The organism is Pseudomonas trivialis, from assembly GCF_001439805.1.
GTDB classification, from domain to species: domain Bacteria; phylum Pseudomonadota; class Gammaproteobacteria; order Pseudomonadales; family Pseudomonadaceae; genus Aquipseudomonas; species Aquipseudomonas trivialis.
The window spans coordinates 168,140-222,942 of record NZ_JYLK01000007.1 but is presented as its reverse complement, the minus strand read 5'-3'; the positions used below and the strand labels follow the sequence as shown (position 1 = coordinate 222,942).

Below are 54,803 nucleotides of genomic sequence, written 5' to 3'. Positions count from 1 at the left end.
CGGTCATTTCGATATGAATCCCGCCGGCATAGCTGCCTTCGGCCTGGTGCACCTGGAAGAATTCCTTCACTTCGCCAAGGATCTGCGCAAAGTCGCGGGTCTTGTAACCGCTGCTGGCCTTGATGGTGTTGCCATGCATCGGGTCCGAACTCCACAGCACCTGCTTGCCTTCACGTTGCACGGCGCGGATCAGGTGGGGCAGGTGGTCGCCGACCTTGCCTGCGCCCATGCGCGCGATCAGGTTGAGGCGGCCGGGATCGTTGTCCGGGTTGAGAATGTCGATCAGTCGGATCAGGTCGTCAGGGTTCATGCTCGGGCCGACCTTGACGCCAATCGGATTGTTCACCCCGCGCAGGAACTCGACGTGGGCGCCGTCGAGCTGACGGGTACGGTCGCCGATCCACAACATGTGGGCCGAGCAGTCGTAGTAATCGTTGGTCAGGCTGTCGCGGCGCACAAAGGCTTGCTCGTAGTTGAGCAGCAGCGCTTCGTGGGCGGTGAAGAAACTGGTCTCGCGCAGTTGCGGCGAGCTGTCCATGCCACAGGCGCGCATGAAGGCCAGGGTTTCGTCGATGCGGTCGGCCAACTGGCTGTATTTTTCAGCCAGGGCGGAGTTGGCGATGAAGTCCAGGTTCCACTTGTGCACCTGGTGCAGGTCGGCGAAACCGCCCTGAGCAAACGCGCGCAGCAGGTTGAGGGTGGCGGTGGACTGGTGATAGGACTGCAGCAGGCGGTCCGGGTCGGGCACGCGGCTTTTTTCGTCGAAGCCGATGCCGTTGACGATATCGCCGCGGTAGGCGGGCAGGGTGATGCCGTCGATGGTTTCATCGTTGGACGAGCGCGGCTTGGCGAACTGGCCGGCCATGCGTCCGACTTTCACCACCGGGCAGCCAGCAGCGAAGGTCATCACGATCGCCATCTGCAAGAGCACTTTGAAGGTGTCGCGGATTTTGGCGGCGGAGAACTCGGCAAAGCTCTCGGCGCAGTCGCCGCCTTGCAGCAGAAACGCGCGGCCCTCGGTGACTTCGGCAAACTGACGGCGCAACTCGCGGGCTTCCCCGGCAAACACCAGCGGGGGGTAGCTGGCCAGGTTCTGCTCCACTTGCAGCAAGTGTGCAGCGTCCGGGTACCGGGGTTGTTGCTGGATCGGCAGGGCGCGCCAGCTGTCGGGGCTCCAGGGTTGGCTCATCGTGAACTCGATTGGGTGATTGACGGTCGGGCGCCAATGTTATCAGCAATTAGTGCGTGACCTGTTGCCGCCGGTTGGCCGACAATCGCGCCTTTGTCGTGCGGTAAACCTTTTAGGAGTAGTGATGACCGAGGAGCGTGTCGAGCGCCTGCTGGCCGAGGTCCATGATGACTTCGGCATGATCCGTGTGCTGGAAGTGGCCGATTACCGTTTTCTCGAATTTGGCGATGCCATCGAGCAAAGCTGCGTGTTCACCGCCGACCCGAGCTGGCTGGAGTACGACTACACCCGCGCCATGCTGGTGGGTGCGTTGTGCCATGAGCAGCCGGACAGCGCGCTGTTTCTTGGCCTGGGCGCCGGCACCCTGACCCAGGCATGCCTCAAGTTCCTGCCGCTGGAAGACGTGGAAGCCATCGAACTGCGGCCCGATGTGCCGCGCCTGGCCATCGAATACCTGGGGCTGGACGATGATCCACGCCTGTACATCCGCATCGGCGATGCCTTGCAATTGCTGGACAGCGCTGAGCCGGCTGACCTGATTTTCGTCGACCTCTACACGGATGTCGGTCCCGGCGTCGGGCATCTGGCGTGGACATTTCTGGAAAACTGCCAGAAAAAACTCAACCCGGGCGGCTGGCTGGTGATCAACCAATGGGCCACCGACGATGGCAAGCCGTTGGGGGCGGCGCTGTTGCGAGGGTTGTATCACCGGCATTACTGGGAGCTGCCGGTGAAGGAGGGCAATGTGATCCTGCTGGTGCCTTCGGAGCTGGATCAGGAACTGGAGCTGGAGGCGCTCTCGGCGCGTGCCGAGGCCCTGGCGCCGCGATTGGGGTATTCGTTGCAGCCAGTGATCAAGGTCATTCGGCCTGCGACTTAGGTGACTATCAGAGCCTCATCAAATCCCCTTGAAGACCCCCGGCCGCTTCTCGATCATCGCCCGCACGCCTTCCTTGGCATCCTCGCTGTTAAGCAATTGATCCACTACAGCAGGCAGTGCGGCGGCGGCCACGGTTTCGCCTTCCAGGCGGGCCAGGCGCGCGGAGGTCAACGTGGCTTGAACCCCAAGCGGCGCCTGGCGGGCGATGCGGCTGGCCAGTTCGATGGCGCGCGGCAGCAGGTCTTCGCTGGCCATCACCTCCTGCACCAGCCCCAGGCGCAGGGCTTCATGGGCATCGAACTCGTCGCCGGTGAGCAGCCAGCGCATGGCATTGCCCCAGCCGGCGAGCTGGTGAAAACGCAACGTCGCGCCACCGAAGGGAAAGATTCCGCGCTGCACTTCCATTTGCGCAAAGCGGGTATTGCTGGCGCAAAGGTTGATGTCCGCCGCCAGCATCAGCTCGATGCCGAGGGTCAGGCAATAACCCTGGGCCGCGATAATCACCGGCTTGGTGACGCGTGGCCCGGCGAACACGCCCCACGGGTCGCAGCCTCCCGGCGGCGGTTGCCAGCCGCCGGCCATCACGCCGCTGACATTGGCCAGGTCCAGCCCGGCGGTAAAATGGTCGCCATGGGCGAATACCACGGCCACCCGCGCGTCGGCGTTTCGATCAAATTCGCCATACGCCAGGCTCAGGTCATTGAGCAAATCGAGGTCGAAGGCGTTGCGCTTGGCCACCCGGTCCAGGCCCAGCAGCAGGACATGACCCCGGAGTTCACGGCTGACGCGGCTACTGCTGGCTTGATTCATCGGGTGTGCCCTCGGGCGCGGAGTTAAGGTTTCGGACCGAAGGTCCGATCCAATGGGTGAATCGTTTAAGTGTTATACCCAGCAGGGCCGGGCGTTTGCAAAACAGACCCTGCTGCGGGTATCTGCACACTCTGTGACGCAGCGCGGTATATCAGTGCGTTGCGCGAAAAAAAGCTCCCTTTTTCAGGTATTTCCGGTATAGTGCGCGCCGGCCTTTAACCGGGCCGCGTTCAGGTAGCGCAATTCCCCGAAGCCAGCTTCGGCTGCACGTCCGCACAGCGGACTCTTCCTTGACGAATCTTTTTCATTCATTCGTTTTCGCAAATCCCCGCCGACAAAGCAGCCAGGGCGACTCTTGAGTCTCAACACGGCATGCGCAGCTTTGGAGCATGGGTCTTTGCGGATGCACTTAGAGGCAGACCCATGACCCAGGAAACCGGCGGCTTCGCCGCTTTTAATCTTAACCCGAACATTCTTGCTGCCGTCATCGCGACCGGCTACGAAGAACCTTCGGCTATTCAGCAGCAATCGATCCCGATCATCATGGCCGGCCAGGACATGATTGGCCAGGCGCAAACCGGTACCGGTAAAACCGCCGCGTTCGCCCTGCCTATCCTGCACTGCATCGATCCTGCCAAGCGCGAACCGCAAGCCCTGATCCTGGCGCCAACCCGTGAGTTGGCGCTGCAAGTAGCAACCGCTTTCGAAACCTACGCCAAGCAAATGCCAGGCGTTACCGTTGTGGCCGTTTACGGCGGCGCGCCCATGGGCCCACAACTGAAAGCCATCCGTAACGGCGCACAGATCGTTGTCGCCACCCCGGGCCGTCTCTGCGACCACTTGCGTCGCGACGAGAAAGTCCTGTCCACCGTGAACCACCTGGTGCTGGACGAAGCTGACGAAATGTTGAAGCTGGGCTTTATGGATGACCTGGAAGTCATCTTCAAGGCACTGCCTCCGACCCGTCAGACCGTACTGTTCTCGGCCACCCTGCCGCAGTCGATCCGTGCCATTGCCGAACGCCACCTGCGCGATCCGCAACACGTGAAAATCCAGACCAAGACCCAGACCGTTACCGCGATCGAACAGGCTCACCTGTTGGTTCACGCTGACCAGAAGACCTCGGCTGTATTGAGCCTGCTGGAAGTCGAAGACTTCGATGCCCTGATCATGTTCGTGCGCACCAAGCAAGCGACCCTGGACCTGGCCAGTGCCCTGGAAGCCAAAGGCTACAAGGCCGCTGCGCTGAACGGTGACATTGCCCAGAACCAGCGTGAGCGCGTGATCGATTCCCTCAAGGATGGCCGCCTGGACATCGTTGTGGCAACCGACGTCGCCGCTCGTGGCCTCGACGTTCCACGTATCACCCACGTGTTCAACGTTGACATGCCGTACGATCCCGAGTCCTACGTTCACCGTATCGGCCGTACCGGCCGTGCCGGTCGCGAAGGCCGTGCACTGTTGTTGGTGACTCCGCGTGAGCGCCGCATGCTGCAGGTGATCGAGCGTGTAACCGGTCAGAAAGTTGCCGAAGTCCGCCTGCCGGATGCCCAGGCTGTTCTCGATGCGCGCATCAAGAAGCTGACCAACAGCCTGTCGCCGCTGGTGGCTGACGCTGAATCGACCCACGGCGACCTGCTCGACCGCCTGACCGCCGATATCGGTTGCACCCCGCGTGCCCTGGCTGCAGCCCTGCTGCGCAAAGCCACCAACGGTCAGGCTCTGACCCTGGCAGCCATCGAGAAAGAACGCCCACTGGTGCCGAACAACGCCCCGCGCGGTGATCGTCCAGAGCGTACCGGCGACCGTCCGGACCGTGGTGATCGTGAGCGTCGTGCTCCGGTTCCATTGGCTGAAGGCCGCGCTCGTTGCCGTACCGCGCTGGGCGCGCGTGACGGTATCGCTGCCAAGAACCTGCTGGGCGCTATCCTCAACGAGGGTGGCCTGGCACGTGAAGCCATCGGTCGCATCCAGGTGCGTGACAGCTTCTCTCTGGTAGAGCTGCCGGAAGACGGTCTGGAAAAACTGCTGACCAAGTTGAAAGACACACGCGTTGCCGGTAAGCAGTTGAAGCTGCGTCGCTACCGCGAAGATTGATCTGCCGCTACGGCTGATTGATCGCCCATAAAAAATCCCCGACTGGTTCGGGGATTTTTTTTGCCTGATATTTTTTGGATAAGTCCCCAATCAACTGTGGGAGGGGCGTGCTCCCGATGGCGGTGCAACAGCCAATACCTGCATGGCTGAGCAAGCCCGGCGTCAACCGAAGCGGTAGATGTCCATTCCAAGCGCGCCCAGGGTGAAGCCCTGGTGCTCGATGCTGAAAGGGCCACCCGCGCCGCGCGCGAAATACAGCGGCAGCAAATGTTCATCGCTGGGATGGCTGCGTAGCGCATGCGGCGCCAGGCGGCGATAGTCATGCAGTGTTGCCTCGTCATCGGCGGCGAGGGTGTCCACCATCCAGTCACGAAATTCCCTGGCCCACGGCTCGATGCTGTCCGGCCCGGCGCGCCAGTCCAGTTCACCCAGGTTATGGGTGATGCTGCCGGAGCCGATCAACAGCACATCTTGCTCGCGCAGGCTGGCCAGCGCGCGCCCGACGCGGGTCTGCAGGGCCGGGCCCATGCGGCTGGGCAGCGAGACTTGCACCACCGGGATATCCGCCGCCGGGTACATCAGCGACAGCGGCACCCAAGTGCCGTGGTCGAATGGGCGACGCTCGTCGATCTGCGCCTCCAGGCCGTCTGCGTGAAGCAACTGGACAATAGCGTTCGCCAACTGTGGATCGCCCGGCGCCGGGTACTGCACCGCGAACAATTCGCGGGGAAAGCCGCCAAAGTCGTGCCACGTTTGCGGGGCGGGGCTGCCGCTGACCAGCAGCCCGGCGCTTTCCCAATGCGCCGAGACCACCACAATCGCCTCGGGCTTGGGCAGCTCTGCCGCCAGTCGTTGCAGGGCAGGGCCGCTGGCGCCCGGTTGCAGGGCGAGCATGGGCGAACCGTGGGAGATAAACAGGCTGGGCAACATGCGTAGGGTCCTGAGGGTTAAGATGCTGCCATCTTTAGTCAGATCATTGATCTAAATCCAATATAAGTTTTAGCGCCTTTTGATCGAATTTCCCGGGGGGATTTATGCAGCCTGAATTTTGGCAAGCGCGTTGGGCGCGCAATCAGATCGGCTTTCACCTGCCCGAGGTCAACCCGTACCTGCAGCGCCACTGGCCGACGCTGGGCGTGGCCGAGGCTGCAAAAGTGCTGGTGCCGTTATGCGGTAAAAGCCTGGATTTGATCTGGCTGGCCGCGCAGGGGTATCGCGTGATGGGCGTGGAGCTGTCGGAGCAGGCGGTGCAGGCGTTCTTCAGTGAGCAGGGCCTGACGCCGCAGATCGTTGAGAAGGGCTCGTTCAAGGTTTATCAGACGGGACTGATTGAGGTGTGGTGCGGTGATTTTTTCGCCCTGGATGCGCAGGCGGTGGGTGATTGCAGTGCGCTGTATGACCGCGCGGCATTGATCGCCTTGCCGCCGTTGATGCGCGCGCAGTATGCCGGGCATCTCACGGCGCTGCTGGGGGCTGGCACAAAAGGCTTGCTGATCACGCTCGACTACGACCAGGTGCAAAAGGCCGGGCCGCCCTTCGCGGTGAATGATGACGAAGTGCGCATGTTGTTGTGTGAGGGCTGGAGCGTGGACGTGCTGCAAGAGCAGGACATCCTGGGCGAGAGCTGGAAGTTCGTGCAGGACGGCGTCACGCGACTGGAGGAGCGCGCCTATCGGCTGGACCGGCGCTGAGGTCTGCGCTGTTGCCACCGCTATCGCGGGCGAGCCCTGATGCCAGTCAGTTAAGCGAACGCAATGCTCAAAGCGACAAAGATCAAATGTGGGAGCCGGGCTTGCCCGCGATGGCGATTCAGGCACCCACAAAAAAGGAGCGATCAAGTCGCCCCTTTCAGTGTCACTGCCTGACCGTCAGCCCCGACGGCGCAGTGCGTCGATTCGCTCTTCCAGCGGCGGATGGCTCATGAACAAGCGCGCCATGCCTTGTTTGATGCCACCGTTGATGCCGAAGGCGGTCAGGCTGTCGGGCATGTGCACTGGCAGGCCCTGTTCGGAGCGCAGGTGCTGCAAGGCTGCAATCATCGCACCGGTACCGGCCAGACGCGCACCGGCTTCGTCTGCGCGGAATTCGCGTTTGCGCGAGAACCACATGGTGATCGCGCTGGCCAGAAAGCCCAGTACCAGTTCCGCAAAGATAGTCGCCACGAAGTAGGCGATGCCGCGACCCTCTTCGTTCTTGAAGATCACCTTGTCGACAAAGTTGCCGATGATCCGCGCGAAGAACATCACGAAGGTGTTCACCACGCCCTGTACCAGCGCCAGGGTAACCATGTCGCCATTGGCCACATGGCCGATCTCGTGGGCCAGGACCGCTTTCACTTCATCGTAGGAAAATCGCTCCAGCATGCCCTGGCTGACCGCAACGAGCGCGTCGTTCTTGTTCCAGCCGGTGGCGAAGGCGTTCGCTTCATAGGCCGGGAAAATCCCGACTTCTGGCATCTTGATACCGGCCTCGCGGGACAATTGCTCGACGGTCTGCAGCAACCATTGCTCGTGCCGGGTACGGGGCTGGGTGATGACCTGGGTGCTGGTGCTCATTTTCGCCATCCACTTGGAGATGAACAGCGAAAACAGCGAGCCGGCGAAACCAAAGACCGCACAGAAGACCAGTAGCTGATTGAGGTTCAGGTCAACCCCGTTGGCCGCCATGAACCCGTTGAAGCCAAACAGGCTCAGGGTGATGCTGGCAATCAGCACGACCGCCAGGTTAGTGGCCAGGAACAGCAGAATGCGCATCATGGTTGTAGAGTTCTCCTCATGCTTAATATGTCGCTTACTGCGGGGTATATAAGGTGCAGCCTGGGGTGATTCAACCGGGCGACTATTTCAAACTGTGTCCTACAGCTTTTATGTAAATCCTTGAAGGGATTTTCCCACCTGACAAACCGCTCAGCACTCGACCTTGATGACTTTGCGGCCCAGCAATCACGGGGCCTTGCGGTGGCGCAAGGGCCGCGTGGCAGGTGAGAAGCCGGGCAGGGCAGAGAAGTGTTGCCAGATAATCGCCGTACGGCCAAAAGCGGGCCGTACCGTGTCATTTTCGTTACTGGCGATAAGACTTGAGGAAATTGCCGATACGACCAATGGCCATTTCCAGGTCATCCACACGCGGCAGGGTCACCACACGGAAGTGATCCGGCCACGGCCAGTTGAACGCAGTGCCCTGTACCACCAGCAGTTTTTCCGACAGCAGCAGGTCGAGCACGAACTTCTCGTCATTGAGGATCGGGCACACCTTTGGGTCGATGCGCGGGAAGGCATACAGCGCGCCCATGGGTTTGACGCAGCTCACGCCGGGAATGTCGTTGAGCAGCTCCCAGGTACGGTTGCGCTGCTCCAGCAGGCGGCCCTGGGGCAATACCAGGTCGTTGATGCTCTGGTAGCCGCCGAGGGCGGTCTGGATCGCGTGCTGGCTAGGCACGTTGGCGCACAGGCGCATGTTGGCCAGCATGTCGATGCCTTCAATATAGCTTTGGGCATTGTGCTTGGGCCCGGAAATCGCGATCCAGCCGGAGCGGAAGCCCGCTACCCGATAGGACTTGGACAGGCCGTTGAACGTCAGGCACAGCAGGTCCGGCGCCAGAGAACCAGTGCAGATGTGCACGGCGTCGTCGTAGAGGATCTTGTCGTAGATCTCGTCGGAGAACACCACCAGGTTGTGCTGGCGCGCCAGTTCGAGCATGCCCAGCAGGACTTCCCTGGAGTACACCGCGCCGGTGGGGTTGTTCGGGTTGATGATCACCAGGGCTTTGGTATTGGGCGTGATCTTGGCCTTGATGTCGGCCAGGTCGGGGAACCAGTCGGCGCCCTCATCGCACAGGTAATGCACCGGATGGCCGCCGGCGAGCGTCACGGCGGCGGTCCACAGCGGATAATCCGGCGCGGGCACCAGCACTTCGTCACCGTTGTTGAGCAGGGCCTGCATGGACATCACGATCAGCTCGGACACCCCGTTGCCCAGGTAAATGTCCTCGATACCAACACCGTCAACCTGCTTTTGCTGGTAGTACTGCATCACCGCCTTGCGCGCGCTGAACAGGCCTTTCGAGTCGCTGTAGCCCTGTGCGGTGGGCAGGTTGCGGATCACATCCTGGAGGATTTCTTCCGGCGCTTCGAAACCAAAGGGCGCCGGGTTGCCGATGTTCAGCTTGAGGATGCGATGGCCTTCCTCTTCCAGGCGCTTGGCGTGCTTGAGCACCGGGCCGCGAATGTCGTAGCAGACGTTGGCGAGCTTGTTCGATTTGCTGACCTGCATGGCGATGTGATCCTGAAAATGAACGATCCAGACGGCAAAGACACTACCGTACTGTGAATCCTGCGCGGTCCGCACCTGTAAATACGTTTGAATGGCGGTGGCGCGGGTGCCAGACTGGCGTTTTGAAGAGGCGCAATCATACGTGCCACCCGATCCGTGGAAAAGACACAGATCAGGGTTTTTCAGTGACCGAGGTGTACCCATGGAAAAGTTGCAGAAAACCGTTGACGAATGGAAAGCGATGCTTGATCCGGAGCAATACAACGTATGCCGTCTCAAGGGCACCGAGCGCCCGTTCAGCGGCAAGTACAACGACACCAAAGCCGACGGCGTCTATCACTGCATCTGCTGCAATGAACCGTTGTTCGATTCCACCACCAAATTCGATTCCGGTTGCGGCTGGCCCAGCTTTTACGCGCCGATTGCCGACAGCGCGATGATCGAGATTCGCGACGTCAGCCACGGCATGATCCGCACCGAAGTGACCTGTGCCAAATGCGATGCGCACCTGGGCCACGTGTTCCCTGATGGCCCCCCGCCAACCGGCCTGCGTTACTGCATCAACTCGGTGTGCCTGGATTTTGTCCCGCGCTGAGATCCAATCTGGGCAAGCCTTTCCCGCGTTCTGATTGCGCGCCATCAGCGCCATCTATGTAAGTTGCACAGGATTGGAAGGCTGGCTATTTTCAAGCCCTTTCACTTGATCGAGACGTTGCCATGGCCGACACGTTGCTGAGCATCCCCTGCACCACCATCAAAGGTGAGCAGAAGACCCTGGCCGATTTCGCCGGCAAGGCCATCCTGGTGGTCAACACCGCCAGCAAATGCGGCTTCACCCCGCAATACAAGGGCCTTGAACAACTCTGGCAGCAGTACAGGGATCAGGGGCTGGTGGTGCTGGGGTTTCCGTGCAATCAGTTCGGCAAGCAGGAGCCGGGCGATGAGGGGGCGATTTCAGCGTTCTGCGAGCTGAACTTCGGCGTCAGCTTCCCGTTGTTCAAGAAAGTCGACGTCAACGGCAGCGGTGCCCATCCCTTGTTCGTGCAGTTGAAAAAACAGGCGCCCGGCCTGTTGGGCTCCAAGGGCATCAAGTGGAATTTCACCAAGTTCCTGATCGGCCGCGATGGCCAGCAGGTCAAGCGGTTTGGTCCAACCACCAAGCCACAGGACCTGACCCGGGAGATTGAAGCCCTGCTCAAATGAGCGATGTGATGTGCGTTTGCCTTGCGTAACTCAGCGTGCCGCTGTCTCAGGCACCCACAGGTCCAGCAGCGCATTGAGTTCCTCGCGGCGGAACGGTTTGGCCAGGTAATCGTCCATCCCCGCCGCTCGGCAGCGCTCGCGCTCTTCGGACAGCGCATTGGCCGTTAAAGCGACAATCGGCAGGTCCGGCCAGCGGCCACTGCGGCGGATCTGGCGGCTGGCTTCGTAGCCGTCCATCACCGGCATGTTGCAGTCCATCAATACCATGTCAAAACGCTGTTCCTCGAGGAACCTCAGCGCCTCGCCGCCATGGGCCGCGACGATCACTTCACACCCCAGCTTGGCGAGCATGCCCTTGGCCACCAATTGATTGACCGGGTTGTCCTCCACCAGCAGGATGCGCGCCCTGTGTGCCGTCTGCGCGGTTTCCCGGTGCACGGTATCGAGCGCCAACTGCGTGTCGCTGCGCAGGTTGCGTTGCAGGATCTGGTACAACGCATTGCGGCTCAAGGGGCGCGCCTGTTGCTGCAAGGGCGCGAACGCGGCGACCTCTTCACTGGGCATGAAATTGCCGTAGGCGGTGACCACAAGGATCGGCGCGGTAATGCCCGGGCGGATGCGGAAGAGGCATTCCGGGCAGTCGGTGATCAACAGGTCGGGCGTTTGCCCGGTCATGTCGTCATCCATCGTCAAACAGCGCGTGCTCAGTCCCCAGTGCGGCAGCAGCGACGTGAGCAGCTCTGTCAGCCCGCTGCCGGCATGGGTGATCACCAGCACTTCACCTTTGAGTGGTGCTTGTCTGCTGGCGGGCAGATGGGTGGGCAATGGCAGCTCGGCGCAGAACTGGCTGCCAAAGCCTACTTCGGAACTGATACTCAGCCGGCCGAGCATGGCTTCGCACAGGTTATGGGTGAGCGCCAGGCCCAGTCCGGTACCGCCAAACTGGCGGGTGATGCCGGCGCCGGCCTGGGTGAAGGGCTGGAAGATCTTGACCTGCGCGTCCTGAGCGATGCCGATGCCAGTGTCGCAGACCTCGATTTTTACCTGGTCGCCCTGGGCGCTGAGACGCACGTCCACACGGCCGAAACGCGTGAACTTCAATGCGTTGGAGAGCAGGTTGCTGACGATCTGCCGTACCCGCGTCGGATCACCGAGCACCTGGGCCGGAAAATGCGGGTCGATCAGGCAGGTCAGCTCGACACTCGGCGCCGCGTTCTGCGACAGCAGGTTGGCGGTGTCCTCCACCATTGAGCCGAGGTCGAACGGGATGCGCTCCAGTTCCAGCTGGCCCGCGTCGAACTTGGAGAGGTCGAGAATATCGTTGAGCAAGTCCACCAGCACCTTACCGGAGTCGTGAGCGATCGACAGTTGCTGGCGCTGTTCGGCGTTCAGCGGGCTGTCCAGGGACAGCGCGATCATGCCGAGCAAGCCATTGAGTGGCGTGCGGATTTCGTGACTCATGTTGGCCAGGAACGCCGCTCGCGCCTGGGCCATGCCCAGGGCGTTCATCTTTGCCGCTTCCAGCTCATCGTTGGATTGGCTCAGGCGCTGGTTGCTGGCCTTGAGCTCCAGGGTACGTGCCGAAACGATATCTTCCAGTTGCCCCAGGTATTCGGTGAGGCGGTCCTCGGCGTGGCGGCGCTGCTGGATTTCGGTCTGCATGTTGTCAAATTGTTGGTTCGCCACGTTGACCAGCACGCCAATCTCGTCCTGTTCATGCCCTGGCGGGCAGTCCAGGCGCGCCTGTTTGCGGTCGCTCAGTTCGCGGATGATGCGCACCAGCGGCTGCGTCAGCATCACATAGAACAGGCCCAGCAGGATTCCAGTCAGCAAGAGGCTGCGCACGAACCCGTTGAGCAGGGTGATCTCGGCGCGGCGCAGGAAGCGGCTGCCGAAGGCATAAGTGTCAACGTCCAGGTACAGCACGCCAAGTGCCTCGTCAGGCATGTGGTTGAGGAACAGGCGGTCTTCGAATTGACGATTGGCACCAAACAGGAAATCACTGATGGGCCGATACGTGCCTTCGCTGCGCGGCCGATTGACGTCGGCCAGTATGACGCCGTTGTTGTCGACCACTTGCGCACGAATGATGGCGGGAGAATGCAGCAGGCCCAGGGTCAGTTCCTTGGCCAGTTCAGCGTCGATGTTGTAGGCGATGCGTGACGCAGGGTTATGGCTGATTTCGATCAGCGAGCGAATTTCACGGTTGATGGATGCGTCTTCGCTGGCATAATCAATGCCAATTTGCCCAAGGCTGAGCAAGGTTCCCAGGATGAAACCTACCAGCACAGTCAGTTTGGCTTGTTTAAAAGACAAGCGTTGGGCGAACCTGATATCCATCGAGTGTTGAACCACTTCACGTTTCCTTTCGCCCGGCAAGCATAGCTGAACATCCAAAGGCCAAGGCTTGCCCGGCACGAATCGTTTATTTTTACAGGTGCAGCCTGTTGCGGCCAGCAGCATGGCTGCCAATACGCCATCTTTTGCAGGAACTTGCCAGAGGAACAGACGTGGACTCTCGATTGAACGCTTTTCTTGAGCGTGCCGACGCGGTACTCGCGCGGCTGGAACCCTTGTTACCCGCGCCACGCCAAGTCATCGACTGGCACCAGTGCCTGGCCGCTCGATGGCAGCGCGAAGGCCGTAGCGGCTTCCTGCTGCCGCTGGACGTCAGCCTCGACATGCGCCTGTCCGACCTGATCGGCGTAGACAAACAGCGCGAGCAACTGGCACGCAACACTCAGCAGTTCCTTGACGGCCTGCCAGCCAACCATGCATTGCTGTGGGGCTCGCGGGGCACCGGCAAATCCTCCATGGTGCGCGCCTTGCTGGCCCACCACGCCAAGGCCGGCTTGCGTCTGATCGAGATCGAGCGTGACCACCTGGCCGATCTGCCGCGTGTGGTCGAGCAGTTGCTCAAGCTGCCGCAGCGTTTCATCCTGTTCTGCGATGACCTTTCGTTTGAGGCCGGTGAGGGCGACTATCGCATCCTCAAGAGTGTGCTCGATGGCTCCCTGGAGCAGGCGCCGGATAACGTGCTGTTGTATGCCACCTCTAACCGCCGTCACCTGGTCCCGGAACACCAGAGCGACAATGACAACTGGAAGCGCGTGGACGGCGAACTGCACCCCAGTGAAGCGGTGGAAGACAAGATTGCCCTGTCCGACCGATTTGGCCTGTGGCTGTCGTTCTATCCGTTTAGCCAGGAACATTTCCTCGATGTGGTCGAACACTGGATCGGCGAGCTGGCAAGCAGGGCAGGGCTGCAGTGGCAGCGCGATGAAGCCCTCGACATCCTCGCCGTGCGCTGGGCCACCGGACGCGGCAATCGTAACGGCCGCTGTGCGTATCAATTCGCCCGCTATTGGGTGGGTCTCAAATTGCTGGAGCGTCAACCATGATCGATTTGCAACACGCAGGCTCCGGCCTGGACGGCTACGCCATGTTATGTGCGCAGTTGGCGTCGCTGCTGGCGGATGAGCGTGACTTCATCGCCAACAGCGCACAGTTCTCCGCGTTTCTGTTCAACCAGTTGGACGACCTTAACTGGGCCGGTTTCTACCTCAATCGTAATGACGAGCTGGTACTTGGCCCGTTCCAGGGCCAGATCGCCTGTGTGCGTATTCCGTTTGGTCGCGGTGTATGCGGTGCGGCGGCGGCATCGCGACAAACCCAGCGGGTGGAAGATGTGCATGCGTTTGCCGGGCATATCGCCTGTGACAGCGCCTCGAACAGTGAACTGGTGGTGCCGCTGGTCAAGAATGGCCAGTTGATTGGCGTACTCGACCTCGACAGCCCGTCGCTGGCCCGTTTTACCGAACAGGACCAGGCGGGCATCGAACAACTGGCGGCGATTTTTCTGCGGTTGACGGATTGCTGATCAGCCTTGCGCCTTCAGGCTGTTGAGTTGTATGTGCAGCGTCCTTTCCAGCTCGAGCATGCCTTTTTCCAGGGATTTGATGGCCGCTTCGATTACAGGCCAATCATCTTCCCTGGCACAGGCTTGCTCCACTGCTTCGCACTGCGCGGCCAGGGTGTCGGCCTGGACGATACGCGCGGCGCCCTTGATTTTATGCGCCTGCTCGATGAATTCCTGAAGGCGCGCGGGCCGCGACATGAGGATCATCAGTTCCTGACGGTCATCACGGCTGCTGCTCAATAACTCTTCCAGCAGGCGGCGGCTTAATTGGGCGTCTCCTCCCGTCAAGTGGTCGAGGCTGGCGAGCTCCAGTGGTGCGCCGAAGGATTGCCGCTCCACCTGCGCCAGTTGTCGCTCCAGTACCGTGAGGCTGATCGGTTTGAACAGGCAGTCGTCCATGCCGGCCTCCTTGCAGCGCAGTTTTTCCTCCGGCTGGGCGTTGGCGGTAAAGCCCAGCACCACGCAGGGGGGCAGTTGTTCGCGTTGTTCATACTCACGGATCGAGCGGCTCAGCTCGTAGCCGTTCATGATGGGCATGTTGCAGTCCGCGATAACCAGGTCGAAACGTTCCTGACGCCACGCCTGGAACCCGGCCGCACCGTGTGGGGCGGCGGTGAACTGATGGCCCAGGTAACCCAGTTGCTGGCACATCAGCAGGCGGTTGGCAGGATGGTCATCCACCACCAGCACGTTGAGCACCGGGGAAGGGGCGGGATCGGTCGGTTTTTGCTCGTCCACGTGCTCGACCGGCTGCAGGCTGGGCATTTTCAAATGGACATGCACCTGAGTGCCGACCATCGGCACACTGCTCAGACTCAGCTGCCCACCCATCATGGCGCACAGGCTGCGGCATATCACCAGCCCCAGCCCTGCGCCGCTCCTGGCCAGGTGTCCGGAATTGTCGGCCTGGGCGAAGGGTTCGAACAGGCGCATCTGGTCGTCCCGGCTGATGCCGATGCCGGTGTCTTCCACCACCAGTTTCATCTCGACCTGCTGCGGCTGGTCGGTGGGTTGCACGTCCACCTTGATCTTCACCTGCCCGTGTTCGGTGAACTTGATGGCATTGCTGACCAGGTTCGACAGCACCTGTTTGAAGCGCAGCGGGTCGATCAGCACCTCGGTGGTGTCCAGCTCCGGCTTGAACTCCAGCAGCAGGCTGAGGGTTTTCTGCCGCGCCAGGCCGTCGAATACGCGCACCACCGATTCAATCACGTCCCGCAGGTTCACCCGCTCCGGTGCCAGGCTCAAACGGCCGGACTCGATGCGCGCAATGTCGAGGATATCGCCGATCAACTCCAATAGGTCCTTGGCCGAGTTGTAGGCCACCTCAATGGCCGGGCGATCAAGATGGCCCTGGTCTGCGCGTTTGAGTGTCAGTTCGAGCATGCCGATCACCGCATTCATCGGCGTTCGAATTTCATGGCTCATGGTCGCGAGGAAGGTGCTTTTTGCCCGATTCGCTTCGTCGGCGCGCTCCTTGGCTGCGCGCAGCTCGTCGAACAGTTGGCGACGATCGCTGATATCAATCCAGCCACCAATGATGCCCTGGACCTCCCCGACCGAGTCTCGATAGGGAAGAATCCAGTGATAGATCGTCATTTTTTTGCCCTGAATATGCAGGGTGCGATCCAGAATCAGCGGGTTGCCCTGCGCCACCACCCGCTGGTAATCGGCGTGATATTGCGCGGCCTCCGCCTCGATGGCCATGTTCATCTGGATTACGCTTTTGCCGATCACGTCTTCACGCTTGACGCCGAACGCTTGCAGGTAGCTGTCGTTACAGGTTTGCAGCAAGCCCTTGCGGTCGCGCACATAGATTGGATGCGGGGTTTCGTTGACCAGTGCGCGCATGAATTCGAACTGGTCGTTAAGCGCTCGCTCAGCGAGTTTTCGCTGGGTGATCTGGCGGCGCATGTAGGCGTTCCAGGTCAGTGAAGTCAGCAGCAGCAGCCCGGCGCCGATGATGATCTGCGTGATCAGGCGGTGATAGTTGCGCCAGTAGCTGTCGGAGGCCGCGGAGTAGCCGCGCCAGCGACTGTTGATGATGCCCAGTTCATCCGGCGCAATGCTGAGCAACGCCTTGTCGAGGATTGAACTCAGCTCGGTGGCCTCGCGCGAGGTGGCCAGGGCAAAGGTGGCTGGGAGGGTGCCGATGCTGGTGCTGATCTGCAGCTTGTCCTGGAACGCCTGGGAAGACAGCAGGTAATTGGCGATCACCAGCGAATTAACCGCGCCATCCACCTGCCCCTGGGCCAGCAGTTCAGAGGCCTTGAAGGTATCGCCGGCCTCCACCAGTTGAACCTGCGGGAAGTCCCTGGCGAGCATGTTTACCAGCGGGTTGCCTTGGGTGATCGCCAGGCGTTTACCGGCCATCTGTTCCAGGTTCAAGGGCGCTTTCTGCTCCTTGCGGGTCAACAACACATAAGAGTTTTCCAGATAGGGACGACTGAAGTTCAGTTGGTCCTCCCGTTCGTCGCTGGGAATAATCGCTCCGATGATGTCGGCTTTCCCGGCGCTGACCTCCTCGATCATCGAGCTGACTTCACGTGAGCGCCGAATCTCGAAGCGCAGGCCGGTGCGCAGCCGGATCAGCTCCAGCAAATCGGCGGTGATGCCGCGGAAGTTGCCGTCGGCGTCAAAAAACGTCAGCGGTGCGAAGGTTTCATTGACCAGCACGCTGACCACCGGATGGTCCTGCAGCCAACGCTCTTCGCGCGGGGTGAGGTGCAGTTTTTTGTCGGTCAGCAGGATATCGCTGCCGGCGCTCCAGCGTTTGGCGATACTGTCTCGTTCATTGATGGGGACCGCGGCCAGCACCGAATCGACAAGGGACAGCAGAATGCGCTGGTCCTGGCGTAACGCAAAGCTGAACCCGTAGGCTTCATGCTTGCCGAAATTGGCCATGCGCACGTTTTTCAGGTAGCCCTTGTTGATCATGTAATGGGTGGAGATGGTGTCACCCAGGAACACGTCGGCCTGGTCGAACGCTACCGCGTTCAATGCGTTCTGGTAAGAGGGATAAGTGCTGATGTGCGCTTGCGGGTACAGTTTTTCCACTTCCTCCAGCGGCAGGTAGTGATACACCAGGCTCAAGCGCAGTCCGGCGAGGTTATCGTTCAGGCTGCGGGTTTCTTCCTCGCGGGTCACCAGCACGGGTTGATCCACCGCGTACGGCTGCGACAGGATAAGGTTCGGGTTGGCGGCCTCAAAACCGTTGGAGGAGCCCAGCAGGTCTATGTCACCCGATTCAAGGGCGGCGATTGCAGCGTCGCGTGTGGGATAGCGCAACACGGTGATGGGCAGGTTCAGGGCATTGGCCAGCAGCCCCGCGTAATCGGCGGTCAACCCCTCGTAGTCGTGACCGCTGGAGGTGAGGTCGAACGGCGGGTAATCGGGCGCAGCAGTCCCCAGCACCAGTTCGCGTTTGTTCTGCAACCACTGACGCTGAGTCTTGTCCAGTCGAGACTCCAGTTGAACGGCACCCGCACGGCTCAGTAAGGTGAAGTGTTCCGGACCGGCTTGATGATCGGCGGGCGCAGTCGTGCTGAAGCATACGCCGGCAATTAATATAACCAAATAATCCTTTATACGGCTGGGCATCCGCTTTCTCACACTAGCGCGTTTCGTTTTGCCATCTCGATAAGTTCTACCAAGGACTTCGCTTTCAATTTTTGCATGAGGCGTTTTTTATAAGTGCTGACTGTTTTATTACTTAAAAACATACCTTTTGCTATTTCCTTGTTAGTGCGACCCTGTGCAAAAAGCTGCAAGACCATCAGTTCACGGTCATTTACCATTTTAAATAATTCAAGTTCCTCCGTGTCGTTGCCTTCCATGTTGCCGGCATTCAATGCCTGGCTGGGGAAGTAGTTGTAGCCGGACAACACGGCGCGGATGGCGCTCAGCAGTTCGCTCAGGTCACCCTCTTTGCATACATAGCCGTCGGCACCCGAGCGCATGCAGCGTGTGGCGAACAGCGTCGGGCACTGGGCCGTGAGGATCAGGGTCTTCATTGACGTGTTCATGGCGTTGAAACGGCAAAGCACTTCCAGGCCATCCAGTTTCGGGATGCTGATATCCAGAATGATCAGGTCGGGCATGCATTCGCGCACCCTCTGTATGGCGTCGCAGCCATTATCCGTTTCACCGACGACTTTATAACCTTCATGCTCCAGCAACATTCGAATCGCCAACCTGATAACGGGATGGTCATCAATGATAAAAACGGTGTTCATAATCACATTCCATGCAAGTGCAAATAAAGCGGGCACATTAGCTCAGAAGAAGAGGGGTGAGCATGAGCCTTGGGGAAACAGGTATAAAACAGGAAAATTCCTACATGAAAAAAGGTGGCAACCTACGCAGCGGTAAGGCTTTGTGGTGTCAGGTGTAAGCAAATTTTGATTGGATGTAGTCACCGGCGGCACGAGGCGATTCACATTGCTCTCAAGTAATTTTTCCTTGGTCTAATGTTTAAGGTCCTACAGTTAGAGTTGAAATAAGGGCGCCATTAAAACTGACAGTTCGTCTTTGTTTAATGGCTTCGGTAAGTAACCAAGGATAGGCAGGCCGCGCTGCAAGGCTTGCAGGGTCAGGTTGGAGAGCTCCATCGCCGGTAACCCGCTCAGTAGAATGGCACCGGTTATGAAATGCTGGCGGCTGGCAATTTCCACCAGCTCCAGCCCCGGCAGGTCAGGCAGGCACTGGTCGCAGAGCATAAGATCGAACGGGGCTGTGGCGGTGCACATCGAATGGATGGCGTGTTCAGCGTTTTCTGCGAGGGTCAGTTGTTCGAAGCCGAAGCTTTTGAGCAGGCATTGGGTGGCCAGGAGTTGAAAGGGATGATCCTCCACCAACAGGATTCGAACGGTGCGAGCGGGCATGGAAGGCACACGGGGCAGTCAAGCGTCGATAGGGGGGCTCAGGAATGACTCGCTGAGTCGGCCAGAAGCTTGCGCGATTATTCTTTGGATAACTGCGCGACTTCGATCAGGCCACTCTGTTAGCTTCGTAGGCAATTTCTGCTCACACAACAGGTGGCTTGATCCCTGGGTCACTTCGGGCTCGAACGCCCTGTCATCTCCCGCGCCATTTGCGTGGCGTAGCTGTCGGTCATGCCGGCGATGAAGTCGATCATCCGCAGGAACGAAGCGTGCAGCGACCAGGCCGGGTCCGGAGCGCTGTTGCCCAGCAGGTCAAGAATGCGTCGGTTCTTGAACGACGGCGTGCGTCCGCCATGCTGCTCCAGTGCAGCACCGCAAAAAGCATTCAGCAGGATTTCCAGCGTGGTGTAGGCGCCGATTTCATGCAGGGTTTTGCGCTTGTCCTGGAATATTTTCTTGCGCGCCATGTCCTTGGCATCCAGCACGCAGCGCTTGGCCGGGCCGTGCATGTGCTCCACCAGATCGCCCGGCAGGGTGCCGGCCAACAAGGCGTCCTGCTGCTCAACGAAGGCGCGCGCCGCAGCGTTGGTGAGGTGTTCGATGGCCTTGCCGCGCAGGATTGCCAGCTTGCGCCGCCGCGAATCCTGGGCGCCCAGTTGCCGGTAGGTCTGCGGCAGGTCGTCGCCGACCAGGTCGAGCAGCAATGACTCTACCTCGGCGTATTCCAGCAGCTCCATTTCCAGGCCGTCTTCCAGGTCGATCAAGGCGTAGCAGATGTCGTCTGCGGCCTCCATCAGGTAAACCAGCGGATGGCGCGCCCAGCGCTGTTCCTCGAGTTGCGGCAGGCCGAGCTTGTGGGCGATCTGTTCCAGAATCGGCAGCTCGCTCTGATAACAGCCGAACTTGTGCTTCTTGTAGCCCAGGGCGTCGGCGTGACGGGCGGTCCAGGGGTATTTCAGGTAGGTGCCCAAGGTGGCGTAGGTCAGGCGAGTGCCACCGTCGAACTGGTGGTATTCCAGTTGGGTGAGTACGCGGAAGCCCTGGGCATTGCCTTCGAAATTGAGGAAGTCGTTGCGCTCGGCGCCGCTCATATCGTCCAGCCAGCCGCGGCCTGCGGCCTGCTGGAACCAGTGGCGGATGGCGTCTTCGCCCGAATGGCCGAACGGCGGATTGCCGATGTCGTGGGCCAGGCAGGCCGATTGCACCACCATGCCCAGATCGCTCGGGTCGCACCAGTCGGGCAGGGCGCTGCGCAGGGTTTCGCCGACGCGCATGCCCAGGGAGCGGCCCACGCAACTGACTTCCAGTGAGTGGGTCAGGCGCGTGTGAATGTGGTCGTTACTCGACACGGGGTGCACCTGAGTCTTGCGGCCCAGGCGGCGAAATGCGCCGGAAAAAATGATGCGGTCATGGTCTTTGTGAAACGGGCTGCGGCCTAGTTCTTCCGGGCTGTGCAGGGGTTTTCCCAGACGTTCGCGGGTCAACAGGGTGGGCCAATCCAAGGCGGTTACTCTCCGTGCGGTGAATGACCCGCCCAGCTTCCCGGTTCCGTCCTGGCGGGGCAAGCAAAAAACTACATTGGCACGTGGGCAAAAAAAGACCCGACTCTCTAAATTGAAGGCCGGGCCGTTTCTATCTTTACTGAGGTAGTCAAGGGTGCAGCCAGCGCTCAGCGTTTGCGTGAGGCCCCTGCCATTGCCAATTTGATCAGCGGGATCAAGCCGGCGCCCAGTCGCACCAGACGCGTCACACTGCTGATGCTGCCACTTTTGGCGCCCTTGCCGGTAAAGAATCCCATCAGGGTCACTGCTGCCATACCCCACAGTGGCGCGTGCTTGACGCCCAGGCTGTCCTGCCAGTTATGACGCATGTCGCGCATCCTGTTCAGGGGCGCCATCAATTGCTGGGACTCGTGGCGAATCTCCTGGCGGTGCATTTCCATGCGCAGGCGAATCAACGCCTTGCGCATGTCGCGGCGCGAGTCGGTGTTTACAACTTCATTGCGGCTCATGGCAACAGGCGCTCCCGATCATTGGCCAGCTCTTCGAGGGTGGCGTGGAACGGCGTGGATTCATCGAACACCGCCGCTTTCAGACGCACCCCACAGAAGGCTGCAGCCAGGCTGTAGAACACACACAGGCAGATAATGCCGGTCAGACGATAACCGGTGTCCCATACCAGGATCATCACCAGGGTCGACAGACCTACCAGCAACAGCAGCGCAAACACCAGCGCCAGGCCGGCGAACAGCAGCAAACTGACGGTACGGGCTTTCTGTTCCTGCAATTCGATGCCGAACAACTCGACGTGACTGTGCAGCAAGCCCAGTACGGCTGCGCCCAGACGTCGTGAAGTCGAACCTTGGCCCGTGGACGAGCCGCTTTCGCCTATAGCCATGATTTAGCGCCTTGTAGCCAGCAGACCGATCAAAAAGCCCACGCCGGCAGCAATGCCGACAGACTGCCATGGGTTGGCCTGCACGTAATCTTCAGTCGCGGTGACGGCAGCCTGCCCGCGCTCGCGCAGCGAGTCTTCGGTGGTTTGCAGGGTTTCGCGCGCCTTGAGCAGACTTTCGTGGATCTTGCTGCGCAGCTCATCAGCCTGGTCGCCGGCGAGGATTGCGGTGTCGTCCAGCAGCTTTTCGGTATCGCTTACCAGGGTTTGAAAATCCGCCATGAGTATCTCTTGGGCGGTCTGTGCTGTTTTTCTGGCCATGGTTATCTCCGTGATGGGCTGATCGGTACGTGTGGTTTCGAGTCGCGGGCGGTGCCGAAGGTTCAGTGTAATTGTCTGCTGAAGCTTTTACCGTACCTGGGTGCGCGGGCCTTGCGGTAGCGCTGAATGCGGGCGGTCGGGCCGTGAGTCTTGCACGCTGCACTGGACAATTGAAACGCCTGACATTACTTTACTGTATGTTTGTACAGCGATTGAGTAGAGGGAACGCCCGTGGTGAATGTTGAACAACTGAAAAGCAGCGTCAATCGCATGTCCGTCGACATCGTGCGCGATGCGGTGAGCGAGCTGCGCCTGGATGGCCTGGTCACGGAAGGCAAGACGCCGTTTAACAAAGTGCATTTCAATACCTGCTTTGCGGAAATCGAAGCATTGTTTCAGCGCGCCGGTTATCACAAGCAGCTGGATGTGGTGGGTTACCAGGGCTTGTTATACGCACTCTACGATCCTGGCCGCTGGGAAGCGGTGGACGTGTTGCGCTGGCTCAAGGAGTTCACCGAAGCGGCCAGTGCTTCACCGGTTCTGCGCGCGCAGTTGGCCAAGGCGTGAGATCTGCCTAGGCTCAATCGCGCTCCATGCGGGATAATGCCGGCCTGTTTCAGTCAAGGCCTTATGCATGTCCACTTCAGCTTTTTCCGCCTCCCGGCACCAAGCCAGTACCTTGTATTTGCCACCGGGTCGTTGGCAGACGGTGCTCGAATGCCTGTGCGCGCATTTCCCGGCGATCAGCCGTGAGCAATGGCTTGACCGCGTTGCCCGTGGCCGGGTTTTGGACAGCAATGGCAAGCCGATCGACTCGCAACTGCCTTACAGGGAAGGCTTGTGCATCCATTACTTTCGCGAAGTGCCCAACGAGAAAGTGATCCCGGTGCAGGAAACCATCCTCTATGCCGACGAGCATCTGGTGGTCGCCGACAAACCGCATTTTTTGCCGGTGACGCCCGCCGGTGAGTACGTCGAACAGACCCTGTTACGCCGTCTGATTCATCGCCTGGACAACCCTTCGCTGGTGCCCCTGCATCGGATTGACCGACACACCGCCGGGCTGGTGCTGTTTTCTGCCAACCCACAGAGCCGCTCGGTCTATCAGCAGCTGTTTCCCACGCGGCGCATCGACAAATTCTACGAAGCCATCGCGCCGGCCTTACCCGATCTCGTCTTTCCCCTGGTGCACAAAAGTCGCCTGGTGGAGGGTGAACCGTTCTTTCGCATGCAGGAAGGCCTTGGCGTCAGCAATACCGAAACGGCGGTGGAAGTACGCGAAAAAAACGCCGGGTTGTGGCGCTACGGCCTGTATCCCGTCACCGGCAAGAAGCACCAGTTGCGCGTGCACATGACGGCGCTCGGCGCGAGTATCTGCAACGATCCGTTCTATCCGGACGTGATCAAGGACGCCGAAGACGACTACGCCCACCCTCTCAAGCTGCTGGCACAGGGCGTGCGGTTTACCGACCCGGTCACCGGGGACCTTCGCAGTTTTCGCAGCGCTATCACCCTCGACTGGTAACCTGCGCAAACGAAAAGGCCCGCGCGAGGCGGGCCTTGTGTGCAAGCCGTGGGCTTACAGCTCCTTAACGGTGCGAACCTGGTCTTTATTCAGGCGGGTGCGCTTGCCGTCCAGTTGTTCGAACTCATAAAAGCCCGAAGACTTGTCGAACGATGGGGTATCGACGGCCTGGATTTCGCGACCGTCATTCAGGGTGATCACTGTCGGCGAGGCGCAACCGGCGAGGGTGGCGAGGCCCAGTGCAAGCATGAGAGCGGCGATGGTCCGTTGAGTCATGAGTTTGTCTCCGAGAGAATACTGCTTCTTAATGGCTGACCTTGAGACGTGTACTACGCCTGCAAGTTCCTTGTACGAGGTTCATTCTGACACGCTGGCCCTTGAGAGCAACAGGTCCGGCGTATTCAGGTTGGCCAGGCGCGGGTCATCGGGCGGGCACTGCAGGCCGATCGCACCGCATTGCAGGAAAACCCTGCGTGGGCTGCGCTCACCGGTGTCCCATGCCCGCTCCACCTCAGTCTTGAGGGGGGTGGGAATGATGCTGATCAAGGGTTCCCAGAATTCGCCGTGGCGCACCATGACCGGAATGTTGGGATTGCGTCGCGCAATCTGACGCAGGTCGGCGAGTAAACGCGCATCGATCTGCGGCACGTCGCACGGCAGTATAAGCAAATGTCCGTGACGTGCGGCGGCAAGTCCCATGCGAATTCCGGCCAAGGGCCCGGGAAAATCCGCGCTGTCGTCGCTCACCAGTTGATCGGCATACGGCGCGTAGCGTTCCTGATTGCGGTTGCACGAGATGATCAGGTCATCGGTGAGCGGTCGTACCACGCGCTGCAGGTGGGCGATCAGCGGCAGACCGCGCCAGTCGAGCAGGCCCTTGTCCTGGCCGCCCATGCGCTGGCCGCGGCCTCCGGCCAGCAGCAGGACCGAGCAGGGCAGTGGGGAAGAATCAACAGACATGGCGGCTCCGCAGCGGCAGCTCAACAGGGGCCTGTGATATAACACCGGGCTGTTCCTTCGACAACCGGACCGAGCCATGAAAGCCAAGGCTGATGCGCCTTTCGTACCCCTGAATATTGCCGTACTGACCGTCAGTGACACCCGCACCCTGGACACCGACACCTCGGGCCAGGTCTTCGTCGACCGTCTCACCGCCGCCGGCCACCGTCTGGCCGAACGCGTATTGCTCAAGGACGACCTCTATAAAATTCGCGCCCAGGTGGCCCACTGGATCGCCGAAGACGTGGTGCAAGTCGTGTTGATCACTGGCGGCACCGGCTTCACCGGCCGCGACAGCACGCCCGAAGCCGTAAGCTGCCTGCTCGACAAACAGGTCGATGGCTTTGGCGAACTTTTCCGCCAGATTTCCGTGGCCGATATCGGCACCTCCACCGTGCAATCCCGCGCCCTGGCCGGCCTGGCCAATGGCACCCTGGTGTGCTGCCTGCCGGGCTCCACCAATGCAGTGCGCACCGGCTGGGATGGCATCCTCGCCGAGCAACTGGATAACCGCCATCGCCCCTGCAACTTCGTGCCCCATTTGAAGCAGGCCGAGCCCTGTGAATCACGTGGGTAAGCCTGGCAGGACCGGCGCCCTGATGCCGCTGGAAGAGGCCCTGCAACGCTTGCTGGACATGGCCGACGCGGCGCGCATTACCGAACGTGACGTGCTGACGCTGGCTGACTGCGATGGTCGCGTGCTGGCGCAGGATTTGGTGTCCACCCTCGACCTGCCGCCCTGGCCCAACAGTGCCATGGACGGCTATGCGCTACGCCTGGCGGACTGGAGCGGCGAGCCATTGGCGGTGAGCCAGCGCATCTTCGCCGGCCAGGCGCCAGCGCCGCTGGCGGCAGGCACCTGTGCACGGATCTTCACCGGTGCGCCGGTGCCGGAGGGCGCCGACTGCGTCGAAATGCAGGAGAACGCGGTTGTTCACCTGGATGAGCGTGTGAGTTTCAGCGAGCCGTTGCAGGCGCAGCAGAACATCCGGCCCCAGGGTCAGGAAACCACGGTCGGTGAGCAGGTTCTGGCCGCCGGCACGCGCCTGGGCCCGATCGAACTGGGGCTGGCTGCCTCGCTTGGACGTGATCGCCTGGACGTGGTGCGCCGCGTTCGCGTGGCCGTGCTGTCGACCGGCGATGAGTTGATCGAACCCGGTTTGCCCCTCGGTCCTGGCCAGATCTACAACAGCAACCGCCGCGTATTGTGCAGTTGGCTGACGCGCATGGGCTGCGAAGTGATCGACGCCGGCATCCTGCCAGACGATCTGAAACAGACCCGCACGCGCCTGGCCGGCCTTGGCAGCGTCGACCTGATCCTGTCCACCGGCGGTGTTTCCGTGGGCGAAGCGGACTTCCTTGGCATCGCTCTGCGTGAAGAAGGCGAACTGGCCTTGTGGAAGCTCGCGATCAAACCTGGCAAGCCGCTGACGTTCGGACATTTTCGTGGCGTGCCGGTGATCGGCCTGCCCGGCAACCCGGCGTCCACCCTGGTGACCTTTGCGTTGCTCGCTCGGCCTTACCTGTTGCGCCGCCAGGGCGTGCCCGACGTCGAGCCCCTGCGTTTCGACGTACCGGCGGGATTCGTCTGGCCCAAACCGGGCAACCGCCGCGAATACCTGCGCGGACGCATCGAGCAGGGCCAGGCGATCATCTACCGCAACCAGAGCTCCGGCGTGCTGCGCAGTGCGGCGTGGGCCGAGGGTTTTGTGGAAGTGCTGGAAGGCACCACGCTGGCTCTCGGAGACCGCGTCAGCTTCATCCCCTTGAGCGAAGTCATGAACTGACCACCGATCCCACTGTGGGCGAGGGTAAGCCCTCTCTTGGATCAAACAAAAAATAACCTGTTGATTTTAAAGCCTGAAATTTCAGGTGACCCAATCTCTGTGGCGAGCGGGCTTGCCCCGCGTTGGGCTGCGCAGCAGCCCCCAAACCAGGCGCTGAGCAGTGTCAGGTATAACGCGTGCTCTTTAATGGGGGCGCTTCGCACCCCAACGCGGGGCAAGCCCGCTCGCCACAGTGAATCCTGGGTGGTTCAGTAATCGTCGCCGCGCTCGGTAACGTCGCGCTCCACCGGCCCTGCATCCGGGTCGTAGCCCACCGGGAATTTACCTTTCAGCGTCCACGCAAACGCGATGATCTCCGCGATGGTGCGGTACAACTCTTCGGGAATACTGTCGCCCAGTTCCATGCGCGCCAGCAGCTTCACCAGCTCGGCATTCTCATAAATGGGCACCTCGTTTTCCCGGGCCAGCTTGAGAATGGCTTCGGCCAGGGCGTCGTCGCCCTTGGCGGTGAGTGTCGGCGCCTGCTGGCCGTCGTACTTGAGGACAATCGCCTGGCGGGGTGAGTGGGCGTCATTCATGCGGTTTCATCCACCCAGCGTTGTTCCAGTCCGGTTTTGGGGCCCCGTGGCGGTGTGCCCAAATGGCAATCGAGGTCGCCGACGTTGATGCCGGACGTCACCAGGCGTTCGCGCAACGTGCCCAGATGACTTTCGATCAGGCTGGCGGTAAACGGGCGTGTTGCCCACAACTGGCTGGACAGTTTGCCCTGGCTCAACTGCGCCTGGACCTGCAACGGCCCCAGCGGCTCCATGTCAAAGGCCAGCTCGACGCGCCAGAGCATCTGCCTGGCGTCCTTGCTGGCCTTGCGTTCGGGCTCATCCTTGTCCGGCGCCGGTTCCTCGCGCTGGAACTTGACCTGCAACGGCACGATGTCCTGCAGGTTGCGCATGGGGATTTCCATCTGCCAGGTGCTTTGCAGGCGTCCGTCGGCAGTCAGACCGGTTTGTTCCAGGCTCGACAGTTGATGGCTCTGTAGCCGCGAAATTGCTCCGGCTGCCAGGCGCAGCAGGTTTTCCAGGTCGCCTTCGCCTTCCAGTTTCGCCATCAGTCGCTCGGGCAGCGGGAAGCCTGCGGGGGCCTGACGCGCGCCGACCTGGCCGAGCGTACCCAACGGGCTGCGCACGAAGTTAGGCATGGCCTGGGCCAGTGTGTTGGCGGCAAGAATGGCGTGCAGGTTGGTGGACGCAGGCAGGGCGGGCAGCAGGTCGGCGACCAGGCGCAGCAGCGCGCCTTTCATATCCAGCGGCGGAATCTGCGGGTTTTGCCCGACCAGTAATTTAGCCTCAAGAAAAGCGCCGCTGTTCTGGATCACTTGCGCCAGCACTTTGGGGTTGCTCACCTGGGCCAGGTCCGGCAACGCTGCCAACAAACGGTCGGCCGCCGCGCGCAGATCGGCTGAGGTGCTGTCGCCACGGGGCAGGTTCTGCAGGGCGGTGAACACCGCATCCAGCGAGCCCTGGCGACTTTGCTGGGTCGCGAGCTGCTGGGTGACGGCCAGTTGATCCTTGAGCCCGCTCAGCGGCACAAAATTGAGGGTTTGCGCATTCTGCACCACGGCGCTGAGCAAGCTGCCCACCCGCAACGGCTGCGGGCTTTCCACCGTGAGGGTGGCGCCGGCCAGTGCGTTATTGAGCACCGTGACCAACGAGCGGTAGACCGCCGGTTGCGCAGTGCCCTGGGGCAGCACCTGGGTGGTCAGCACCTTGGCCTGCAACAGCGTGCCCACCGGCAACTGCTCGGTGTCGAGGCTGGTCAGGGCGGCGACATTGGCGCTCATGGCCTGCTGCAGACTCAAGGTCAGGTTGCCTGCCTGGGTCTGGCTGACCGCGACGTTACTGCCCAACGGCAGCGGTTGCGGGCTGCTGGCCTGCACCAGCGTCTGGCGACCGCCGTCGAGCGTCAGCTTGAGCAGCAACTGAAACGCCTCACCGCCTTGTTTGAGCGCGATGACTTCGGCATTCGCCGTTTTGCCCGCGTCGATCAGCCCGATCTGTGGCTCCAGCAGTTTCAGCAACTGGCCCACCGCAGGCGCAGCACTGGGCCCTGCCGCCGAAGCGGGAGCAAGCGTGGGGAGGTTGATTTCACCGGTCATCGTGCGCGCCATCTCTGGGGAAATTGCCCTCTTTAGCGTAGGGCATCGCATGTATAATGCCGCCCGTGCGCACAGAGAGCGCTAAAAACCTCACAACCATTTGATCCAGCTCTCTAAATTCAGTCGCCGAAGCCGTTATTGTGCTGCTCTCTATAACGGCCGCCGCGCCGCCGACTTGAACCGTAAAGGCCCACGATCTTTTGACCAGCCCTCTTCTTGAAGCCATAGCGCTTGCCTGTGAACGCGACCTGCGCCTGCTGTTCGAACACCTCGAATTGCGGATCGCTGCGGGCGACATGGTGCAGGTCAGCGGCCCCAACGGCAGCGGCAAGACCAGTCTGCTGCGCCTGTTGGCCGGGTTGATGCAGCCGACCGCAGGCGTGGTGCGGCTCAACGGCAAACCGCTGGACGAGCAACGCCGCGAGCTTGCACGCAACCTGATCTGGATCGGCCACGCCGCCGGGATCAAGGACGTGCTCAGCGCTGAAGAAAACCTCAGTTGGCTCTGCGCCCTGCATCGCCCGGCCAGTCGCGACGCGATCTGGCAGGCCCTCGCCGCTGTCGGGCTCAAGGGTTTTGAAGACGTGCCCTGCCACACCCTGTCCGCCGGCCAGCAACGTCGCGTGGCGCTGGCGCGCCTGTATCTGCCCGGCCCACCGTTGTGGATCCTCGACGAGCCGTTCACCGCCCTGGACACACAAGGCGTCGCCCAACTCGAAAAGCACCTGGCCAGGCACTGTGAGCAGGGCGGCAGCGTAGTGCTCACCACGCACCACACCCTCGCGCACACGCCCGCCGGTTACCGCGAGCTGGACCTGAGCCGGTGGCCGGCATGAGTGTGTTCGCCCTGCTGGTCGCCCGCGAGGCGCGGCTGTTGTGCCGCCGCCCGGCCGAGTTGGCCAACCCCCTGGTATTCTTCGCCATCGTCATTGCGCTGTTTCCGTTGGCAGTCGGCCCCGAGGCCGGGCTGTTGCAAACCTTGTCCCCGGGGCTGGTGTGGGTGGCCGCGCTGTTATCCGTGCTGCTCTCGCTGGACGGGCTGTTTCGCAGTGATTTCGAAGACGGCTCCCTGGAGCAGTGGGTCCTTTCGCCGCACCCGTTGCCGCTTCTGGTATTGGCCAAAGTGCTGGCACACTGGGTGTTTTCCGGCCTGGCGCTGGTGTTGCTTGCGCCGCTGCTGGCGATGATGCTGGGCTTGCCCGTCGAGTGTCTGCCGGTATTGTTACTGTCTTTGTTGCTCGGTACGCCGGTGCTCAGCTTGCTGGGGGCAGTGGGCGCCGCGTTGACCGTTGGTTTGAAGCGCGGCGGTCTGCTGCTGGCCCTGTTGATTCTGCCGTTGTATATCCCGGTGTTGATCCTCGGCAGTGGCGCGTTGCAAGCCGCGCTCATGGGCCTGCCGGCGAGCGGTTACCTGTTGTGGCTGGGCAGCTTGACCGCCCTGGCGGTAACCCTGACACCCTTTGCCATAGCGGCCGGCCTGAAAATCAGCGTCGGCGAATAATGAGGTCTGGCTTGGCCAGTAAAGACCCTAAGCGTTTTGCCACGGCAAGACGCAACCGTGAGAAACAGCAATGAACTGGACCTGGTTTCACAAGCTCGGCTCGCCCAAATGGTTTTACGGCATCAGCGGCAAGCTGCTGCCGGGGTTGAGCATCGCCGCCCTGCTGCTGATCGGCATCGGCCTGGTCTGGGGCCTGGCCTTCGCGCCGCCGGACTATCAGCAAGGCAACAGTTTTCGCATCATCTACATCCACGTGCCCGCCGCCCTGCTGGCGCAGTCCTGCTACGTGATGCTGGCGGTGTGCGGCATTGTCGGCCTGGTGTGGAAGATGAAACTGGCCGACGTGGCCCTGCAATGCGCCGCGCCCATCGGTGCGTGGATGACCGCCGTGGCGCTGGTGACCGGTGCGATCTGGGGCAAACCCACCTGGGGTTCGTGGTGGGTGTGGGATGCGCGCCTGACCTCGATGCTGATCCTGCTGTTCCTGTATTTCGGCCTGATTGCCCTGGGCAACGCGATCAGCAACCGTGACAGCGCGGCCAAGGCCTGCGCGGTGCTGGCCATCGTCGGCGTGATCAACATCCCGATCATCAAATACTCGGTTGAGTGGTGGAACACCCTGCACCAGGGCGCCACCTTCACCCTCACCGAAAAACCGGCCATGCCGGTGCAAATGTGGGCGCCACTGCTGCTGATGGTGCTGGGCTTCTACTGCTTCTTCGGTGCGGTGCTGCTGCTGCGCATGCGCCTTGAAGTGCTCAAGCGTGAAGCCCGCGCCAGTTGGGCCAAGGCCGAAATACAGCGCTGCCTGGGAGTACGCCCGTGAGCTTTGCGTCGTTCAGTGATTTTCTCGCGATGGGCCACCACGGCCTGTATGTGTGGACAGCCTACGGTATCTGCCTGGCGGTGCTGGCCCTCAACGTCGGCGCGCCGATCCTGGCCCGCAAGCGTTACCTGCAACAAGAGGCGCGTCGTTTGCGCCGGGAGACCGAAAAGTGAATCCGCTGCGTAGAAAGCGCCTGTTGATCATCCTCGCCATCATGGCCGGCGTCGGCATTGCCGTGGGCCTGGCGTTGAGTGCGCTGCAGCAGAACATCAACCTCTTCTACACGCCGACCCAGATCGCCAACGGCGAAGCGCCTCTGAACACGCGGATCCGCGCCGGCGGCATGGTGGAAAAAGGCTCGTTGAAACGTTCCGGCGACTCCCTGGACGTGACCTTCGTGGTCACCGACTTCAACAAGGCCGTGACCATCACCTATCGCGGCATCCTCCCGGACCTGTTCCGCGAAGGCCAGGGCATCGTTGCCCTGGGCAAGCTCAACGCCAGGGGCGTGGTGGTGGCCGATGAAGTGCTGGCCAAGCACGACGAGAAATACATGCCGCCCGAGGTGACCAAAGCCCTTAAAGACAGCGGCCAATCCGCGCCAACCCCGGCCAGGGAGGTTAAGCCATGACCAGCGCACTCTTTATTCCGGAGCTTGGCCAGTTGGCGATGATCCTCGCCCTGTGTTTTGCCGTCGTGCAGGCCGTGGTGCCGTTGCTCGGCGCCTGGCGCGGCGACCGGCTGTGGATGAGCCTGGCGCAGCCGGCCGCCTGGGGCCAGTTTGCCTTCCTGCTGTTCGCGTTCGGTTGCCTGACCTACGCCTTCATGACCGACGACTTTTCCGTCGCCTACGTCGCCAACAACTCCAACAGCGCCTTGCCCTGGTACTACAAGTTCAGCGCCGTGTGGGGCGCCCACGAAGGCTCGCTGTTGCTGTGGGCCTTGATCCTCGGCGGCTGGACGTTCGCCGTGTCGGTGTTCTCGCGCCAATTGCCGCAGGTGATGCTGGCCCGCGTGCTGGCGGTGATGGGCATGATCAGCATCGGTTTCCTGCTGTTCCTGATCATGACCTCCAACCCGTTCAGCCGCATCCTGCCGCAGATCCCGCTGGACGGGCGCGACCTTAACCCGTTGCTGCAGGACATCGGCCTGATCGTGCACCCGCCGATGCTCTACATGGGCTACGTCGGGTTCTCCGTGGCCTTCGCCTTTGCCATCGCTGCCTTGCTCGGCGGGCGCCTCGATGCGGCCTGGGCACGCTGGTCGCGGCCATGGACCATTGTCGCCTGGGCCTTCCTCGGCATCGGCATCACGCTGGGTTCGTGGTGGGCCTACTACGAACTCGGCTGGGGCGGCTGGTGGTTCTGGGACCCGGTGGAAAACGCCTCGTTCATGCCCTGGCTGGTGGGCACTGCGCTGATTCACTCGCTGGCGGTCACGGAAAAGCGCGGCGTGTTCAAAAGCTGGACGGTGCTGCTGGCGATTGCCGCGTTTTCCCTCAGTCTGCTCGGCACATTTCTCGTGCGTTCGGGGGTGCTGACGTCGGTGCATGCGTTTGCATCCGACCCTGCGCGGGGCGTGTTCATTCTGATTTTCCTGCTGTTCGTGGTCGGCGGCTCTCTGACCCTGTTCGCCCTGCGCGCACCGGTGGTCAAGAGCCAGGTGGGCTTCAACCTGTGGTCGCGGGAAACCCTGCTGCTGGGCAATAACCTGGTGCTGGTGGTGACCGCCTCGATGATCCTGCTCGGCACCCTGTACCCGCTGGTGCTGGATGCCCTGAGCGGCGCCAAGTTGTCGGTCGGCCCGCCGTATTTCAACGCGTTGTTCATTCCGTTGATGGGCCTGCTGATGGGGGTGATGGCGATCGGCATGCTGGTGCGCTGGAAAGACACCCCGCTGAAGTGGCTGGCCGGCATGCTGCTGCCGGTGTTGCTGGGCAGCGTGGTCCTGGCGGTGATCGCAGGCATTGCCTATGGCGACTTCAACTGGGCGGTGCTCGCCACCTTCCTGCTGGCCGGCTGGGTATTGCTCGCCGGTGCGCGCGACATCCTCGACAAGACGCGCCACAAAGGCTTGATCAAAGGTCTGCCCGGCCTGACTCGCAGCTACTGGGGCATGCAGATTGCGCACCTGGGCATTGCGGTCTGCGCGCTGGGCGTGGTGCTGTCCAGCCAGAACAGCGCCGAGCGCGACCTGCGCCTGGCGCCGGGCGAATCGATGGACCTGGCCGGTTACCACTTTATTTTCGAAGGCGCCAGGCACTTCGAGGGGCCGAACTTTACCTCCGACAGAGGCACCGTGCGCGTCATCCGCAGCGGCAAGGAAGTGGCCGTGCTGCACCCGGAAAAACGCCTGTACACGGTGCAGAGTTCGATGATGACCGAAGCCGGCATCGACGCCGGTTTTACCCGAGACCTGTATGTGGCCCTGGGCGAACCGTTGGGCGAGGGCGCCTGGGCGGTGCGCGTGCACGTCAAACCGTTCGTGCGCTGGATCTGGTTCGGCGGCCTGCTCACCGGCGCAGGCGGTTTGCTGGCGGCGCTTGACCGGCGTTATCGCATCAAAGTCAAAACCCGGGTGCGCGAAGCCCTCGGCCTGCAAGGAGCTGCGGTATGAAGCGAGGGTTGATGCTGGTGCCACTGGTGCTGTTTCTGCTGGTGGCGGTGTTTCTCTATCGCGGGCTGTACCTGAACCCCGCCGAGTTGCCGTCGGCCATGATCGGCAAGCCGTTTCCCGAATTCTCGTTGCCCAGCGTGCAGGGCGATAAAGCCCTGACCCGCGCCGACCTGCTGGGCAAGCCGGCGCTGGTCAACGTGTGGGGCACCTGGTGCATCTCCTGCCGCATCGAGCACCCGGTGCTGAACAAGCTGGCCGAGCAGGGCGTGGTGATCTACGGCATCGATTACAAGGACGACAACGCCGCCGCGCTGAAATGGCTGGCCGAGTTTCACAACCCTTATCAACTGAATATTCGCGATGACGACGGCAACCTCGGGCTGAACCTTGGCGTGTACGGCGCTCCGGAAACCTTCTTCATCGATGCCAGGGGCGTGATCCGCGACAAGTACGTCGGCGTGATCGACGAAGCGGTGTGGCGCGAGCAACTGGCCGCCAGGTACCAGGCGCTGGTCGATGAGGCCACGCCATGAAGCGCCTGCTTGCCGCTGCCGTGCTGGTCTTGGGATTGGCCGGTGTGGCCCACGCTGCCATCGATACCTATGAATTTGCCAGTGACGCCGAGCGCACGCGGTTTCGCGAACTGACCAAAGAACTGCGCTGCCCCAAGTGCCAGAACCAGGATATCGCCGACTCCAACGCGCCCATCGCCGCCGACCTGCGCAAAGAGATCTTCCGCATGCTGGGGGAGGGCAAGGACGACCAGCAGATCATCGACTTCATGGTCGACCGCTACGGTGAATTCGTGCGCTACAAACCGGCCCTCAACGCCAAAACCGCGCTGCTCTGGTTCGGGCCTGCCGGGTTGTTGCTGACGGGCCTGGTCGTCATGGCGGTGATCGTGCGTCGTCGGCGTGCTGCACCGACCGATGGATCCGACGCGCTGTCCCCTGAGGAGCGCAAACGTCTCGACCACTTGCTGGATGCCAAGACCGATGATTGATTTCTGGCTCGCCGCCGGCTTGCTGCTGTTGACCGCCCTGAGTTTTCTGTTGATTCCCGTGTTGCGCGGCCGGCGTGCCCAGCGTGAAGAGGATCGCACCGCACTGAACGTCGCGCTGTATCAGGAGCGCCTCGCCGAGCTGCACGTGCAGCAACAGGAAGGCGTACTTACCGCTGCGCAATTGGAGACCGGCCGTGCCGAAGCTGCGCGCGAATTATTGGCCGACACCGAAGGCGTGCAACTGCCCCGCGAGTCGCGCCTGGGCAAACCGCTGCCATTGTTGGCGGCGTTGCTGGTCCCGGTGCTGGGCGTTGCGCTGTACTTGCACTACGGCGCCAGCGACAAGGTTGAACTGACCCGCGAGCTCTCGCGGCCGCCGGTGTCCATGGAAGACATGACCCACCGCCTGGAGCGCGCCGCTGCGGCCCAGCCCGACTCGGCCGAAGGCCTGTACTTCCTTGGCCGTGCCTATATGGCCCAGGGCCGTTCTGCCGATGCCGCCCGGGTGTTCGAACGCACCGTGGCCCTGGCCGGGCGCCGGCCGGAACTGCTCGGGCAGTGGGCGCAGGCGCAGTATTTTGCCGATAACAAACAATGGTCGCCCAGGATTCAGGCACTCACGGACGAAGCGTTGAAGCTCGATCCCAAGGAAGTCACCAGCCTCGGCCTGCTTGGCATCGCCGCGTTCGAGGGCCAGCGCTATCAGGCAGCCATCGACTACTGGAACCGCCTGTTGGCGCAGTTGCCGGCCGAAGATAATTCCCGCGCCGCGCTGCAGGGTGGCATCGACCGCGCGGCGCAAAAACTCAAGGAAAACGGCGGCGTGGTGGCGCAACAGTCGGTGATGACAGTGCGCGTGGACCTGTCCGCCGAGGTAAAAGCCAACGTCCTGCCCTCCGACAGCGTGTTCATCTTCGTGCGTGCCGTGAAGGGACCGCCCGCGCCGCTGGCGGTCAAGCGTGTGACCGTCGCCGAGCTGCCCATCACGGTTGAACTGGGAGATGCCGACGCGATGATGCCGTCGTTGAAACTGTCCAACTTCCCTGAAGTCCAACTGGTTGCGCGCATATCCCGGGCAGGTATTCCAACCGCCGGCCAGTGGATCGGCCGCAGCCAACCCCTGGCCAGCAGCACCACTGCGTTGCAGCCGCTGACCATCGACAGTCCGGACCCGTAACTTCGAGGAAACGCCCATGACCGCCCTTGCACGCATCACCCTGCTCAGCCTCGTACTCGGCTTGAGTGCCTGCGCGGTCCACCGCCCACCTCCGGCGCCTACCGGCCCGACCATCCCGCCGTCGGGCCCGTCGACGCAGCCGAGCACTCAACCCTCCGGCCCGGTCACGCCACAGCCCAAGCCTGTGCCGAGCAAATCCCCGACCTTCGCCCCGCCACCCGGCGCCGCCAGCCACTGGGACGGCAAGATGCAGGTGTATGTGCTGGAAGAGCAGCCCGACACCTTCTACCGCCAGCGCACCTACTACCGCTGGAGCAACGGCTGGAGCCGCTCCATCAGCCCGAACGGGCCATGGGAAGAGACCGACGTGCAGGGTGTGCCGCCGGGCTTGAGCAAGCAGTACGCACAATGACAAGGCGACCTTCGGGTCGCTTCTTCCATCTCGCAAACCAGCTCCCACAGCAGATTTTATTCGGCCATCAAGCCGAGGTATTCCCGACTCTGCCTACCAACGGGTGTATGGCGGTCCGCGCTCCGGTAAGGTAGCCCCCATGTCTGGAAAACAAGCAAACAGGGTGTATTGATGGCCGGCAGGTTGATCTATCTCATCGGGCCGTCGGGTTCGGGCAAGGACAGCCTGCTGGATGCTGCGCGCTCACGTTTGGCCGAGCGCGGCTGTCGCATCGTGCGCCGCGTCATCACGCGTTCGGCGGAGGCGGTGGGCGAGGCGGCGCAGGGTGTGAGCCCGGAGCAGTTTGCCGCGCTGCTGGCTCAGGGCGCATTTGCCCTCAGTTGGCAGGCCAATGGGTTGTCCTACGGCATCCCGCGCGAGATCGACGACTGGCTGGCGGCGGGGGAGGACGTGCTGGTCAACGGCTCCCGTGCGCATCTGGCGCAAACCCGCGAGCGCTACCCGGGCATGGGGGTGCTGTTGCTGACGGTGGATCACACCCTGTTGCGCCAACGCCTGATCGCGCGGGGGCGCGAGTCGTTGGAAGATATCGAGGATCGCCTGGCGCGCAATGCGCGGTTCACGGCGCAGATGATCGCCGGTAATGACGCCGGTTTGTATGTACTCGACAATTCCGGCGCTCTGGAAGATACCGTCGAACATCTCTTGTCAGTCCTGCTGAAAATCCAGTGTGGGAGGGGGCTTGCTCCCGATGGCGGTGGAACCGTCGCCTGATGAACTGACTGATCAAGCAAGCCCCTCCTTCACTGGATCCGCATCGTCCTTCGCTACCCCAATATCCCGTCACATAACCGACAGTCACCCAGCTGAATTTCGTGCTTGAGTAAAGATAACTCCAGGGTTATCTTTAATCGGGCCAAGCCAAGGAGGCCGAGGTGCAAAGCAGGTTGTTGATCAAGGAACTGCAGGAAGCAGGTTGGGTGCTGGATCGCGTCACGGGCAGCCATCCTATTTTTACCCACCGCTATAACCCGTACACGATCCCGGTGCCCCATCCAAAAAAGGATTTGCCGCTGGGCACCGTCAGCAGCATCAGAAAACGCGCCGGTCTGTTTCAGTTTTAAGGAGAGCATGCATGCAATACCCAATCTGTATCGAATGGGGCGATGACTTCACCGCCACCGGCATCCAGATCCCCGACATTCCCGGCGCTGTCACCGCCGGGGACAGTTTTGAAGAGGCGTACAACGCAGCGGTGGAAGTCGCACACATCATGCTGCAGGCGATTGCCGCAGAGGGCGGGGTGATTCCGATGCCAACGTCGGTGGCCAATCACCACGCCGACGAAGCGTACGCCGGCATGGGCTGGGGGATGCTGGAGCTGGATATTTCGCCCTATCTGGGCCGGACCGAGAAGGTCAATGTGACCTTGCCCGGTTATGTTATCCAGCGCATCGACCGCTATGTGCGCGAGCACAAGGTCAAAAGCCGCTCGTCATTTCTGGCGGACGCGGCATTGGAGAAGTTGGTGCGTTCCTAGGCGGTTGCGACCGCCGCGTGCCGTGATGCACCCAGGAAGCGCAGCAACGCCAGCAGCGGGAATGCGCTGCCCACCAGCATCACGCCCAGCCAGCCGCCGTGTTCATACACACTGCTGGCAATCGCCGAGCCGAAGGCGCCGCCGATGAAGATGCTGGTCATGTACAGCGCATTCAGGCGGCTGCGGCTATTGGCGTCGAGGGCATAGATGGCGCGCTGGCCGAGCACCATGTTCATCTGCACGCAGAAATCCAGCACCACGCCGGTCACGGCCAGGCCGATGACGCTGTACAACGGATGAACCAGGGCCGGCAGGAAGCTCAACGCGGCAAACAGCATGGCCAGCAGCGAGGCGCGATGGGTGTGGCCCGCGTCGGCCAGACGGCCGGCAATGGGCGCGGCGATGGCGCCGATGGCGCCCACCAGGGCGAAGAGTGCGATTTGTGTCTGGCTCAGACCGTGGCTGCGCACCAGCTCCAGCGGAGCGGCGGTCCAGAACAGGCTGAAGGTGGCGAACAGGCAGCCCTGGTAAAACGCGCGCTGGCGCAGTAGCGGTTGTTCACGCAGCAGGGTGCCCAGAGAGCGCAGTAACTGGCCGTAGCTGGCGCTGTGGTCGGGTTGACGCCTGGGAATGGTCAGCATCAGCACCACGCTGATAAACGCCATCAACGCGGCGGCCGCCATGAACATCGCGCGCCAGCCGAAGTGGTCGGCCACCAGGCTGGACACCGGCCGTGCGAGCAAAATGCCGAGTAACAAACCGCCCATGATGCTGCCCACCACCCGTCCACGGGATTCGGCGGGCGCCAGGTGCGCGGCCAGCGGGATCAGGATCTGCACCGACACCGAACTGAAGCCGATCAGCAGCGACACCAGCAGGAACAGGTTCGGCTGCTCGGTAAATGCCGCGCCCAGCAGGCTGGCGATGGCCACCACGGTGGTGGTGATCATCAGCTTGCGGTTTTCCAGCAGGTCACCCAAGGGCACCAGAAAAAACAGGCCCAGGGCATAGCCGATCTGCGTCAGCGACACGATCAGGCTCGCCATCGCGGGCGTCAGGCCGATGTCCGGCGCGATCATTTCGATGATCGGCTGCGCGTAATAGATGTTGGCCACAATGGCACCGCAGCAAAACGCAAACAGCATCACCATGCCTCGGGTCATGGTGGGTGCAGCGTGGAACGTAGCGTTCATGGTGTTCTCATAAAGCAGGGGAGGATGGTGAGCGAGAGTAGAGACAATGCCCTGGGACGAGTAGGCTGTTCGGCGTGATATTACTTATGCCGGGCAATGATACATTCAGTCACAACTGCCGAAACAGGAAATCCACTGCGATGAAGATCACGTTGAATAAGATGATTTTGGCCTCAACCCTCGCCGCTGCCATGGCGGTGGGCCTGGCGCACGCGGCCGAGGCCCCGCGCGTTGGCGTACGCGGCGCCATCACCGCGATGGACGGGGATGCCATGCACGTCAAGGTCAACAGCGGCGAAGACGTGGTCGTGCACCTTACCCCGGCCACCCAGGTGCGAGCTGTGACGCTGACCAAAATTGATCAGATCAAGCCGGGCAGCTACATCGGCTCGGCTGCCATGCCCAATGCCGACGGCACCCTGACCGCCCTTGAAGTCCACGTATTCCCCCCGGCCATGGCCGGCACGGGTGAAGGGCATCGGGCATTCGATTTAAAGGAAGGCAGCAGCATGACCAACGGCACCGTCGGCGACCTGGTGGTCAGCAAAGGACGTACGTTGACCGTCAGATACAAGGGCGGCGAGCAGAAGATCGTGGTGCCGGATGATGTGCCGATCGTCAACCTGGAGCCTGGGGATCGCACGTTGCTCAAGCCGGGCGTGAAGGTGGTGTTGTTCGCGTCGCAGGGGGCGGGCGGGAAAGTCACTGCCCAGGCGATCTCTGCCGGGAAGGATGGCGTGACACCGCCGATGTAATTGCCGAATGCAAAACCACTGTGGGAGCTGGCTTGCCTGCGATAGCGTCACCTCGGTCTGTCTGATACAGCGAGGTGTCTGCGCAGGCAAGCCAGCCCTTATCAAACACAAAATAACGTATTGATTTTAAAACCTGAAGTTTCAGGCAGCCACATTCCTGTGGCGAGCGGGCTTGCCCCGCGTTGGGCTGCGCAGCAGCCCCAAAACCCTGTTCTGCGTAGTGTCAGGTACAGCGCATTTTCTTTGATTGGGGGCGCTTCGCGCCCCAACGCGGGGCAAGCCCGCTCACCACAGAGGCCCCAGTTTGCTGCGCGACAGCGCTAAGTCGAAGACTTGGCGGAGCCACCCACAGTTTTGACCGCGTTTGGTTATTGACCGGAGTAGATCTGGTCAAACACGCCGCCATCATTGAAGTGAGTCTTCTGCACGGTGCGCCAGTCGCCAAAGGTCTTCTCCACCGACAGGAAGTCGACTTTCGGGAAACGGTCGGTGTACTTGGCCAGCACCGCCGGGTTGCGTGGGCGCAGGTAGTTATTGGCAGCAACTTCCTGGCCTTCGGGCGACCACAGGTACTTCAGGTAGTCTTCGGCGGCCGCGCGGGTGCCTTTCTTGTCGACCACTTTGTCGACCACCGACACCGGCGGCTCGGCCTCGGCGGAGACGCTTGGGTAGATCACTTCGAACTGATCGCGGCCGAATTCACGGGCGATCATTTCCGCTTCGTTCTCGAAGGTCACCAACACGTCGCCGATCTGGTTGGTCATGAACGTGGTGGTCGCGGCGCGGCCACCGGTGTCCAGCACTGGCGCCTGTTTGAACAGCTTGCCGACAAAGGCCTTGGCCTTGTCTTCGTCACCACCGTTCTTGAGTACATAGCCCCAGGCCGACAGGTAGGTGTAGCGGCCGTTACCGGACGTCTTGGGGTTGGGCACGATCACTTGCACGCCGTCTTTCAACAGGTCCGGCCAGTCCTTCAGGGCTTTCGGGTTGCCCTTGCGCACGATGAACACAGTGGCCGAGGTGAACGGCGCGCTGTTGTTCGGCAGGCGGGTGACCCAGTTGTCCGGCACCAGTTTGCCGTTATCGACCAGGGCATTGATGTCGGTGGCCATGTTCATGGTGATCACGTCGGCCGGCAGGCCATCGATGACCGAGCGCGCCTGTTTGCTGGAGCCGCCGAAGGACATCTGCAGGGTCAGCTTGTCGTTCGGGTGCACGCTGTCCCAGTGCTTCTGGAAGGCTGCGTTGTAGTCCTTGTAGAAATCGCGCATCACATCGTAAGAGACGTTGAGCAGTGTAACGGGGGCTGCCTGCACGGCGCCCGCGAGGGCAAGGCCGGCGGCCAGGAGAGAGGCGCTAACGAGTTTTTTCACTGCTCATTCCTTGTTGTTCGAGAAGAGGGGAGGCACTGTGCCAGCGACTATAGCGGCACGCGCATAGCGCCTTAAAGATTAAAAAGAACTTTGCTTATTCCACTTTCTTGAAAAGATGACTGCCACAGCGCGAACAGAACGCTGCGTTGGGCTCATGGCTGTCTTTCTTGCACACCGGGCAGTCGGTTTGCAGCTGTTCACCGCGCATGGCGCTGGCCAGTTCAGCGGTGAAAATCCCGGTGGGCACGGCGATGATCGAGTAACCGGTGATCATCACCAGTGACGAAATCACCTGGCCCAGCGGGGTCTTGGGCACGATGTCGCCAAAGCCCACGGTGGTCAGCGTCACGATTGCCCAATAGATACCCTTGGGAATGCTGGTAAAGCCGTGCTCCGGGCCTTCGATCACGTACATCAGGGTGCCGAACACGGTCACCAGCGTGCACACGCTGACCAGGAACACCACGATCTTCTGTTTGCTGCCGCGCAGCGCCGCCATCAGGTAGTTGGCCTGCTTGAGGTAGGGGCTGAGCTTGAGCACGCGGAAAATCCGCAGCATGCGGATGATGCGGATGATCAACAGGTACTGCGCGTCGCTGTAATACAGCGCGAGGATACCGGGCACGATGGCCAGCAGGTCCACCAGCCCATAAAAGCTGAAGGCATAACGCAGCGGCTTGGGCGAGCAATACAGGCGCAGGCAGTATTCGACGGCGAAGATCAGCGTGAAGCCCCACTCGATATAGGCCAGCACATTGGCGTAGTTCTGGTGGACCTGGTCGATGCTGTCGAGCATCACGATCACCAGGCTGGCGAGGATGATCAGCAGCAGGATGCCGTCAAAGCGCCGCCCGGCCAGGGTGTCGCTCTGGAAAACCATGACGTAGAGCCGCTGACGCCAATCGTTATTGCTGTGCATAAAGAACGCCCGAATCGAAGGTCGGGCAAGCCTAGGGGGATTCGAACGGGCTGTCCATGCGGGGGCGGGTTTTGGGTGAGTCAGAGAAACCGTGGTGAACCCATCGGGAGCAAGCCCCCTCCCACAGGGATCGCATTTATTCTGCGCGAATCGAGAAGTTCGCCATGTGCTCCAGGCCCTTGATCAGTGCCGAATGGTCCCAGTTGCCACCGCCTATTGCCCTGCAGGTGCTGAACACCTGCTGGGTGGCGGCGGTATTGGGCAGGTTGATCCCCAACTCTTTTGCCCCGGCCAGCGCCAGGTTCAAATCCTTCTGGTGCAGGTTGATACGAAAGCCCGGCTCGAAGGTGCCGTTGATCATGCGTTCGCCGTGCACTTCGAGGATTCTGGAGGCGGCAAAGCCGCCCATCAGCGCGTCACGCACCCTGGCCGGATCGGCGCCGTTTTTTGCCGCGAACAGCAGCGCTTCGGCCACCGCCTGGATGTTCAGTGCCACGATGATCTGGTTGGCCACCTTGGCTGTCTGGCCGTCGCCATTGCCGCCGACCAGCGTGATGTTCTTGCCCATGCTCTGCAGCAGCGGCAGGGCGCGCTCAAAGGTCTGCGGCTGACCACCGACCATGATGCTCAGGCTGCCGGCCCTGGCGCCGACTTCACCGCCGGACACCGGTGCGTCGAGGTAGCGCGCGCCGGTCTCATTGATCTTTGCCGCAAAGGCTTTGGTGGCGGTGGGGGAGATCGAACTCATGTCGATCACCACCTTGTCTGGTGACAGCCCGGTGGCCACGCCGTTGGCACCGAACAGCACGTCCTCGACCTGCGGCGTGTCGGGCACCATCACGATGATGAACTCGGCCTCCCGCGCCACCTGCTGCGGGGTGGCCAGGGCCACGGCGCCGGCGCTGATCAGTTCAGCCGGTGCCTTGCCGTGGTGTTCGGACAGAAACAACTGATGACCCGCCTTTTGCAGGTTCGCAGCCATGGGCAGGCCCATGATGCCGGTGCCGATAAAACCGATGTTAGCCATGATGAAATCCTCTTTTTATTAGATGGCGTTATGGCTTTTCAGCCAGCCAAGACCCGCTTCGGTGGTGGTCAACGGCTTGTATTCACAGCCGACCCAACCCTGGTACCCGATGCGGTCCAGATGTTCGAACAGGAAGCGGTAGTTGATCTCGCCGGTGCCCGGCTCGTTGCGCCCCGGGTTGTCGGCCAGTTGGATATGGTTGATCACCTCCAGGTGAGTGGCCATGGTCCGGGCCAGGTCGCCCTCCATGATTTGCATGTGGTAGATGTCGTATTGCAGGAACAGATTGTCACTGCCCACCTGCTCGCGGATCGCCAGGGCTTGCGCGGTATTGTTGAGGTAGAACCCCGGGATATCGCGGGTGTTGATCATTTCCATCACCAGCCGGATGCCTGCCGCCTGAAGGTGTTCGGCGGCGTACTTGAGGTTGGCGACAAAGGTCTGCTCCACGGTTTTATCGTCCACCCCTTCGGGGCGAATGCCCGCCAGGCAGTTGACCTGGGTATTGCCCAGCACTTGGGCGTAGGCGATGGCGAGCGTGACCCCGGCGCGGAACTCCTCGACCCGGTCAGGGTGGCACGCGATGCCGCGCTCACCCTTGGCCCAGTCCCCGGCTGGCAGGTTGAACAGCACTTGGGTCAGGCCGTTGGCCTCGAGCTGCGCCTTGAGTTCAACTGAGCTGAACTCATACGGGAACAGGTATTCGACGCCGGCGAAACCGGCGTCGGCGGCCGCCTTGAAACGGGCGAGGAAATCCTGTTCGGTAAACAGCATGGACAGGTTGGCGGCAAAGCGCGGCATAGGGTTCTCCTTAATCGAGCAGGGCAATGGCAGTCGGCGCATCGTTGCCGACCAGCGCCAGGTCTTCGAATTCGTTGACGGCGTTGATCTCGGTGCCCATGGAAATATTGGTCACGCGCTCCAGAATAATCTCAACGATCACTGGCACCTTGAATGTTTCGATCATTTCCTGGGCCTTGCGCAACGCCGGCTGGATCTGGCCCGGCTCGAACACCCGCAGCGCCTTGCAACCCAGGCCTTCGGCGACGGCCACATGGTCGACGCCATAGCCGTTCAGCTCCGGCGCGTTGAGGTTGTCGAAAGACAGCTGCACGCAATAATCCATGTCAAAGCCTCGCTGGGCCTGGCGTATCAAGCCCAGGTAGGAATTGTTCACCACCACATGGATATACGGCAGCTTGAACTGTGCGCCCACCGCCAGCTCTTCGATCATGAACTGGAAATCATAGTCCCCCGACAGCGCCACCACCTTGCGGCTCGGGTCAGCCTTGACCACGCCGAGGGCCGCCGGAATGGTCCAGCCCAGGGGCCCGGCCTGGCCGCAGTTGATCCAGTGGCGGGGTTTATAAACGTGCAGAAATTGCGCGCCGGCAATCTGCGACAGGCCGATGGTGCTGACGTAGCAGGTGTCTTTGCCGAATACCCGGTTCATCTCTTCGTACACCCGCTGCGGCTTGACCGGCACGTTATCGAAGTGGGTCTTGCGCTGCAGGGTGGCCTTGCGTTGCTGGCAGTCATGCAGCCAGGCGCTGCGGTCCTTGAGTTTGCCGGCGGCTTTCCATTCGCGGGCCACGTCGATGAACATCGTCAGTGCGGCGCCGGCGTCGGAAACAATGCCCAGGTCCGGGGCGAACACGCGGCCGATCTGCATCGGTTCGATGTCGACATGGATGAACCTGCGTCCCTCGGTGTACACCTCCACCGAGCCCGTATGGCGATTGGCCCAGCGGTTGCCGATGCCCAGCACCAGGTCTGACTCGAGCAGGGTCGCGTTGCCATACCGGTGCGAGGTTTGCAGGCCGACCATGCCCACCATCTGCGGGTGATCATCGGGGAGGGTGCCCCAGCCCATCAGGGTCGGGATCACCGGGATGCCGGTCAGTTCGGCGAACGCCACCAGCAAGTCGCTGGCGTCGGCATTGATCACGCCGCCGCCGCTCACCAGTAACGGACGTTCGGCCGCATCGAGCAGGGCCAGGGCCTTTTCCACCTGAGCGCGGGTGGCCAGCGGTTTGGCCAGGGGCAGCGGCTGGTAGGCGTCGATGTCGAACTCGATTTCGGCCATCTGCACATCGAACGGCAGATCGATCAGCACCGGGCCGGGGCGCCCGGAGCGCATTTCATAAAAGGCTTTCTGGAACGCGTAGGGCACCTGGCCCGGCTCCAGCACGGTGGTCGCCCACTTGGTCACCGGCTTGACGATGCTGGTGATATCGACGGCCTGGAAGTCTTCCTTGTGCAGGCGGGCACGGGGCGCCTGGCCGGTGATGCACAGGATCGGGATGGAGTCGGCCGACGCGCTGTAGAGGCCGGTGACCATGTCGGTGCCCGCCGGACCCGAAGTGCCGATACACACGCCGATATTGCCGGCCTTGGTGCGGGTATAGCCCTCGGCCATGTGCGAGGCGCCTTCAACATGGCGAGCAAGGACGTGATCGATGCCGCCAAGCTTCTGCAAAGCCGAATACAGCGGGTTGATCGCAGCGCCCGGGATGCCGAAGGCGGTGTTCACGCCCTCGCGGCGCATCACCAGGACGGCGGCTTCGACTGCTCTCATTCTGCTCATTTTTTGTCGCCTCGTATTTTTATAATTGTATACACGTTGCGTTTGGTCGGAGTTTATTCACGCCGGACTGTGCAGGTCAATGCATTTTATGAGCAGGCTTTTACGTCTTTCGACGGTTTATGTGCTGTTTTTAGAGGCTTTGTTGATGGTTTTGTATACAAAAATAATTGTAAATGTATTCTATTTTTATTAACGTCTTGATCAAACAGGCCTTGAGCGCATCCTGATAACAAGAAAAAGGACGGCACCATGAGCGCGTTAAGCTTGAAACTCGCTACTCAATTGACCTGCCACGCCATCGCCGCCGGCCGTGCGATGTCCGCCGCACCGCTGACCATCGCGGTACTCGACAGCGGCGGCCATCTGATCACCCTTCAACGTGAAGACGGCGCCAGCCTGCTGCGCCCGCAGATCGCCACCGGCAAGGCCTGGGGGGCGATCGGGATCAGCGGGGATACCTCGGATATTGATGAGCGGTGCGCGATTACGGCGATTGAGGGGCTGGGGTTGCTGGCGGATGCGGGGGTGCCAGATTGACTGGATTATCTTCAGGGCCCCATCGCGGGCAAGCCAGCCTCCATATTGGACGGTGTAATCCCGTGGGAGTCCCCACTACCTCTTCGACGTAGCGCTGTCGCGCAGCAAAATGGGGCCTCTGTGGCGAGCGGGCTTGCCCCGCGTTGGGGCGCGAAGCGTCCCCAATCAAAGAAAACGCGGTGTACCTGACACTACGCACAACATGGTTTTAGGGCTGCTGCGCAGCCCAACGCGGGGCAAGCCCGCTCGCCACAGGAATGTGGCTGCCTGGAACTTAAGGTTTAAAATCAATAAGTTATTTTGTGTTTGATAAGAGCGGGCTTGCCCGCGATGGCCTCACCCGGATCTATCAGTCCGGCTCACATCCCTTCAACACCAACCGGATAATCGTCTGCGCCGCCGCCTCATAGTCGGCCTCATCCAGCCTGGCCTTGCCGGTCACGGCTGAAATCTGCCAGTCGAAATCGGCATAGGTCTGGGTGGCCGCCCAGATGCTGAACATCAGGTGATGGGGATCGATTGCTGCGATCAACCCGCGATCCACCCAGCTCTGGATGCAGTCGATATTGTGCCTGGCCTGGGCATTCAGTTGTTCGACTTGCTCCCCGCTCAGGTGCGGCGCGCCGTGCATGATTTCGCTGGCGAACACTTTGGAGGCGAAGGGCAGGTCGCGGGAGATGCGGATTTTCGAGCGGATGTAGTTGCTCAATACCTCCTTGGGGTCGCCTTGGGGATTGAACGGCGTGGAGGCGGCCAATATCGGCTCGATGATGCTCTCGAGCACCTCGCGGTAGAGGTTGTCCTTGGATTTGAAGTAGTAGTAGACGTTGGGCTTGGGCAGCCCGGCCTTGGCGGCGATGTCGCTGGTTTTGGTTGCGGCGAAGCCCTTGTCGGCAAACTCCTCGCTCGCCGCCCGCAGGATCTTTTCTTTATTGCGCTCGCGAATGGTGCTCATAAACCAGAGATTTCCTTGCCAGGACAGGCGGTTGCACATGGTAGCACCGGCCATCCGCGAGCCTCAACAATGTGCCCGCTAAGGGTGGCGCCTGAGTCTGCATCGCGTTCACTTTGAAAGGCTGCTCAAGGTGCGGTCGCGGCGAAAATATTTAATTGGATTTTGTCTGTTTAAAGGCAAAAAAAAGGCCATTCGGTTGAATGGCCTTTTTTTATCGACGCGGTTTACTCGGCAATCTGCAACTTGCGCGATTCGGTGTAGATATACCGCACCTTCTCATACTCGAACGGCGAGTTCATCTGACCGTAGCGGAAGCTGGTCTGATAACGCCGGTCCACTGCTCGCAACGCCCAGATTTCCGGGTGGTTGGAGCTGACTTCGGCCACGTTCAGGAAGTTGATCTGGTTTTCGGCGGTGTAGTCCACCAGGAGCCCTGCGGTGTCGCGCAGGTTGGAGGGGCCGAAGATCGGCAGCACCACATAGGCGCCGCCGGGTACGCCGTAGAAGCCCAGGGTCTGGCCGAAGTCTTCGCTCTGGCGCGGCAGGCCCATGGCGGTGGCCGGGTCCCACAGGCCTGCGATGCCGATGGTGGTGTTGACCAGCAGACGCCCGGTGGTTTCCAGCGAGCGATGGCCCTTGAGCTGCAGCAGGCTGTTGAGCAGGTTGGGCACATCGCCCAGGTTGTTGAAGAAGTTGCTCACGCCGGTGCGCAGGAAACTGGGCGTGACGTAGCGATAACCGTCGACCACCGGCAGGAACACCCATTGGTCGAAGCGGTAGTTGAAGTGGTACACGCGGCGGTTCCACGATTCCAGCGGGTCGTACACGTTGAGCGCGGTGAGCGACGAACGCTCGAACTCGCGCTGGTCCAGGCCCGGGTTGAACTTGAGCTTGGTCAGCGGTTCCTTGAAGCCATCAGCGTCAACCTTGACCGGCTCGTGGGCCTTGCTGTTGTCGGCATTGGCCACGCCTGCGCACATCAGGGCGGCAAGCAGCAGAAGATATTTAGCCACGGAAGAACTCCAGCATGGCGTCGGCGTTGACGCGGTAATTAAGGTTGCCGCAGTGGCCGCCCAGCGGGTAGACGGTCAAGCGATCGCCGAAGGTTTTACGCAGGAAACCCAGGTCGCCAGGGCCGAGGATCACGTCGTCGGCGTTGTGCATGACGGCGATTTTCGGGCTGGCGTGCAGGTAGTCCTTCAGCGCGTACAGGCTCACCTGATCGACCAGTTGCAGCAGGCTGCCGCCATCGGAGCGCGCACGCCACATCGGAATGACTTGCTCGGTGAGGTAGCAGTCGAAGTCGCATTGCAGCGCACGCTTGAGGAATGGCGTGAGGCTGGTGCCTTCGGTGATCGGATACTTGGGCGGAATGATCAGGCCGCGGCGGTTGATCAGGTCCGAGGTAAAGGCAATATCAGCCGCCGAGAAGCGGAACGAGGTGCCGATCAGCATGGCCATCTGTTCGTTGGTCAGGTGCTGTTTGGATTGCTGGAAGTCGTAGAGCAGGGCGTCGTTGAGGTCGATGTAGCCCTTTTGCTGGAAGTAGCGGGTCAGCTTGTTCAACACCAGTTCATAAAAAGTGGTGGTGTTGTTGATGCCCTTGACCTCCGTCTGCACCAGCTTGTCGAGGTTGGTGATCGAGGTGTAGAGGTTGACCGGCGGGTTGAGCAGCAGCACTTTCTTGAAGTTGAAGCTGCGGCGGGTCTCGTCGAGCTTGCTGACGAATGCCGCGTCCAGCGCACCCAGGCTGTAGCCGGTGAGGTAGAAGTCGGTCACCGGCAGCGAGGCATTCTGCGCACGCACGGCCTGCATCACGCGGTACATGTCTTCGGCGTCTTCCTGGGTGATACCCGGGGTCGCGAAGCGCGAGGCGGCGCTGATGAAGTCGAAACTGGTGGGCGACGAGAGTTGCACCACGTGGTAGCCGGCCTGGTAGTACAGTTTTTTCAGGTATTCGTTGATGCTGCTGTCGAACCGCGCGCCGGTGCCGGCGATGAGGAAGATCAGCGGCGCGGCGCGATCCTGCTTGGCGATGCGATAGGTAAGTTTCTTCACCGCCCAGAAGTTGTCCGGCAGGCTGAATTCGCGCTCGGGACGCATGTTCAGGGTGTAGTCGGACTGGTTGATCTCGTCGTCGCTCGGCAAGGTGGGCCGAAGGTCGGGCGGGGTGGTGGCGATGGTCGCTTCGAACGGGTTGGTCAAAGGGTAGCCATAGCTGGCCTGGTCGATATCGACCGCCAGTGCTGACGCACTCAAAAATAGGCTGCCCAGCAAGGCAGCGCAGCGCAAGGAACGGAGCATGACTGGATCCCTAAGAGGAAAAGGTGCTGAATGAAGTTCGCAGGCTATGACCACCACGTAATCGCCGAAGTGCCATCACTCGGCACTAAAATGTCGGAGAATTACATCAGAATTGGGCTATAGCAGGCAGAAGATACACTTTGCCGCGCATTGATGAACACTAATTGTGTGTATGTCCCTTGCCATCGGCCGGCGGGGCATTAAGCTGATCGCCGTTTTCGCCTATCGGAGTGCCCCATGTCCCGCCGCTTCCCCTTGATTTTGCTGCTGATTGCCCTGCCGTTATGGCTGGCTGCCAGTTATGGCGCACGCTATGGTTTTGTGGAAGATGCGCAGTGGGTCGGGCTCTGCGCCGACGACGCCAGCCGCTGGGAATGCCAGGTGCGTTCGAACCTGGGGTTGATGATTCACTTCCAGGTGCTGGGCTGGCTGACATTGGTGCCGGCGGTACTGGCGTTCTTCGTGCCGGGACGCGCGGGGCTGGGGTTGGCGCTGTTGGCCTTGCTCTTCGGGGTGCCCGCGCTGGTGTTGTACAACGCCAGTTTTGCAGTGTTTGCGCTGGTGATTGCGGGGTTGCGGTTGGTCAGAGCGCCGCGTGGTATCTGACAGGCCTCATCGCGGGCTTGCCTGCGATAGCGGTTTCAGACCTTGCGCACCCTCAGGCAACGCCACAACGCCACAACCATCAGCAGGCTGACCACCGCCCAACCCCAAGCCTGCTGGTTCAGCAAACCCTCACGGTACAATTGCGGCGCAATGCCGGCACCGATGATCAGGGCCAGCAGCACCATCTCCCGACGCGGCCCGCCCACCGGGCGCACCAGGTACACCAACGCCGGCAGCACCAGTGCCGCGCTGGGAAAGCTGCGATAGCGCGGGTCGAACACCATGGCGAGCATCATCACCGCGCCGGCGAACCCGGCCATCGCCACCAGCCAGCCCGCCCGCCGCTCCATCCAGGCGAACGCCCGCTCGCGCCAACCCTCACGGGCACTCAGGGCGAGCGCCGCGTGAGCGAGTACCGACAGGTTCAACATCACCAGCACGGCGGCCCAGGCCCATTCATCCGGGGAGCGTGCCGTGACGCGGGTCAGCTCGGCCCAGGTGCCGATGGAGCATGCGGCGACGGCGCCCAGCAGCGGCAGCGCAAGCGCGTTGCGTGTGCTGCGTACGCGGCCGCCCAGCACCAGCGCAGCCAGTAGAATGGCTCCCCCGACGCCCAGCCACACTCGCCAGTACGGCACATTGCTCACCGGTCCGGCGAGGATGCCCTTTTCCTGGCGATCGGCATCGAACAGCCCCCAATAGCCGCCCACGGCACCTTCATTGAGACGTTTCCACGGCTGGTCAAAGGCTTCGATCAGGTTGTAGTGCCAGCCATTGGCTTCGGCCATGGCGACGAAGCCGCGCATGAACTTCGCCTGGTTGACCCGACTTGGCACGGCCGTCTCGCGCTGGCGGCCCTGGCTGGGCCAGCCGGTTTCGCCGATCAGTATGTCCTTGTCAGGGAACCTGAGGCCGAAGGTCTGGCGCACGTCGCCCACATGCTTGAGGGCCTGGTCGATGCCGGAGGGGTCATCTTCCCAGTACGGCAGCAGGTGAATGGTCAGGAAGTCCACCGCCGGAGCGATTTCCGGGTGCTGCAGCCAGAATTCCCACACGTCGGCGTAGGTCACTGGCTGTTTGATCTGGCTTTTGACGGTGTGGATCAGCTTCACCAGTTGCGTGGCGGTGACTTCCTTGCGCAGCAGCGCTTCGTTGCCGACGATCACTGACGTCACTACGTCGGGGTTGGCGTTGGCGGCGGCGATCAGCAACTCGACTTCTTTTTGGGTGGCGATCGGGTCACTGCTGACCCAGGCGCCAATCATCAGCTTCAGCCCGTGCTTGCGTGCCAGCGCCGGTATGGCCTCAAGACCGTACATCGAATAAGTGCGGATGCACTCAAAGCGCGTGGCCAGCAGGGCCAGGTCGGCGTCCATGCGCTCGGGGCGCAGGGTGAACGGCTGGTCATAAGGCGACTGGTCCTTGTCGAACGGCGTGTAGGACGCGCATTGCAACTTGTGGCTGGCGCTGGCGACGTCCGGCAGCACCACGGAACGGCCCAGGCCGTACCAGTAACCAACGAGGGCCAGCAGGCCGAGGAGCAAGGCAAGGCAATAGGGCAGGGCAGGGAAGCGGGCAGTGGCGGGCATGGTCGGCTTTTCTGGGGGAGCAAAGGCGCGCATCTTACCCGGATTTGTCCCGTCCCAGTGGGGCTGCATACTTTTGACATGCAAAGTTCGAGCGGGATATTGGCGTTAAATCCTACAAAGCGTCTTACTGGCTATGTGATGTCGTTTCTTGCTTACCCGAGGTCGCTGACAGAGCAGGTCGAATGCCCGCTCAGGTTGATGATCCAAGCGTCAGCACTCCACTGATGGCGTACCACCGTGATCGACGCGCGTGATGGGGGCGCGGTGCACCCTATAACAACAGGTTGACGTCGCTCGGCATCCGCCGGGCGCAGCACTTTCGGGGAAGTACTATGAAGATGCGACGACTCTTGGGCGCAGCTGCCACTCTGGTAGTTGCGATGGGCTCCACACTGGCCAGTGCCGACAGCAAGACCCTGAGCATCGGCTACGTGGACGGGTGGTCCGACAGTGTTGCCACCACCCATGTGGCGGCAGAGGTGATCAAGCAGAAGCTCGGCTACGACGTAAAACTGCAAGCGGTCGCCACCGGGATCATGTGGCAGGGCGTTGCCACCGGCAAGCTCGACGCCATGCTCTCCGCCTGGCTGCCGGTGACCCACGGTGAATACTGGACCAAGAACAAGGACAAGGTGGTCGACTACGGCCCCAACTTCAAGGACGCGAAGATCGGCCTGATCGTGCCGGAGTATGTCAAAGCCAAGTCCATCGAAGATCTCAAGACCGACACCACCTTCAAGAACAAAATCGTCGGCATCGACGCCGGTTCAGGCGTGATGCTCAAGACCGACGAAGCGATCAAGCAGTACGGCCTCGATTACAAACTGCAGGCCAGCTCCGGTGCTGCGATGATCGCCGAACTGACCCGTGCCGAAGACAAGCAGGAGTCCATTGCGGTCACCGGTTGGGTACCACACTGGATGTTCGCCAAATGGAAACTGCGCTTCCTGGAAGATCCAAAAGGGATTTATGGTGCTGCTGAAACCGTCAACAGCATCGGCAGCAAGGGCCTGGAGAAGAAAGCGCCGGAAGTCGCGGCCTTCCTGAAAAAATTCCAGTGGGCCTCCAAGGATGAAATCGGCGAAGTCATGCTCGCGATCCAGGAAGGCGCCAAGCCTGATGCCGCGGCCAAGGACTGGGTCGCCAAGCACCCTGAGCGCGTTGCTGAGTGGACCGCTAAATAACCCCGGCCTTGATGCAACCCCCTGTGGGAGGGGGCTTGCTCCCGATGGCGGTGGGTCAGCCACAGATGTTTTGGCTGCCCCACCGCCATCGGGAACAAGCCCCCTCCCACATTATTTTCGTCCCTCGCAAATGTTTCTGCACCCTCCCAATCCCTCGCTACACTCCCTCTACTACTAAGGTCGTCTGGAACCTGTTCCAGAGCCGCATACAGTGGCCATGTTCCAATAATAAAAAAGCTGTGCTGCGAGGATAAAAATAATGAACGACAGCATTTACCTCTCGATTCAAAACAGCCCGCGCTTCAAGGAGCTGGTGAGAAAAAGGGAAAGGTTCGCCTGGATTCTCTCGGCGATCATGCTCGGGCTCTACTCCGCTTTCATCCTGTTGATCGCCTACGGGCCGCAAGTACTGGGGGCCAGGATCAGCCCCGGTTCGTCGGTTACCTGGGGCATTCCCCTGGGCGTCGGCCTGATTGTGTCGGCCTTTGTCCTGACCGGCATCTACGTGCGTCGGGCCAATGGCGAATTTGACGACCTGAACAATGCGATTCTCAAGGAGGCTGCGCAATGATCCGGCGTCTATTGGCTATATTCGGCGCTTCGCTGTTTGCTCCGGCCGTGTGGGCGGCCGACGCATTGACCGGTGCCGTGCAAAAGCAACCGCTGAACATCTCGGCCATCGTGATGTTCGTTGCGTTTGTGGGGGCCACCTTGTGCATCACCTACTGGGCTTCCAAGCGTAACAAGTCTGCCGCCGACTACTATGCGGCGGGCGGCAAGATCACCGGTTTCCAGAACGGCCTGGCGATTGCCGGCGATTACATGTCGGCCGCGTCTTTCCTGGGCATATCCGCACTGGTTTATACCTCTGGCTACGACGGGTTGATCTATTCGATCGGCTTTCTCGTGGGCTGGCCGATCATTCTTTTCCTGATCGCCGAGCGCTTGCGCAACCTGGGCAAGTACACCTTCGCCGATGTGGCGTCCTATCGCCTGGGGCAAACCCAGATCCGCAGCCTGTCGGCCTGTGGCTCGCTGGTGGTAGTGGCGTTCTACCTGATCGCGCAGATGGTGGGCGCGGGCAAGTTGATCCAGCTGCTGTTCGGCCTGGACTACCACGTTGCGGTGATTCTGGTTGGCATCCTGATGTGCATGTACGTGCTGTTCGGCGGCATGCTGGCGACCACCTGGGTGCAGATCATCAAGGCGGTGCTGTTGCTGTCCGGTGCCTCGTTCATGGCGCTGATGGTAATGAAACACGTCAACTTCGACTTCAACATGCTGTTCTCCGAGGCGATCAAGGTTCACCCCAAAGGTGAAGCGATCATGAGCCCTGGCGGCCTGGTGAAAGACCCGATCTCGGCATTCTCATTGGGTCTGGCACTGATGTTCGGTACCGCCGGCCTGCCGCACATCCTGATGCGCTTCTTCACCGTGAGCGACGCCAAGGAAGCGCGCAAGAGCGTGCTGTATGCCACAGGCTTCATCGGTTACTTCTACATACTGACCTTCATCATCGGGTTTGGCGCGATCCTGCTGGTCAGCACCAATCCGGCGTTCAAGGATGCGGCCGGCGCCTTGCTGGGTGGTAACAACATGGCAGCGGTGCATCTGGCCGACGCAGTGGGTGGCAGCATCTTCCTGGGCTTTATCTCGGCCGTGGCCTTCGCCACCATCCTTGCGGTGGTTGCCGGCCTGACACTGGCCGGCGCTTCGGCGGTGTCCCATGACCTGTATGCCAGCGTGATCAAGAAAGGCAAGACCAACGACAAGGATGAGATTCGCGTCTCGAAGATCACCACCGTGGCCTTGGGCGTATTGGCAATCGGCCTGGGTATTCTGTTCGAAAGCCAGAACATCGCGTTCATGGTGGGCCTTGCGTTCTCGATTGCTGCCAGCTGTAACTTCCCGGTGCTGCTGCTTTCCATGTACTGGAAAAACCTCACCACCCGTGGCGCCATGATCGGCGGCTGGCTGGGTCTGATCAGTGCCGTGGGCCTGATGATTTTGGGCCCGACCATCTGGGTCTCGATCCTGCATCATGAAAAAGCCATTTTCCCGTACGAATACCCGGCGCTGTTCTCGATGATCATCGCGTTCGTGGGCATCTGGTTCTTCTCCATCACCGACAAGTCGGCGGCGGCAGAGAAAGAGCGTGCGCTGTACTTCCCGCAGTTTGTGCGTTCGCAAACTGGCCTGGGGGCGAGTGGGGCGGTTAATCACTAAGATGTGGCGGGATAAGGAAATGCCCCGGTCGAAAGGCCGGGG

General features: G+C 61.2%; 57 protein-coding genes (1 of these 57 cut by a window edge). 30 read left to right on the top strand and 27 right to left on the bottom strand.

The genetic code is table 11. The features are described from left to right. Positions 1 to 1,189, bottom strand: the 5' portion of a protein-coding gene (locus TU79_RS13240; RefSeq protein ID WP_057008388.1) for a class II 3-deoxy-7-phosphoheptulonate synthase. It extends 158 nt beyond the left edge of the window; only the first 1,189 of its 1,347 coding nucleotides appear in the window; the start codon lies at positions 1,187 to 1,189; its stop codon lies off the left edge, out of view. Positions 1,190 to 1,313: 124 nt separating this feature from the next. On the opposite strand from TU79_RS13240, the gene TU79_RS13235 reads away from it, so the two are divergent. Then, positions 1,314 to 2,069: a spermidine synthase gene (locus TU79_RS13235; protein WP_057008387.1), complete on the top strand. Its 756-nt coding sequence runs from the start codon at positions 1,314 to 1,316 to the stop codon at positions 2,067 to 2,069. A gap of 18 nt (positions 2,070 to 2,087) precedes the next feature. On the opposite strand, the gene TU79_RS13230 is transcribed toward TU79_RS13235, so the two are convergent. Next, a complete protein-coding gene (locus tag TU79_RS13230) occupies positions 2,088 to 2,879 on the bottom strand; it encodes a crotonase/enoyl-CoA hydratase family protein (RefSeq protein WP_057008386.1) in 792 nt (263 codons plus the stop codon). 423 nt (positions 2,880 to 3,302) lie between these two features. Between TU79_RS13230 and TU79_RS13225 the strand changes: the two genes are divergently transcribed. Further along, the gene (locus TU79_RS13225) at positions 3,303 to 4,976 is read left to right on the top strand and encodes a DEAD/DEAH box helicase (RefSeq protein ID WP_027606997.1); all 1,674 of its coding nucleotides are present in this window, start codon (positions 3,303 to 3,305) and stop codon (positions 4,974 to 4,976) included. Between the two features lie 162 nt (positions 4,977 to 5,138). Here the strand turns inward: TU79_RS13225 and TU79_RS13220 are convergent, their stop codons facing one another. Next, positions 5,139 to 5,906 (bottom strand): DODA-type extradiol aromatic ring-opening family dioxygenase, encoded by a 768-nt coding sequence (locus TU79_RS13220; protein ID WP_057008385.1) that lies wholly within the window; start codon positions 5,904 to 5,906, stop codon positions 5,139 to 5,141. Positions 5,907 to 6,010: 104 nt separating this feature from the next. Between TU79_RS13220 and TU79_RS13215 the strand changes: the two genes are divergently transcribed. Next, positions 6,011 to 6,667 carry a thiopurine S-methyltransferase gene (locus TU79_RS13215; RefSeq protein ID WP_057008384.1) on the top strand — a complete coding sequence of 219 codons (657 nt, stop codon included), beginning with the start codon at positions 6,011 to 6,013 and terminating at the stop codon, positions 6,665 to 6,667. 177 nt (positions 6,668 to 6,844) lie between these two features. On the opposite strand, the gene htpX is transcribed toward TU79_RS13215, so the two are convergent. Next, positions 6,845 to 7,732 carry a protease HtpX gene (gene htpX / locus TU79_RS13210; RefSeq protein WP_043050458.1) on the bottom strand — a complete coding sequence of 296 codons (888 nt, stop codon included), beginning with the start codon at positions 7,730 to 7,732 and terminating at the stop codon, positions 6,845 to 6,847. A gap of 304 nt (positions 7,733 to 8,036) precedes the next feature. Then, the gene (locus TU79_RS13205) at positions 8,037 to 9,248 is read right to left on the bottom strand and encodes a pyridoxal phosphate-dependent aminotransferase (RefSeq protein ID WP_003233343.1); all 1,212 of its coding nucleotides are present in this window, start codon (positions 9,246 to 9,248) and stop codon (positions 8,037 to 8,039) included. Between the two features lie 202 nt (positions 9,249 to 9,450). Here TU79_RS13205 and msrB point away from each other — a divergent pair, with 202 nt between their 5' ends. Continuing rightward, on the top strand, positions 9,451 to 9,843 hold the full coding sequence (msrB, locus tag TU79_RS13200) for a peptide-methionine (R)-S-oxide reductase MsrB (RefSeq protein ID WP_057008383.1): 393 nt from the start codon (positions 9,451 to 9,453) through the stop codon (positions 9,841 to 9,843). Between the two features lie 122 nt (positions 9,844 to 9,965). Next, positions 9,966 to 10,451, top strand: coding sequence for a glutathione peroxidase (locus TU79_RS13195; RefSeq protein WP_057008382.1), 486 nt, complete (start codon positions 9,966 to 9,968; stop codon positions 10,449 to 10,451). Between the two features lie 30 nt (positions 10,452 to 10,481). Here the strand turns inward: TU79_RS13195 and TU79_RS13190 are convergent, their stop codons facing one another. Continuing rightward, positions 10,482 to 12,791: a hybrid sensor histidine kinase/response regulator gene (locus tag TU79_RS13190; RefSeq protein WP_057008381.1), complete on the bottom strand. Its 2,310-nt coding sequence runs from the start codon at positions 12,789 to 12,791 to the stop codon at positions 10,482 to 10,484. 170 nt (positions 12,792 to 12,961) lie between these two features. Here TU79_RS13190 and TU79_RS13185 point away from each other — a divergent pair, with 170 nt between their 5' ends. Continuing rightward, on the top strand, positions 12,962 to 13,852 hold the full coding sequence (locus TU79_RS13185) for an ATP-binding protein (protein ID WP_057008380.1): 891 nt from the start codon (positions 12,962 to 12,964) through the stop codon (positions 13,850 to 13,852). Then, positions 13,849 to 14,331: a GAF domain-containing protein gene (locus tag TU79_RS13180; protein ID WP_057008379.1), complete on the top strand. Its 483-nt coding sequence runs from the start codon at positions 13,849 to 13,851 to the stop codon at positions 14,329 to 14,331. The genes TU79_RS13185 and TU79_RS13180 overlap by 4 nt, the downstream gene beginning before the upstream one ends. Here the strand turns inward: TU79_RS13180 and TU79_RS13175 are convergent, their stop codons facing one another. The 7 genes from TU79_RS13175 to TU79_RS13145 all read right to left on the bottom strand — a co-directional run bounded on the left by TU79_RS13175 (position 14,332) and on the right by TU79_RS13145 (position 21,968). After that, the gene (locus TU79_RS13175; RefSeq protein WP_057008378.1) at positions 14,332 to 17,970 is read right to left on the bottom strand and encodes a transporter substrate-binding domain-containing protein; all 3,639 of its coding nucleotides are present in this window, start codon (positions 17,968 to 17,970) and stop codon (positions 14,332 to 14,334) included. Positions 17,971 to 17,978: 8 nt separating this feature from the next. Next, positions 17,979 to 18,605, bottom strand: a complete 627-nt coding sequence (locus TU79_RS13170) for a response regulator transcription factor (protein ID WP_057008377.1) — start codon at positions 18,603 to 18,605, stop codon at positions 17,979 to 17,981. A gap of 252 nt (positions 18,606 to 18,857) precedes the next feature. Continuing rightward, positions 18,858 to 19,253: a response regulator gene (locus tag TU79_RS13165; protein WP_057008376.1), complete on the bottom strand. Its 396-nt coding sequence runs from the start codon at positions 19,251 to 19,253 to the stop codon at positions 18,858 to 18,860. A 170-nt stretch (positions 19,254 to 19,423) separates the two neighbouring features. After that, positions 19,424 to 20,755: a deoxyguanosinetriphosphate triphosphohydrolase gene (locus TU79_RS13160; protein ID WP_057008375.1), complete on the bottom strand. Its 1,332-nt coding sequence runs from the start codon at positions 20,753 to 20,755 to the stop codon at positions 19,424 to 19,426. Positions 20,756 to 20,922: 167 nt separating this feature from the next. Beyond that, complete coding sequence (locus TU79_RS13155; protein WP_057008374.1) at positions 20,923 to 21,264, bottom strand: hypothetical protein; 342 nt, start codon at positions 21,262 to 21,264, stop codon at positions 20,923 to 20,925. Beyond that, positions 21,261 to 21,650 carry a phage holin family protein gene (locus TU79_RS13150; protein ID WP_057008373.1) on the bottom strand — a complete coding sequence of 130 codons (390 nt, stop codon included), beginning with the start codon at positions 21,648 to 21,650 and terminating at the stop codon, positions 21,261 to 21,263. Before TU79_RS13150 ends, TU79_RS13155 begins: the two co-directional genes overlap by 4 nt. A gap of 3 nt (positions 21,651 to 21,653) precedes the next feature. Further along, a complete protein-coding gene (locus TU79_RS13145) occupies positions 21,654 to 21,968 on the bottom strand; it encodes an ElaB/YgaM/YqjD family protein (RefSeq protein WP_057008372.1) in 315 nt (104 codons plus the stop codon). Positions 21,969 to 22,199: 231 nt separating this feature from the next. Between TU79_RS13145 and TU79_RS13140 the strand changes: the two genes are divergently transcribed. After that, a complete protein-coding gene (locus TU79_RS13140; RefSeq protein ID WP_057008371.1) occupies positions 22,200 to 22,535 on the top strand; it encodes a hypothetical protein in 336 nt (111 codons plus the stop codon). 67 nt (positions 22,536 to 22,602) lie between these two features. Beyond that, entirely contained in the window at positions 22,603 to 23,493 is an 891-nt protein-coding gene (locus TU79_RS13135) for a pseudouridine synthase (RefSeq protein ID WP_057008370.1), read from the top strand. 54 nt (positions 23,494 to 23,547) lie between these two features. Here TU79_RS13135 and TU79_RS13130 read toward each other — a convergent pair whose 3' ends face one another. Next, positions 23,548 to 23,769, bottom strand: coding sequence for a YgdI/YgdR family lipoprotein (locus TU79_RS13130; protein WP_015371619.1), 222 nt, complete (start codon positions 23,767 to 23,769; stop codon positions 23,548 to 23,550). A gap of 81 nt (positions 23,770 to 23,850) precedes the next feature. Then, complete coding sequence (gene mobA / locus TU79_RS13125) at positions 23,851 to 24,453, bottom strand: molybdenum cofactor guanylyltransferase MobA (RefSeq protein WP_057008369.1); 603 nt, start codon at positions 24,451 to 24,453, stop codon at positions 23,851 to 23,853. 76 nt (positions 24,454 to 24,529) lie between these two features. Here mobA and moaB point away from each other — a divergent pair, with 76 nt between their 5' ends. Together moaB and TU79_RS13115 are read left to right on the top strand one after the other, a co-directional pair. Continuing rightward, positions 24,530 to 25,069 carry a molybdenum cofactor biosynthesis protein B gene (gene moaB / locus TU79_RS13120; protein ID WP_057008368.1) on the top strand — a complete coding sequence of 180 codons (540 nt, stop codon included), beginning with the start codon at positions 24,530 to 24,532 and terminating at the stop codon, positions 25,067 to 25,069. Further along, positions 25,053 to 26,279 carry a molybdopterin molybdotransferase MoeA gene (locus TU79_RS13115; RefSeq protein ID WP_139136767.1) on the top strand — a complete coding sequence of 409 codons (1,227 nt, stop codon included), beginning with the start codon at positions 25,053 to 25,055 and terminating at the stop codon, positions 26,277 to 26,279. Before moaB ends, TU79_RS13115 begins: the two co-directional genes overlap by 17 nt. Positions 26,280 to 26,527: 248 nt before the next feature. Here the strand turns inward: TU79_RS13115 and TU79_RS13110 are convergent, their stop codons facing one another. Next, entirely contained in the window at positions 26,528 to 26,857 is a 330-nt protein-coding gene (locus tag TU79_RS13110; protein ID WP_057008366.1) for an EscU/YscU/HrcU family type III secretion system export apparatus switch protein, read from the bottom strand. Then, positions 26,854 to 28,431 (bottom strand): flagellar hook-length control protein FliK, encoded by a 1,578-nt coding sequence (fliK, locus tag TU79_RS13105; protein WP_057008443.1) that lies wholly within the window; start codon positions 28,429 to 28,431, stop codon positions 26,854 to 26,856. The genes TU79_RS13110 and fliK overlap by 4 nt, the downstream gene beginning before the upstream one ends. Before the next feature lie 200 nt (positions 28,432 to 28,631). On the opposite strand from fliK, the gene ccmA reads away from it, so the two are divergent. The 13 genes from ccmA to TU79_RS13040 all read left to right on the top strand — a co-directional run bounded on the left by ccmA (position 28,632) and on the right by TU79_RS13040 (position 37,506). Further along, positions 28,632 to 29,267: a cytochrome c biogenesis heme-transporting ATPase CcmA gene (gene ccmA, locus TU79_RS13100; protein WP_057008365.1), complete on the top strand. Its 636-nt coding sequence runs from the start codon at positions 28,632 to 28,634 to the stop codon at positions 29,265 to 29,267. After that, entirely contained in the window at positions 29,264 to 29,932 is a 669-nt protein-coding gene (gene ccmB, locus TU79_RS13095; RefSeq protein ID WP_057008442.1) for a heme exporter protein CcmB, read from the top strand. The genes ccmA and ccmB overlap by 4 nt, the downstream gene beginning before the upstream one ends. Before the next feature lie 70 nt (positions 29,933 to 30,002). Continuing rightward, complete coding sequence (locus tag TU79_RS13090; protein WP_057008364.1) at positions 30,003 to 30,758, top strand: heme ABC transporter permease; 756 nt, start codon at positions 30,003 to 30,005, stop codon at positions 30,756 to 30,758. Beyond that, positions 30,755 to 30,931 carry a heme exporter protein CcmD gene (gene ccmD, locus TU79_RS13085; RefSeq protein ID WP_057008363.1) on the top strand — a complete coding sequence of 59 codons (177 nt, stop codon included), beginning with the start codon at positions 30,755 to 30,757 and terminating at the stop codon, positions 30,929 to 30,931. Before TU79_RS13090 ends, ccmD begins: the two co-directional genes overlap by 4 nt. Then, positions 30,928 to 31,389, top strand: a complete 462-nt coding sequence (ccmE, locus tag TU79_RS13080; RefSeq protein WP_057008362.1) for a cytochrome c maturation protein CcmE — start codon at positions 30,928 to 30,930, stop codon at positions 31,387 to 31,389. Before ccmD ends, ccmE begins: the two co-directional genes overlap by 4 nt. Beyond that, on the top strand, positions 31,386 to 33,374 hold the full coding sequence (locus TU79_RS13075) for a heme lyase CcmF/NrfE family subunit (protein ID WP_057008361.1): 1,989 nt from the start codon (positions 31,386 to 31,388) through the stop codon (positions 33,372 to 33,374). Before ccmE ends, TU79_RS13075 begins: the two co-directional genes overlap by 4 nt. After that, positions 33,371 to 33,907, top strand: coding sequence for a DsbE family thiol:disulfide interchange protein (locus tag TU79_RS13070; protein ID WP_057008360.1), 537 nt, complete (start codon positions 33,371 to 33,373; stop codon positions 33,905 to 33,907). Before TU79_RS13075 ends, TU79_RS13070 begins: the two co-directional genes overlap by 4 nt. Further along, a complete protein-coding gene (locus TU79_RS13065; protein WP_057008359.1) occupies positions 33,904 to 34,377 on the top strand; it encodes a cytochrome c-type biogenesis protein in 474 nt (157 codons plus the stop codon). Before TU79_RS13070 ends, TU79_RS13065 begins: the two co-directional genes overlap by 4 nt. Further along, entirely contained in the window at positions 34,370 to 35,554 is a 1,185-nt protein-coding gene (ccmI, locus tag TU79_RS13060) for a c-type cytochrome biogenesis protein CcmI (RefSeq protein WP_057008358.1), read from the top strand. The genes TU79_RS13065 and ccmI overlap by 8 nt, the downstream gene beginning before the upstream one ends. A gap of 16 nt (positions 35,555 to 35,570) precedes the next feature. Next, positions 35,571 to 35,966, top strand: a complete 396-nt coding sequence (locus tag TU79_RS13055; RefSeq protein WP_057008357.1) for a hypothetical protein — start codon at positions 35,571 to 35,573, stop codon at positions 35,964 to 35,966. A 171-nt stretch (positions 35,967 to 36,137) separates the two neighbouring features. Further along, positions 36,138 to 36,740 carry a phosphonate metabolism protein/1,5-bisphosphokinase (PRPP-forming) PhnN gene (gene phnN / locus TU79_RS13050; protein WP_057008356.1) on the top strand — a complete coding sequence of 201 codons (603 nt, stop codon included), beginning with the start codon at positions 36,138 to 36,140 and terminating at the stop codon, positions 36,738 to 36,740. 161 nt (positions 36,741 to 36,901) lie between these two features. Beyond that, positions 36,902 to 37,090, top strand: coding sequence for a type II toxin-antitoxin system HicA family toxin (locus TU79_RS13045; protein WP_057008355.1), 189 nt, complete (start codon positions 36,902 to 36,904; stop codon positions 37,088 to 37,090). Positions 37,091 to 37,101: 11 nt separating this feature from the next. Beyond that, complete coding sequence (locus TU79_RS13040) at positions 37,102 to 37,506, top strand: type II toxin-antitoxin system HicB family antitoxin (protein WP_057008354.1); 405 nt, start codon at positions 37,102 to 37,104, stop codon at positions 37,504 to 37,506. On the opposite strand, the gene TU79_RS13035 is transcribed toward TU79_RS13040, so the two are convergent. Beyond that, on the bottom strand, positions 37,503 to 38,699 hold the full coding sequence (locus TU79_RS13035) for an MFS transporter (RefSeq protein WP_082638488.1): 1,197 nt from the start codon (positions 38,697 to 38,699) through the stop codon (positions 37,503 to 37,505). The two genes, TU79_RS13040 and TU79_RS13035, sit on opposite strands and share 4 nt — an antisense overlap. A 140-nt stretch (positions 38,700 to 38,839) precedes the next feature. On the opposite strand from TU79_RS13035, the gene TU79_RS13030 reads away from it, so the two are divergent. Next, the gene (locus TU79_RS13030) at positions 38,840 to 39,454 is read left to right on the top strand and encodes a DUF5666 domain-containing protein (protein WP_057008352.1); all 615 of its coding nucleotides are present in this window, start codon (positions 38,840 to 38,842) and stop codon (positions 39,452 to 39,454) included. Between the two features lie 368 nt (positions 39,455 to 39,822). Here the strand turns inward: TU79_RS13030 and TU79_RS13025 are convergent, their stop codons facing one another. The 5 genes from TU79_RS13025 to gcl all read right to left on the bottom strand — a co-directional run bounded on the left by TU79_RS13025 (position 39,823) and on the right by gcl (position 45,360). Next, positions 39,823 to 40,827 carry a sulfate ABC transporter substrate-binding protein gene (locus TU79_RS13025; RefSeq protein ID WP_057008351.1) on the bottom strand — a complete coding sequence of 335 codons (1,005 nt, stop codon included), beginning with the start codon at positions 40,825 to 40,827 and terminating at the stop codon, positions 39,823 to 39,825. Positions 40,828 to 40,921: 94 nt separating this feature from the next. Further along, the gene (locus tag TU79_RS13020) at positions 40,922 to 41,746 is read right to left on the bottom strand and encodes an ion transporter (RefSeq protein ID WP_057008350.1); all 825 of its coding nucleotides are present in this window, start codon (positions 41,744 to 41,746) and stop codon (positions 40,922 to 40,924) included. Between the two features lie 136 nt (positions 41,747 to 41,882). Further along, positions 41,883 to 42,773, bottom strand: coding sequence for a 2-hydroxy-3-oxopropionate reductase (locus TU79_RS13015; RefSeq protein WP_057008349.1), 891 nt, complete (start codon positions 42,771 to 42,773; stop codon positions 41,883 to 41,885). Positions 42,774 to 42,791: 18 nt separating this feature from the next. After that, positions 42,792 to 43,574, bottom strand: coding sequence for a hydroxypyruvate isomerase (hyi, locus tag TU79_RS13010; protein ID WP_057008348.1), 783 nt, complete (start codon positions 43,572 to 43,574; stop codon positions 42,792 to 42,794). Positions 43,575 to 43,584: 10 nt separating this feature from the next. Next, positions 43,585 to 45,360 (bottom strand): glyoxylate carboligase, encoded by a 1,776-nt coding sequence (gcl, locus tag TU79_RS13005; RefSeq protein WP_057008347.1) that lies wholly within the window; start codon positions 45,358 to 45,360, stop codon positions 43,585 to 43,587. A gap of 249 nt (positions 45,361 to 45,609) precedes the next feature. Between gcl and TU79_RS13000 the strand changes: the two genes are divergently transcribed. Beyond that, the gene (locus TU79_RS13000; RefSeq protein ID WP_057008346.1) at positions 45,610 to 45,897 is read left to right on the top strand and encodes a GlcG/HbpS family heme-binding protein; all 288 of its coding nucleotides are present in this window, start codon (positions 45,610 to 45,612) and stop codon (positions 45,895 to 45,897) included. Between the two features lie 349 nt (positions 45,898 to 46,246). Here TU79_RS13000 and TU79_RS12995 read toward each other — a convergent pair whose 3' ends face one another. The 3 genes from TU79_RS12995 to TU79_RS12985 form a co-directional block, all read right to left on the bottom strand. After that, complete coding sequence (locus tag TU79_RS12995; RefSeq protein ID WP_057008345.1) at positions 46,247 to 46,852, bottom strand: TetR/AcrR family transcriptional regulator; 606 nt, start codon at positions 46,850 to 46,852, stop codon at positions 46,247 to 46,249. Positions 46,853 to 47,076: 224 nt separating this feature from the next. After that, a complete protein-coding gene (locus TU79_RS12990) occupies positions 47,077 to 47,865 on the bottom strand; it encodes an MlaA family lipoprotein (RefSeq protein WP_057008344.1) in 789 nt (262 codons plus the stop codon). Continuing rightward, positions 47,858 to 49,156, bottom strand: coding sequence for a serine/threonine protein kinase (locus TU79_RS12985; protein WP_057008343.1), 1,299 nt, complete (start codon positions 49,154 to 49,156; stop codon positions 47,858 to 47,860). The genes TU79_RS12990 and TU79_RS12985 overlap by 8 nt, the downstream gene beginning before the upstream one ends. Before the next feature lie 237 nt (positions 49,157 to 49,393). On the opposite strand from TU79_RS12985, the gene TU79_RS12980 reads away from it, so the two are divergent. Further along, positions 49,394 to 49,762 (top strand): hypothetical protein, encoded by a 369-nt coding sequence (locus TU79_RS12980; RefSeq protein ID WP_057008342.1) that lies wholly within the window; start codon positions 49,394 to 49,396, stop codon positions 49,760 to 49,762. Positions 49,763 to 49,797: 35 nt separating this feature from the next. Here the strand turns inward: TU79_RS12980 and TU79_RS12975 are convergent, their stop codons facing one another. Continuing rightward, positions 49,798 to 51,351, bottom strand: coding sequence for a glycoside hydrolase family 17 protein (locus TU79_RS12975; protein ID WP_057008341.1), 1,554 nt, complete (start codon positions 51,349 to 51,351; stop codon positions 49,798 to 49,800). A 332-nt stretch (positions 51,352 to 51,683) separates the two neighbouring features. Between TU79_RS12975 and TU79_RS12970 the strand changes: the two genes are divergently transcribed. From TU79_RS12970 to TU79_RS12960, 3 genes are all read left to right on the top strand, one after another. Further along, the gene (locus tag TU79_RS12970) at positions 51,684 to 52,535 is read left to right on the top strand and encodes a glycine betaine ABC transporter substrate-binding protein (RefSeq protein ID WP_057008340.1); all 852 of its coding nucleotides are present in this window, start codon (positions 51,684 to 51,686) and stop codon (positions 52,533 to 52,535) included. A gap of 259 nt (positions 52,536 to 52,794) precedes the next feature. Continuing rightward, positions 52,795 to 53,106, top strand: coding sequence for a DUF485 domain-containing protein (locus TU79_RS12965; RefSeq protein ID WP_057008339.1), 312 nt, complete (start codon positions 52,795 to 52,797; stop codon positions 53,104 to 53,106). Then, positions 53,103 to 54,761 (top strand): cation acetate symporter, encoded by a 1,659-nt coding sequence (locus tag TU79_RS12960; protein WP_057008338.1) that lies wholly within the window; start codon positions 53,103 to 53,105, stop codon positions 54,759 to 54,761. The genes TU79_RS12965 and TU79_RS12960 overlap by 4 nt, the downstream gene beginning before the upstream one ends. The last annotated feature ends 42 nt before the right edge of the window (positions 54,762 to 54,803 follow it).

What these genes read in the sequence shown, in the direction of transcription:
- TU79_RS13065 (WP_057008359.1), top strand. Translation starts at nt 33,904, where the DNA reads ATGAAGCGCCTGCTTGCCGCTGCCGTGCTGGTCTTGGGATTGGCCGGT.
- htpX (WP_043050458.1), bottom strand. Translation starts at nt 7,732, where the DNA reads ATGATGCGCATTCTGCTGTTCCTGGCCACTAACCTGGCGGTCGTGCTG.
- TU79_RS13165 (WP_057008376.1), bottom strand. Translation starts at nt 19,253, where the DNA reads ATGCCCGCTCGCACCGTTCGAATCCTGTTGGTGGAGGATCATCCCTTT.
- TU79_RS13075 (WP_057008361.1), top strand. Translation starts at nt 31,386, where the DNA reads ATGACCAGCGCACTCTTTATTCCGGAGCTTGGCCAGTTGGCGATGATC.
- TU79_RS12980 (WP_057008342.1), top strand. Translation starts at nt 49,394, where the DNA reads ATGTCCCGCCGCTTCCCCTTGATTTTGCTGCTGATTGCCCTGCCGTTA.
- TU79_RS13230 (WP_057008386.1), bottom strand. Translation starts at nt 2,879, where the DNA reads ATGAATCAAGCCAGCAGTAGCCGCGTCAGCCGTGAACTCCGGGGTCAT.
- TU79_RS13135 (WP_057008370.1), top strand. Translation starts at nt 22,603, where the DNA reads ATGTCCACTTCAGCTTTTTCCGCCTCCCGGCACCAAGCCAGTACCTTG.
- TU79_RS13000 (WP_057008346.1), top strand. Translation starts at nt 45,610, where the DNA reads ATGAGCGCGTTAAGCTTGAAACTCGCTACTCAATTGACCTGCCACGCC.
- TU79_RS13130 (WP_015371619.1), bottom strand. Translation starts at nt 23,769, where the DNA reads ATGACTCAACGGACCATCGCCGCTCTCATGCTTGCACTGGGCCTCGCC.
- TU79_RS12995 (WP_057008345.1), bottom strand. Translation starts at nt 46,852, where the DNA reads ATGAGCACCATTCGCGAGCGCAATAAAGAAAAGATCCTGCGGGCGGCG.
- TU79_RS13090 (WP_057008364.1), top strand. Translation starts at nt 30,003, where the DNA reads ATGAACTGGACCTGGTTTCACAAGCTCGGCTCGCCCAAATGGTTTTAC.
- TU79_RS13195 (WP_057008382.1), top strand. Translation starts at nt 9,966, where the DNA reads ATGGCCGACACGTTGCTGAGCATCCCCTGCACCACCATCAAAGGTGAG.
- TU79_RS13110 (WP_057008366.1), bottom strand. Translation starts at nt 26,857, where the DNA reads ATGAATGACGCCCACTCACCCCGCCAGGCGATTGTCCTCAAGTACGAC.
- TU79_RS13020 (WP_057008350.1), bottom strand. Translation starts at nt 41,746, where the DNA reads ATGCACAGCAATAACGATTGGCGTCAGCGGCTCTACGTCATGGTTTTC.
- TU79_RS13220 (WP_057008385.1), bottom strand. Translation starts at nt 5,906, where the DNA reads ATGTTGCCCAGCCTGTTTATCTCCCACGGTTCGCCCATGCTCGCCCTG.
- TU79_RS13030 (WP_057008352.1), top strand. Translation starts at nt 38,840, where the DNA reads ATGAAGATCACGTTGAATAAGATGATTTTGGCCTCAACCCTCGCCGCT.
- TU79_RS13235 (WP_057008387.1), top strand. Translation starts at nt 1,314, where the DNA reads ATGACCGAGGAGCGTGTCGAGCGCCTGCTGGCCGAGGTCCATGATGAC.
- moaB (WP_057008368.1), top strand. Translation starts at nt 24,530, where the DNA reads ATGAAAGCCAAGGCTGATGCGCCTTTCGTACCCCTGAATATTGCCGTA.
- TU79_RS13190 (WP_057008381.1), bottom strand. Translation starts at nt 12,791, where the DNA reads ATGGATATCAGGTTCGCCCAACGCTTGTCTTTTAAACAAGCCAAACTG.
- TU79_RS13055 (WP_057008357.1), top strand. Translation starts at nt 35,571, where the DNA reads ATGACCGCCCTTGCACGCATCACCCTGCTCAGCCTCGTACTCGGCTTG.
- TU79_RS12985 (WP_057008343.1), bottom strand. Translation starts at nt 49,156, where the DNA reads ATGCTCCGTTCCTTGCGCTGCGCTGCCTTGCTGGGCAGCCTATTTTTG.
- TU79_RS13155 (WP_057008374.1), bottom strand. Translation starts at nt 21,264, where the DNA reads ATGAGCCGCAATGAAGTTGTAAACACCGACTCGCGCCGCGACATGCGC.
- fliK (WP_057008443.1), bottom strand. Translation starts at nt 28,431, where the DNA reads ATGACCGGTGAAATCAACCTCCCCACGCTTGCTCCCGCTTCGGCGGCA.
- TU79_RS13040 (WP_057008354.1), top strand. Translation starts at nt 37,102, where the DNA reads ATGCAATACCCAATCTGTATCGAATGGGGCGATGACTTCACCGCCACC.
- TU79_RS13015 (WP_057008349.1), bottom strand. Translation starts at nt 42,773, where the DNA reads ATGGCTAACATCGGTTTTATCGGCACCGGCATCATGGGCCTGCCCATG.
- hyi (WP_057008348.1), bottom strand. Translation starts at nt 43,574, where the DNA reads ATGCCGCGCTTTGCCGCCAACCTGTCCATGCTGTTTACCGAACAGGAT.
- msrB (WP_057008383.1), top strand. Translation starts at nt 9,451, where the DNA reads ATGGAAAAGTTGCAGAAAACCGTTGACGAATGGAAAGCGATGCTTGAT.
- TU79_RS13175 (WP_057008378.1), bottom strand. Translation starts at nt 17,970, where the DNA reads ATGCCCAGCCGTATAAAGGATTATTTGGTTATATTAATTGCCGGCGTA.
- TU79_RS12960 (WP_057008338.1), top strand. Translation starts at nt 53,103, where the DNA reads ATGATCCGGCGTCTATTGGCTATATTCGGCGCTTCGCTGTTTGCTCCG.
- TU79_RS13215 (WP_057008384.1), top strand. Translation starts at nt 6,011, where the DNA reads ATGCAGCCTGAATTTTGGCAAGCGCGTTGGGCGCGCAATCAGATCGGC.
- gcl (WP_057008347.1), bottom strand. Translation starts at nt 45,360, where the DNA reads ATGAGCAGAATGAGAGCAGTCGAAGCCGCCGTCCTGGTGATGCGCCGC.
- phnN (WP_057008356.1), top strand. Translation starts at nt 36,138, where the DNA reads ATGGCCGGCAGGTTGATCTATCTCATCGGGCCGTCGGGTTCGGGCAAG.
- TU79_RS13145 (WP_057008372.1), bottom strand. Translation starts at nt 21,968, where the DNA reads ATGGCCAGAAAAACAGCACAGACCGCCCAAGAGATACTCATGGCGGAT.
- TU79_RS13225 (WP_027606997.1), top strand. Translation starts at nt 3,303, where the DNA reads ATGACCCAGGAAACCGGCGGCTTCGCCGCTTTTAATCTTAACCCGAAC.
- TU79_RS13180 (WP_057008379.1), top strand. Translation starts at nt 13,849, where the DNA reads ATGATCGATTTGCAACACGCAGGCTCCGGCCTGGACGGCTACGCCATG.
- ccmI (WP_057008358.1), top strand. Translation starts at nt 34,370, where the DNA reads ATGATTGATTTCTGGCTCGCCGCCGGCTTGCTGCTGTTGACCGCCCTG.
- TU79_RS12970 (WP_057008340.1), top strand. Translation starts at nt 51,684, where the DNA reads ATGAAGATGCGACGACTCTTGGGCGCAGCTGCCACTCTGGTAGTTGCG.
- TU79_RS12965 (WP_057008339.1), top strand. Translation starts at nt 52,795, where the DNA reads ATGAACGACAGCATTTACCTCTCGATTCAAAACAGCCCGCGCTTCAAG.
- ccmB (WP_057008442.1), top strand. Translation starts at nt 29,264, where the DNA reads ATGAGTGTGTTCGCCCTGCTGGTCGCCCGCGAGGCGCGGCTGTTGTGC.
- mobA (WP_057008369.1), bottom strand. Translation starts at nt 24,453, where the DNA reads ATGTCTGTTGATTCTTCCCCACTGCCCTGCTCGGTCCTGCTGCTGGCC.
- TU79_RS13170 (WP_057008377.1), bottom strand. Translation starts at nt 18,605, where the DNA reads ATGAACACCGTTTTTATCATTGATGACCATCCCGTTATCAGGTTGGCG.
- TU79_RS13035 (WP_082638488.1), bottom strand. Translation starts at nt 38,699, where the DNA reads ATGAACGCTACGTTCCACGCTGCACCCACCATGACCCGAGGCATGGTG.
- TU79_RS13070 (WP_057008360.1), top strand. Translation starts at nt 33,371, where the DNA reads ATGAAGCGAGGGTTGATGCTGGTGCCACTGGTGCTGTTTCTGCTGGTG.
- TU79_RS13150 (WP_057008373.1), bottom strand. Translation starts at nt 21,650, where the DNA reads ATGGCTATAGGCGAAAGCGGCTCGTCCACGGGCCAAGGTTCGACTTCA.
- TU79_RS12975 (WP_057008341.1), bottom strand. Translation starts at nt 51,351, where the DNA reads ATGCCCGCCACTGCCCGCTTCCCTGCCCTGCCCTATTGCCTTGCCTTG.
- TU79_RS13205 (WP_003233343.1), bottom strand. Translation starts at nt 9,248, where the DNA reads ATGCAGGTCAGCAAATCGAACAAGCTCGCCAACGTCTGCTACGACATT.